Below are 55,035 nucleotides of genomic sequence, written 5' to 3' on the forward strand. Positions count from 1 at the left end.
CGCGACCACGAAGGGACCATGGCCGGTTCCGGGCTCGCCCTCGTGGAACAGCACCAGCGGCAGCGGTTCCCCGGCAGCGGCGGCCAGCAGCCAGTCCAGGCCCTGGCGGATCCAGGCCGGGCCGTTGGGCTGGCCGAAACGCACCCGGGCGATGCCCTGCGGATAGATGTTGTCGACCTGGCCGCGCAGGCCGGTGCCGTCGATCGTGGCCTCGAACACCCGCGACTGCGGTTCGTCCGTTCCACGCCACGACGCGAACGCCTCGCGCCAGGGCAGCAGGCTCCGCGCCTGGCGCTCGAGCACGCTGCGTCCGGATGCACCGGAGGGCAGCAGGCCACGCGCACGCAGCAGGGCATGGGTGGTGGGGGCGTCATCGCCGCGCAGCAGGGACTCGAACACCGCCCGCTGCAGCAGCGTGCGTTCCAGAGGTTCGGCCGGCGCGGCCAGCGGCTCCAGGTCCTCGCCGTGGCTTTCCACTTCCGGCAGGCGCACCCGCACCCGGTTGAGGAACTCACGCGCCGGGTTGAGCAGGAAGCGGCGCAGGGCCTCCAGCGGCAGTACCGGAATGGCGCCGACCGGCTCGTCGGCAGGCGGCGGCGCGGGCAGGGCCTGGCCGTTGAACCACGGCGCCAGCGGACTGCGCTGGGCCGATGGCTGCGCCGCGGCCTCGCGCCAGTCGCGGCGGTAGGAGAAGCGGCGCGGCTCGCCATCGGAACCGAACGCATCCGGCGAGAACGGCTGCAGCGGATGTTCCACCACCAGCGCGCGGGTGACCGGCGAGGTGTCGCCCGGCGGATGCTCGTGCTGCGCGGCGGCCGCCTCCAGCAGTTCGGACACCAGCACCGAAGGCTCGCGCTCGCTGCCGTCACGCGGGTCCCTGCCGATCCAGCTGACGTAGAACACGTCCTGGGCGGCGGCCATCAGCTGCAGGAACAGGAAGCGGTCGTCCTCGCGGGTGGAACGGTCGCCGTGGCGGCGGTCAGGGGTGCCGAGCTCGGCGGTGAGGCGGTTGAGGCCGGCGGCGGGATCGCGGCGCGGGAACTCGCCATCGTTCATGCCCAGCACGCAGATCGCCCGGAACGGCAGCAGGCGCATCGGCACCATGCGGCCGATGCTGACGCCACCGGTCAGCAGCGGGGCGCGGGTATCGGCCTCGGACAGCATCGCGGCGAAATGCGCGCGCACCGCCTCGGACGGAACCGGCGCCTCGTAGCCGGCATCCTTCGCGGTTTGCGCGAAGGCGTCGACCAGGCTGCGCAGGCGGTCGAGCGCGCGCTGGGTCTTCGGATCGGACGGCGGCTTCGGCAGCAGCGAGACCAGCAGCTGCAGCAGGCGCTCGCGCCACTGCGCCGGGGCCAGCGCGCCGCCGAGCACGCGTTCGTGCAGGGCCAGCACCCGCAGCAGCCGCACCAGGGTATCCAGCGCATCGATTGCGCTGCCTTCCAGCTCCGGCATCGGCGCGACCACCTGGCCGTCGTCGAGCAGCACCGGCTCGTCGCTGCCGGAGGCGTGGCCCAGCAGCAGGCGGTCCAGGGCGAAGGACCAGGTGTAGGCATCGTCCTCCGGTGCATCCAGGCGCGCGCGGTGGGCGGCGTCGATGCCCCAGCGCGCGCCGGCGGCCGACAGCCAGCTGCGCAGGCGCTCCAGCGCGGGCGCATCGAGTTCGTTGGCCTCGGCCACCGCGGGGCTCGCCAGCAGGTCCAGCACCTCGTGCAGGCCGAAGCGCGACACCGGCAGCGCCAGCAGGCGCAGGAACACGCCGGCCAGCGGCTCGTTGGCCAGCGGGCTGGTGTCGGCCAGGGCGTAGGGAATGGCGTCCGGATCGCCGCGGCGGCCGAACACCGGTTCCAGGTAGGGCAGGTAGGGATCGATGTCCGGCGCCAGCACCGCGACCTCGCGCGGCTGCAGCGGGGGATCGAAGCGCGGGTCGTCGAACAGCGCGCGCAGCTGGTCGGCCAGCACCTGCAGCTCGCGCAGGCGGGTGTGGCAGGCGTGCAGCTGCAGGCTGGGATCGTCCAGCGCGACCGTCGCGCGCAGCGGGGCGCCCGGGCTGGCGCGGCGGTGGTAGACGTCGGCCTGCAGCCGGCGCAGCAGGCTGCCCTGCAGGGCGCCGCCGCCCTCGGCCGGATCGGCGTGGACGTTGAACTCGGCCGAGGCGTGGACCAGCTCGTAGCTGCCGACCAGGTGCATGAAGTCGGCACCGGCCGCGCCCCAGCGCTGCAGCAGCAGGTTCTCGCCCGCTTCCTGCGCGGTTTCGCCGCGGCGCAGGCGCTGCAGGTCGCCCCAGTAGTCGGCCACCGGCGAGGGCACGAACAGGTGCAGGCTGCCGACCCGGGCCTGGGTGGCGATCACCCGCAGCACGTCCGGCGAGACATTGAGGGTGGCGAAGGCCGACAGCCGCGTTGGCAGGCCGCGCGGCAGCTCGCCGTCGATGCGGTCGAAGCGCTCCAGGTACTGCTGGATCCGGCGCGCGCGGTGGGGGCGCCCGCGGGCGACGCGGCGCCAGAGGATGGCCTGCGGGTCGTCCGGCCCGGCGCCATCCTCCCAGCGCAGCAGCCAGTCGCGGCGCCAGGCCTGGTACTTGTTGAACACGTTGGCCAGCTCGCCGGCCAACGACCAGGCGCGCAGCGGATCGTCGCCGCCGACATGCGCGGCGATCCGCTGCATCGCCGGCTGCGCCAGCAGGGCGCGGTCGGTCAGGGCCGCGTACAGGTGCCAGTGCAGGGTCTCGACGTCGAGCTCGTCGAGCTTGCGGCCCTGTTCGTCGCGTGGCGCCGGCAGGTTGGCCGCCAGCGCCCGGCCGACGAACTCGCCGGGGGTCAGGAACTCGATGTTGGCCGCCACCCCGTGCTCGGCGGCAAGGGTGGCCTGCAGCCAGCGGCGCATCGCCACCTGCGGGATCAGCACCACCTCCGGCGCCAGCAGCGACTGGCCGGGCGCGGGCTGGCGCAGCACCTGGGCCAGGATGCCGGCCAGGATTTCCAGCGAGTTGGAGTGGTACAGCCGGAAGTCGGGGCTGGCGTCGGTGCGGGGCTCGGGCATCAGGCCATCTTGCCGCAGCGCCGTCGCAACAGGCGAGACGTGCGGGTGCGCCGGCTAGAATCGCCGGCTGCCGCCGCTGGCCACGGGAGAGGGGAAGGGATGCGCACGACGCGGCTGCCGCCGCTGCTGGGACCGGGGATCGCCCTGGCCGTGGCCGTCGTCCTGGGCTGGAGTTTCTGGCGCAGCGCCGGCTGGCTGGAGCTGTGCGCCGGCCTGGCCCTGTTCCTGTTCGGCATGCAGTGCCTGGAGGAAGGCCTGCGCCAGCTGGCCGGCGGCGGGCTCGAGCGCCTGCTGGCGCGCAGCACCGGCACCCCCGGGCGCGGCCTGCTGTTCGGCATGGCCGGCACCGCCCTGCTGCAGTCGACCACCCTGGTTTCGCTGCTGACCATCGCCTTCATCGGCTCGGGCCTGATACAGCTGGCCGGCGGCATCTCGGTAATCCTCGGCGCCAACCTCGGCGCGACCAGCGGCATCTGGCTGCTGGCCCTGGCCGGGCAGGACTTCAGCCTCTCCCCGCTTGCCCTGCCGCTGCTGGTGTTCGGCGTGCTGGCCGGGTTTACCGGCGCGCGCGGCAAGGCCGCCGGGCGGGTGGTACTGGGCGTGGCCTTCATCTTCCTGGGCATCGACCAGCTCAAGGACGGCTTCGCCCAGCTCGGCGGCGGCCTGGACCTGGCCTGGGTGCAGGCCGGCGGGGCCGCCGGTACCTCGCTGTTCGTGGTGGCCGGCCTGGTGCTGACCGTGGTGCTGCAGTCCAGCCACGCCACCCTGATGCTGACCCTGGCCGCGCTGGCCGGCGGCCAGCTGCAGCTGGAGCAGGGGCTGGCGATCGCGGTCGGCGCGAACGTGGGCAGCAGCGTCAGCACCGCCTTCGTCGGCATGCTTGGTGGCAACCGCAGCGGCCAGCGCCTGGCCCTGGCGCATGCGCTGTTCAACATCGTCACCGCGGCGGCGACCCTGGTCCTGCTGCTGCCGCTGACCTGGCTGGTGAAGACGACGGCGGGGCTGGCCGGTTTCGGCGGCAACGACCTGCTGCAGCTGGCCCTGTTCCACACCCTGTTCAATGCCGGCGGGGTGGCCCTGTTCTGGCCCTGGCAGCGGCAGCTGGAGGCGGCGCTGCGGCGCTGGCTGCCGGACCGTGCCGATCCGGACCTGCCCGCAACGCCCGCCGGCGAGGCGTCGATCCGGCGCGTGCATGCACGCCACCTCAGTGGGCCGGCACTGGAATCGGCCGACGCGGCCGCGGCGGCGGTGGCGCTGGAGCTGCGCCATCTCGGCGAGCTGTCGATGGAAGTGATCTGCCAGGCCCTGTGCCTGCCGCCGGGCGTGCTGGAGGCGGCCGGGCCCGATCCGGCGCTGCTCGACGGCGCCTGCCCGCCCGGCCAGGCCATGGATGCCGAGCTGCTGTACCAGCAGCGGATCAAGGGCGTGTACGGCGACCTGCTGGCCTTCATGAGCCGGCTGGAGCTGCCGCTGGACGAGGAGCACCAGCGCTTCTGGTCCGCCAGCCAGCTGGCGGCGATGGAGATGGTCAACGCGGTCAAGAGCGCCAAGCACCTGCAGAAGAACCTGCAGCGTCGCCTGGCTGGTCCGGACACGCCGGTGCGCACCGCCTACCTGGAGCTGCGCGCGCACCTGCTGGCCCAGCTGCGCGCACTGCACCGGTTGCATCCGGACGCCGGCCCGCAGGCGCGGGCCGGCCTGCTGGAACGGCTGGACGCGGATGCGGAGGCGTTCCATGCCCGCTTCCGCACGATGCTGTTCCGGCACGTGCGCGATGGCGTGTACGACGGCCTGGAGGCCGGATCGCTGCTCAACGACCTCGGTTACGCCGGCGAGCTGTACCGCCACCTGCGCCAGCTGTTCGACCGCAGGGGCGAGCCGGTCTCGCTGCAGCAGCTGCGCCAGCTCTCGGCCACCACCTGAAGCCGACAGCCAAGGTGCCGCGGACGATGGCATTGAGTAGCCCATTACCGGGACAATTCCTGTACTGGCCGGTTCAATGGATAGGTTAAGATTCAGTCTTCGCCACGCATGATGCGTCGGCCCATGCCCCCCTCCTGCGAAGGAAACGCGCTCGCGCATGCCCGTCCCCGCTGCTAATGCCTTGGCCCTGCAGGGCGTCCGCCTCGATCGTGGCGGCCGCACCATCCTGCGCGACCTCGACCTGACGGTTCCCGCCGGCAGCATCACCGCCGTGCTGGGCCCTTCGGGCACCGGCAAGTCGACCCTGCTGGCGGCGCTCACCGGCGAGCTGGTGCCGGCCGCGGGCACGCTGCGCGTGTTCGACCGCCCGGTGCCGCGCGGTTCGCGCGAGCTGCTGGAGATGCGCAAGGGGATCGGCGTGCTGCTGCAGGGCAACGGCCTGCTGACCGACCTGAGCGTGGCCGAGAACGTGGCCCTGCCGCTGCGCACCCATACCCGCCTGCCCGAGCCGCTGCTGCGCCGGCTGGTGGAGATGAAGCTCAACGCGGTCGGCCTGCGTGGCGCCGCGGACCTGTATCCGCGCGAGCTGTCCGGCGGCATGGCCCGGCGCGTGGCGCTGGCCCGCGCGCTGGCGCTGGATCCGCCGCTGATGCTCTACGACGAACCGTTGACCGGCCTGGACCCGATTGCCTCCGGCGTGATCATGAGCCTGATCCAGCGCCTCTCGCGCAGCCTGGGCCTGACCAGCATCATCGTCAGCCACCACGTGCACGAGACCCTGCCGATCGCCGACCAGGTGGTGGTGATCGCCAACCACGGCATCGTGTTCGACGGCACCCCGGCCCGGCTGCAGGCCTCGACCGATCCGCTGATCCGCCAGTTCCTGGACGGCCAGCCGGACGGCCCGATCCCGTTCGAGAGCGCCCGCGACGGCGCCGCGCGCGCGGAGGCCGCCTGATGGCCGCCGTGGGTGCCGTGCGTTCGCTGGGCCGCGCCGGCCTGTTCTCGCTGTCGGTGCTGCGCGCCTCGCTGCCCAGCCGCGACTTCCTCGCCGAGCTGGCGCGCGAGACCTACAAGATCGGCGGCCGCTCGCTGCCGATCATCGCCGTGGGCGGCGCGTTCGTGGGCCTGGTGCTGACCCTGCAGGGCTACCGCACGCTGACCACCTTCGGTGCCGCCGACGCGCTGTCGACCCTGCTGGGCCTGTCGCTGTACCGCGAGCTGGGCCCGGTGCTGACCGCGCTGCTGTTCATCGGCCGCGCCGGCAGCTCGATCGCCGCCGAGCTGGGCCTGATGCGCGCGACCGACCAGATCAAGGCGCTGGAGCTGATGGCCATCGACCCGGTGGCCAAGGCGGTGGCGCCGCGGTTCTGGGCGGCGGTGCTGTGCGTGCCGCTGCTGACCGGTTTCTTCTGCTCGCTGGCGATCTCGGCCAGCTGGTTCGAGGCGGTGAAGGTGCTGGGCCTGGACAACGGCACGTTCTGGGCGGCGCTGCAGGGCAGCGTCGACTTCTGGGACGACTTCGGCGTGGCCCTGCTGAAGTCCGCTGTGTTCGGTGGCGTCAGCGCGCTGGTCGCCGCCTACGTGGGCTTCCACGCCGAGCCGACCATCGAGGGCACCTCGGTGGCCACCACCCGCGCGGTGGTCAACGCCTCGCTGCTGGTGCTGATGCTGAACTTCGTGATGTCGGCCCTGCTGTTCCAGTAAGTACACCTGCCGGCAGCCGCCGGCACCGCAACAAACCCCGGGCGCCGGAAGGTGCCCTGTTCCGATCCGTTTCCACAGGTAGCTTCCCATGGCAATCCGCGGTCCCAGGCTTGAATTTGCGGTCGGCGCCTTCCTCATCCTGGCGCTGGCCTCCCTTCTGGTGCTGGCCTTCGCCTCGACCAACCGCCAGTTCGGCCTCGGCGGCGGCAGCTACGAGCTGACCGCGCGCTTCGCCAACCTCGGCCAGCTGCGCCTGCAGGCGCCGGTCAAGATCGGCGGCGTGGTGGTGGGCCGGGTGAAGAAGGTCGAACTGGACCCGGTGCGGTTCGATTCGATCGTCACCCTGGCCATCGACGAGCGCTACCAGGACCTGCCGGGCGACACCTCGGCGTCGATCCTGACCAGCGGCCTGCTCGGCGAGAGCTTCATCGGCCTGCAGCCGGGCGGCGACCCCGAGCCGCTGAAGCCCGGCGACGAGATCGTGTTCACCCAGCCTGCGATCGACCTGATCCAGCTGGTCGGCAAGTACATGTTCGGCGGTGCCGGCGGCGAAGGCGGGATCGACCCGTCCAAGGTGCTGTCCTCGCCGTCCACCGAAGAAGACCCGTCCCCCACGGAATGAATGCCATGAAACCCCTGATCCTTTCCCTCGCACTGGCCCTGCCGCTGCTGGCGGCCGCCCCGGTCCAGGCCCAGGCGCAGGCCCAGCAGGCCGCGCAGACCCCGGGCCGCCAGGTCGTCGACACCGGCACCCGCGTGCTGTCGACCCTGCAGCAGCGTCGCGCCGAGTTCCAGAAGGACCGCAAGGCCCTGCGCGGCTTCATCGAATCCGAGCTGCGCAGCGGCTTCGACCGCGAGTACGCGGCGCGCCTGGTGCTGGGCCCGCACGGCCGCGGCGCCAGCGATGCCGACGTGGCGCTGTTCGCCGACGCCATGACCGACAACCTGATGCAGCGCTACGGCGACGCCCTGCTGGCGTTCGACGGCCGTCCGCGCATCCGCCTGAAGTCGGAGACCCCGCTGCCGAACAACCGCGGCGTGCGCGTGTCCACCGAGATCCTGCGCGACGGCGGCGACCCGATCCCGGTCGACTACCTGGTGCGCAACAACGGCGGCTGGAAGATCTTCGACGTGATGGTCGAGGGCGTGTCCTACGTGCAGACCTTCCGCACCCAGTTCGACGCCCCGCTGCGGCAGAAGTCGATCGCGCAGGTCGCCGCCGAACTGCGCAGCGGCGCCCTGCGCCCGGCCGCCGATGGCGCGCGCTGAGGAAAGCGCCAGCGCCCGCCGCGAAGGCGAGGTGCTGCACCTGGAAGGCCGCCTGGACCGCGCGGCCGTGGTCGCGCTGTGGCCGCGCCTGCAGCCGCTGGTCGATGGCGCCCGCACGCTGGAGCTGGGCGCGATCCAGTCCCTGGACAGCGCCGGCCTGGCCCTGCTGGCCGAGACCGCCGCGCGCATGCGCGCCAGCGGCCCGGTGCAGGTCGGCGGCGATGCCCCCGGCCTGGCCGAACTGCGTGCCGCCTACCGGCTGGACCCGCAACTGAACTACGCCGGAGCCCCCCCATGAAGCTCGCCTCCACCGGCGCCCTGCTGCTCCCGCTGTTGCTGCTGGCCGGTTGCGCCAGTGCACCGAAGGCCGCCGGCAGTGGCCCCGCCCCCGTCGAAACCGTGGCCGGCACGCCGGTCCAGGCCGAGGCCGACGCCGCGCCGTCCGTGGTCGTGGTCGATGGCCAGGAGCTGCCGGCGCCGCCCGCAGGGGAAGCGCCAGTGCAGGACGCCGTCGACGCCGACGTTGCCAGCGCCGATGCCACGGGCGGATCCGCCGACGACGGCCTGTCCCCGACCGAGGCCGAGGACGACTACGCCGCGCTGTACGGCACCGCCACCGACGCCGATCCCACTGCGCGTCCGGTCTACGACCCTTGGGAGCCGATGAACCGGCGCATCCACGCGTTCAACAACGTGGTCGATGCCGCCATCGCCCGTCCGGTCGCGCGCCTCTACGTCGCGGTCGTGCCGGAGCCGGTGCGCCTGGGCGTGGGCAACTTCTTCGACAACATCGCCTCGCCGGTGATCTTCCTCAACCAGATGCTGCAGGGCCGCCCGCGCGATGCGGTGCAGACCCTGGGCCGGTTCGTGGTCAACACCACCCTGGGCATCGGCGGCATCTTCGATCCGGCCACCGACCTGAAGATGAAGCGCCGCAGCGAGGACTTCGGCCAGACCCTGGGCATCTGGGGCTGGCGCAACTCGCGCTACCTGGAGCTGCCGTTCTTCGGCCCGCGCACGGTGCGCGACGTGTTCGGCATGGCCGGCGACATGCCGCTGTCGCCGACCCGCCAGGTCGAGCGCGACCGCTACCGCATCGTGCTGCAGGGCGCGCAGCTGGTGGACCGCCGCGCCGCGCTGCTGCCGATCGAGAGCATGCGCGAGAACGCGGTGGACGAGTACGCGATGATCCGCGACGCGTGGATGCAACGCCGCCAGTACCAGATCGAGGCCGACCGCCGCGGCGGTCGCAAGGGCGAGGGCGAGGACGACCTGCCGGACTACCTGCGCGACGAGCGCGATCCCACCCTGCCGGTCGACGCCATGCCGATCCCCGGCACCTGAGCCAACCGGGAAACGCGGATGCACGAAGGGCCCGGGAAACCGGGCCCTTTTTCATGCATCAAACGGACGGCCCAGGCGGGCGGTGCCCTCAGGGCTCGCCTTCCTCGCCGTCCAGCTCGGACTCGATCGCATCCAGGCCGAGGTCGCCCAGCAGCGCCTGTGCCTGGTCCTCGGCCAGCGACTCCACGCCGCGCAGGCGGCGCTCGATGGTGCGGGTCTTGCGGCTGGCATCGCCCAGGCTCTTGCCGACGGTGCTGATCTGCTTCTCCGCGCGCTCGAGGATGCCGGCGAACTTGCCGAACTCGCTCTTGACCGCGCCCAGCAGCTGCCAGACCTCGGACGAGCGCTTCTCGATGGCCAGGGTGCGGAAGCCCATCTGCAGGCTGTTGAGCAGGGCGGTGACCGTGGTCGGGCCGGCGACCACGATGCGGTGTTCGCGCTGCAGCGCGTCGGTCAGGCCGGGACGGCGGATCACCTCGGCGTACAGGCCCTCGGTGGGCAGGAACATCACCGCGAAGTCGGTGGTGTGCGGCGGCACGATGTACTTCTCGCAGATCGACTTGGCCTGGATCCGGATCGCGCGTTCCAGCTGGGCGCCGGTGCTGCGCACCAGCTCCACGTCGGCGAGTTCCTGTGCCTCGAGCAGGCGCTCGTAGTCCTCGCGCGGGAACTTGCAGTCGATCGGCAGCCACAGCGGCGCGTCGTCGTGCCCGCGGCCGGGCAGGCGCACGGCGAAGTCGACCATCTCCGCGCTGTCCGGGCGCACGCGCACGCCGCGTGCGTACTGGTCGGGGGTGAGGGTCTGCTCCAGCAGGTTGTCCAGCTGCACTTCGCCCCAGGTGCCGCGGGTCTTGACGTTGGTCAGCACGCGCTTGAGGTCGCCGACGCCGGTGGCCAGCTGCTGCATCTCGCCCAGCCCGCGCTGGACCTGCTCCAGGCGCTCGGACACCAGCTTGAAGGACGAATCCAGGCGGGTGGTGAGGGTGCTCTGCAGCTTCTCGTCCACCGTCTCGCGCATCTTCTCCAGCTTGGCGGCGTTGTCCTGCTGCAGCGCGCGCAACTGCTGCTCGAGGGTGGCGCGCATCTCGCCGATGCGCTGTTCGTTGCGCGCGGTCAGTTCCTGCAGGCGCTGGTTGAGGCCCTCGGCGAAGCGCTGCTGCGACTCCAGCGACTCCTGGCGGGTGACGCGGGCGTCCTCGGTCAGGCTGGCACGCAGGGCCGCCAGCTGCTCGCCGAAAGCCTGGATGCGGGTGTCCTGCTGGCGCCCGAACAGGTCCAGCTGGGCGCGAAGCTCGGCCAGACGCTGGGACAGCAGCTCGTTGAGCCGGGCCTGGGCCTCCACGCCCTCGGCGCGGCCCTTGCGCGCGTCCTCGGTCAGTGAATCGCGCAGCTGGTCCAGGCGGGTGTCGGTGCGCGTGCCCAGGTCGGCCAGATGGCGGGCGAAGCCGTCGATGCGGGCGCCCTGGGTGGTGGCCAGGCCGTCCAGCTGCTGGCGCAGTTCCAGGCGGCCGTCGCGCTGCTCGGCGCGCAGGGCCTCCTCCAGCTGCGCGCGCAGGCGCTCGAAGGCGGCGTCGGGACGGCGCACCAGGAGGGCGGCCACACAGGCCAGGATCGCCAGCAGCAGGCCGGCGATGAGGATCAGGAAGAGGGTTTCGGTCATGCGGGAAGTCTAGCGACCCGGCGTCCCAGCCCATGAGATCCGGATGCCTCGTGGGCTTCACGCCGGTCCAATCCCCGGCGCCACACAGTGCCGGCATGGCCCGACCCGCCCGCTTCCCGCTCCGGACCAGGCATATCGACGAGCCGGCGGAACCGGAGGACGGGTTGCGCCTGCTGGTGGAGGGCGCCTGGCCACGCGGAGCGCGCAAGGACACCCTGGAGCTGGAAGCGTGGCTGCGGATCCTCGCGCCCAGCACCGCCCTGCGCCGCTGGTTCGGCCAGGACCCGGCCCGGTGGGACGACTTCCGCAGCCGCTACTTCGAGGAACTGGCCGCCAACCACGCCGGGCTGTCGCGATTGCGCAGCTATCTGGTCAAGGGACCGGTGACCTTCGTGTACGCTGCCGGCGACGGGGAGCACAACAACGCGGTGGCCCTGCGCGACTACATCCTGCAGGCGTCCGGCTGAGTCATACCGGCTCGGTTGCGTTTGCAACCAAGGTGGAAGCGCCCTTAGCCTGTGTGGTTTCGTGCCCGTCGCGGCCCCGCCAACCGGAACCCGCATGACCGCAAGCACCCCCCTGCTGATCACCTTCTCCGCCTACCTGCTGCTGATGGTGGGTATTGGCTTCGTCGCCTGGCGCCGGACCCGGACCTTCGACGACTACATCCTCGGCGGGCGCTCGCTGGGCGGCTTCGTCACCGCGCTGGCCGCCGGCGCCTCGGACATGAGCGGCTGGCTGATGATGGGCCTGCCCGGCGCGCTGTACCTGGCCGGCGCTTCCGAGGCCTGGATCGCGATCGGCCTGGTGCTCGGCGCCTGGGCCAACTGGCGCTGGGTGGCCGGGCCGCTGCGCCTGTACACCGAGCGCACCCACAACGCGCTGACCCTGCCGGACTACTTCACCCACCGCTTCGAGGACCACAGCCGCCTGCTGCGGATCCTGTCGGCGCTGGTGATCCTGGTGTTCTTCGCCATCTACTGCGCCTCCGGCATCGTCGCCGGCGCGCGCCTGTTCGAGAGCATGTTCGGCCTGCCGTACGGCCAGGCAATGGTCTGGGGCGCGCTGGCGACCATCGCCTACACCTTCGTCGGCGGCTTCCTGGCGGTGAGCTGGACCGACACCGTGCAGGCCTCGCTGATGTTCTTCGCCCTGTTGCTGGTGCCGGTGGTCGCGATCATCGGCGCGGGTGGCCCGGGCGAGGCGGTGGCCCTGGTCGAGCAGGTCGATCCCACCCGGCTGGACTGGATCGGCGCCGGCGGGGCGATCGCGGTCGTCTCGGCGCTGGCCTGGGGCCTGGGCTACTGCGGCCAGCCGCACATCCTCGCCCGCTTCATGGCCGCCGACAGCCTGGCCACCATCCCGCGCGCACGCCGCATCTCGATGGCCTGGATGGTGCTGTGCCTGGGCGGCTCGGTGGCCACCGGCCTGGCAGGACTGGCCTGGTTCGCCGCGCACCCGGAGCTGGCCGGCCCGGTCGACGCCAACCCGGAGCGGGTGTTCATCGCCCTGGGCGAGCAGCTGTTCAACCCGTGGATCGCCGGCGTGCTGCTGTCGGCGATCCTGGCCGCGATCATGAGCACCCTGTCGGCGCAGCTGCTGGTCTGCTCCAGCGCGCTGACCGAGGACTTCTACCGCGGCCTGCTGCGGCCCAGGGCCAGCCATGCCGAGCTGGTGTGGTTCGGCCGGGCCATGGTGCTGGCGGTGGCGGCCCTGGCGATGTGGATCGCGCGCGACCCGGAGAGCCGGGTGCTGGGACTGGTTTCCTACGCCTGGGCCGGATTCGGTGCCGCGTTCGGCCCGGTGGTGGTGGTGTCCCTGTTCTGGAAGCGCATGACCCGCAATGGCGCCCTGGCCGGCATGCTGGTCGGCGCGGCCACGGTGATCGCGTGGAAGCACACCGGCAGCGCGCTGTACGAGATGGTGCCGGGCTTCATCGCCGCGACCGTGGCCATCGTCCTGGTGAGCCTGCTGGGCAAGGCGCCCTCGCAGGCATTGCAGGCGCGCCACGAGCAAGTGCGCGCGGCCCTGCGAGAACAGGGCCACTGAACGCCACTGCCGCCGCGCGCGCTCAGCGCGCGGTGTAGCCGCCGTCCACCAGGTGGTAGCTGCCGGTGACGAAGGAGGCTTCCTTCGACAGCAGGAAGCAGGCCAGGGCCGCGACCTCGTCCGCAGTGCCGAGCCGGCCGGCCGGATGCAGGGCCACCAGGCCCTCGCGCACCGCCGGATCCAGCCCCGACAGCAGCGGGGTGTCGATGAAGGCCGGGCCGACCGCGTTCACGCGGATGCCCTGGGGCGCGTATTCCATCGCCGTGGTCTTCGTCATTCCCAGCAGCGCGTGCTTGGCGGCCACGTAGGCGATCGAGCCGCTCCAGCCCACGCTGCCGAGGATCGAGGCCATGTTGACGATGGCACCGCCGCCGCTGGCCAGCATCGCCGGCAGCTCGTACTTCATCGAGTACATCACCCCGTGCAGGTTGACGTCGATGACCCGGTGCCAGTCCTCGAGTGGGTACCCGGCGGTGGGATGGCTGGGGCCGCCGATGCCGGCGTTGTTGACCGCCAGGTGCAGGCCACCGAAACGCTCGACCGTGACCTGGACCATGCGCTCCACCGCGGCGGCATCGGCCACGTCCAGCTGGAACGCCAGCGTATCGGCCTCGCCCAGCCGAGCGGCCAGCGCCTGCGCCGCGGCACCATCATGGTCAGCGATTACGACCTTCGCACCTTCGCGTGCGAGGCGGCGGCAGATGGCTGCGCCGATACCCGACGCACCACCGGTGACGATCGCGACCTGTCCTTCGAACCTGTTCATGGCACTGCTCCTCTGGCGGGATGCATCCATGCTCGGCCGCGGCGGCCACGGCCACCTTGATCGCGATCAAGCCCCGCCGGCGCGGCCGGCGGGACTGGAGCAGGTGCCGGACTCAGTCCAGCACGCGGCAGAACACGGCCTTCAGGTAGCGCGACTCGGGCACGTTGGCCAGGAACGGGTGGTCCGGGCCGGCACCGGCGACCTTGAGCACCTGCACGGTGCGGCCGGCGTAGAACGCGGCCCGGCGCAGCATGTCCAGGAACTGGTCCTCGGCCACCAGGCCGGTGCAGGAGAAGGTGGCCAGCAGGCCGCCGGGCTTGACCACGCCCAGGGCCAGCTTGTTCATGTCCAGGTACTTCTTCAGCGCGGTGATGACCTGGTCGCGGTCGCGGGTCATCTTGGCCGGGTCCAGCACCACGGCGTCGTACTGCTCGCCACGGACGGCGGCCTCGCGCAGCCACGGGAAGATGTCGGCCTGGACGAACTTCGGGCGCACGTTGTTCAGGCGTGCATTGCCCTTGGCGATCTCGATCACGTCCTCGTCGATGTCGATGCCGGTGACCTCGGCCGCGCCGCGGGCGGCGGCGTACACGGCGAAGCCGCCGGTGTTGCAGCACAGGTCCAGCACGCGCTTGCCCGCCACCTGGCGCGAGAACCACTCGCGGTTCTCGCGCTGGTCGGCGAAGAAGCCGGTCTTGTGCGCACCGGCCGGGTCGGCGCGGAAGCGGATCCCGTGCTCGGTGATCACCGCCGGCTCGGGGCTGCCGCCGCCGGTGTACACCGGGCGGTAGTCGAAGCTCTCCTGCTTCTGCACGTGCTCCTCGGCGAAGCTGTAGATCCGCGCACCGGGGAAGTGCACGCGCAGGGCGTCGTAGATCCACTCGCGGTGGCGCCACATGCCGGCGCTGAAGAACTCCACCACCAGCAGGTCGTCGTAGCGGTCCACCACCAGGCCGGACAGGCCGTCACCCTCGGCATGGACCACGCGCCAGGCGTTGGAGACCTCGTCCAGCTTCAGCACGTCGCGGCGCAGGGACACGGCCGCGCCGATGCGGCGCTCGAACCAGGCCGCGTCCATGGCCAGTTCCGGATCGGTCTCCAGCAGGCGCAGGGCGATGCGCGAGTGGCCGTTGTAGAAGCCACGGCCGATGAACTGGCCATCGATGTCGAAGGCATCCACGATCTCGCCGGGGCGCAGGCGCGTGGCCGGCTTCTGCACGATCTTCTGGAAGACCCAGGGGTGGCTGGAACGCCAGGCGTTCTTCAGCTGGACGGTGGGGTAGGGGGTATTCATCGGGCAATTGTACGTTCGCCGGCCCCAACCAAAGTCGTAATCGCCTGTTTACCGTACCCCGGGGCATGGCCGCGGGCGCGCATCCCCCGGCAAAACACGCGACAATGCGGGGGTTTCGCCGCGGGCGGCCCGTCACGGACGCCCGCGGCCCCTGTTCCGCCGATCGCACCGAGAGCCCCCGCAGACCATGTCGAACACGCCGAAGATCATCTACACCCTGACCGACGAAGCGCCGTTCCTGGCCACCCAGTCGCTGCTGCCCATCGTCCAGGCCTTCGCCGGCACCGCCGGCATCCAGGTCGAGACCCGGGACATCTCGCTGGCCGGCCGCATCCTGGCGCAGTTCCCGGACTACCTGGGCGATGACCAGAAGATCGGCGACCACTTGGCCGAGCTGGGCGAGCTGGCGACCCGTCCGGAAGCCAACATCATCAAGCTGCCGAACATCTCCGCCTCGGTGCCGCAGCTGAAGGCCGCGATCAGGGAGCTGCAGTCGCAGGGCTACCCGCTGCCGGACTACCCGGACGCGCCCAAGGACGAGAAGGAGAAGGACATCCAGGCCCGCTACGACCGGGTCAAGGGTTCGGCGGTGAACCCGGTGCTGCGCGAGGGCAATTCCGACCGCCGCGCGCCGGCCTCGGTCAAGAACTACGCCCGCAAGCACCCGCACCGCATGGGCGCGTGGAGCAAGGATTCGAAGTCGCACGTGGCGCACATGGACGCGGGCGATTTCTACGGCAGCGAGCAGTCGGCGACGATCGCCAACGCCGGCAGCCTGAAGATCGAGCTGGCGCAGGCCGACGGCAAGACCGTGGTGCTGAAGGAGAAGGTGGCGGTCAAGGCCGGCGAGATCGTCGACGCCTCGACCATGAGCTGCAATGCGCTGGCCGCCTTCGTCGCCGCGCAGGTCGAGGACGCGCGTGCGCAGGACGTGCTGTTCTCGCTGCACCTGAAGGCGACCATGATGAAGGTCTCCGACCCGATCATGTTCGGCGTGGTGGTCTCGGAGTTCTACAAGGACGCCCTTGCCAAACACGCCGACGCGCTGGCCTCGGTCGGCTTCTCGCCGGAGAACGGCATCGGCGACCTGTACGCGCGCATCGCCTCGCTGCCGGAAGCGCAGCAGGCCGCGATCAAGGCCGACGTCGAGGCCGTGTACGCCAAGGGCCCAGCCGTGGCCATGGTCAACTCGGACAAGGGCATCACCAACCTGCACGTGCCCAGCGACGTGATCGTCGACGCCTCGATGCCGGCGATGATCCGCGACTCCGGCCGCATGTGGAACGCCGAGGGCAAGCTGCAGGACACCAAGGCGGTGATCCCGGACCGCTGCTACGCCGGCGTGTACCAGGCGGTGATCGAGGACTGCAAGGCCAACGGCGCGTTCGACCCGACCACCATGGGCTCGGTGCCGAACGTGGGCCTGATGGCGCAGAAGGCCGAGGAATACGGCAGCCACGACAAGACCTTCCGCATCCCGGCCGACGGCGTCGTGCGCGTCACCGACCAGGACGGCAAGCTGGTGTTCGAGCACAAGGTCGAGGCCGGCGACATCTGGCGCATGTGCCAGGCCAAGGACGCGCCGATCCAGGACTGGGTCAAGCTGGCCGTCAACCGCGCCCGCCTCAGCAGCACCCCGGCGGTGTTCTGGCTGGACTCCAACCGCGCCCACGACCGCGAGGTCATCGCCAAGGTCGAGAAGTACCTGAAGGACCACGACACCAGCGGCCTGGACATCCGCGTGCTCGCCCCGGTGGAAGCGACGAAGTTCTCGCTGGAGCGCATCCGCCAGGGCAAGGACACCATCTCGGTGACCGGCAATGTCCTGCGCGACTACCTGACCGACCTGTTCCCGATCCTGGAGCTGGGCACCAGCGCCAAGATGCTGTCGATCGTGCCGCTGATGGCCGGTGGCGGCCTGTTCGAGACCGGCGCCGGCGGCAGCGCGCCCAAGCACGTGCAGCAGTTCGTCGAGGAGAACTACCTGCGCTGGGATTCGCTGGGCGAGTTCCTGGCCCTGGCCGCCTCGCTGGAGCACCTGGCCGAGCAGACCGGCAATGCCCGCGCCGCGGTGCTGGCCAAGGCGCTGGACCAGGCCAACGGCCTGATCCTGGACAACAACCGTTCGCCGGCGCGCAAGGTCGGCGAGCTGGACAACCGCGGCAGCCACTTCTACCTGGCCCTGTACTGGGCGCAGGCGCTGGCCGCGCAGGAGGAGGACGAGGCGCTGCAGGCGAAGTTCGCGCCGCTGGCCAAGGCCCTGGCCGAGAACGAGGCGACGATCGTCGCCGAGCTCAACGGCGCCCAGGGCAAGCCGGTCGACATCGGTGGCTATTACCACCCCGACCTGGCCAAGGCCGGCGCCGCCATGCGTCCGTCGCCGACCTTCAACGCCAGCCTCGCGGTACTCGCGGCCTGAGTTCCCGCTCCAGCTCGCGTTGCACCACACGAAGCCCGGCCCCGCGCCGGGCTTCGTGCTTCCGGGCATCCGGGGTGGCGGGCACCGCCGGCATCCGGCCGGCGACGCAGGCCTCCAGGCCCGATGCGTGGCCATCCATCGACAGCAGTCCGCGGAACATCGCCGACAGCGCGGCGCCGTAACCGTGCTTCTTCCTCGTGTCCATGACGCTCTCCGCTGGCTTGAACGACGATCAAGCTACGGCGATGCTGCAGGGGCACGTAGCGCAAGTTCCGCAAGCCAGCCTTGAAGGAGGCTCAAGATGGCACGCATCCCGCTGGACCAGGTGGAGGCCTTCGTCACCGCCGCACGGCTGGGAAACCTGACCCGCGCCGCGGCGCAGATGCACCTCACCGTCAGCGCGCTGAGCCACCGCATGCGCCAGCTGGAGGAGGGGATGGGCCAGCGCCTGCTCGCACGTGGCCCGCGCGGGGTGGAGCTGACGGTGGAAGGGCGGCGCCTGTACGACGCGGTGGCCACGCCGCTGGACGACATCGCCCAGGCCTTGCGTCGCGCCAGCACCTGCGGCCAGCGCAGCATGACCATCAGCCTGATCCCGTCCATGGCCACCGCCTGGCTGGTGCCGCGGCTGCCGTCGTTCCTGTCGGCGCATCCGGACCTGGCGGTGAGCCTGCAGTCGAGCACCCATGTGGTCGACTTCGAGCGCGAGCCGGTGGACCTGGCCATCCGCCTGGGTGCCGGCAGCTGGCCGGGCGTGCACACGGAGCTGCTGTTCGACGAATGGCTGGCGCCGGTCGCCAGCCCCGCGCTGCTCCGGCGCAATGCGCGGATCCCGGCCACGCAGCGGCTCGCCCGCCTGCCCCTGCTTGGCGACCCGTCCGACCGCTGGGATGACTGGTTCGCCGCCACCGGTGGCGAACCGCCGCGCCGGTACGCCGCGCACTTCGACGACACCGAGACCCTGCACCAGGCCGCGGCCGAGGGGCTGGGCGTGGCCCTGGCGCGCCTGACCCTGGCCGAGCCGCTGCTGCGTGCCGGCCGCCTGGCCACGCTGGGACGCAGGCGCATGCCGGCCGGTTTCGGCCATTACCTGGTGTACCCCGGGCGCAGCCGGTCGCATCCATCCTTCGCCACCGTGCGGGCCTGGCTGCTGGAGCAGGCGGCGGCCCGGCCACGCCCCGGACGGCCCGGCTAACATCGGGCCATGATCCAGCCCGAAGCCATCTCCAAGGTCGTACGCGACGCGTTCGACGACTATCACGCCCGTTTCGCCGCCATCAGCCGGCGCGCGAAGAAACGCTTCGAGCAGCGCGACTGGACCGGCGCCCGCGCCGACGCGGCCGAACGCCTGGACCTGTACGACCTGTGCATCGACGAATGCCGGCGGCGGCTGGTGGCCCTGATGGGCCTGCACGCCCACGACCGCGCCCTGTGGCGGCAGGTGCGCGATGCCTTCGCCGCCTCGATCGACGGCGCGATCGACACCGAGCTGTACAAGACCTTCTTCAACACCTTGGCGCGGCGCTTCTTCCGCACCCGCGGCCTGGACGCGGACATCGAGTTCGTGGCGCTGGACATCGAGCCCACCGATGCCATCACCCGGCCGGTGGCGCGGCACAGCTACGCGGTCTCGCCCATCCGCCCGGTGGACGCCTTCGTGCGCATGCTTGGCGATTACCGCTTCGACGTGCCCTACGCCCACCTGGCGCGCTGCGCCGCGGCCATCGCCGTGCGCCTGCAGGACGACCTGGCCCACTGGGGCGAGCATCCGGTGCGCGCGATCGAGCTGCTGGACACGGTGTTCTACCGCGAGCGCCGCGCCTACCTGGTCGGCCGCGTGTTCGGCGAGCACCGCTTCTCGCCCTGCGTGGTGGCCCTGGTCAACGGCGACAACGGCATCCGTGCCGAGGCGGTGCTGACCCGGCGCGGCGACGTGGCCCAGCTGTTCGGCGTGTCGCGCAGCTATTTCCAGGCCGACCTGCCGACGGTCGGCGACGCGGTGGTGTTCCTGCGCACCCTGCTGCCGCACAAGCCGGTGGACGAGCTGTACACGGTGCTGGGCCGCGCCAAGCAGGGCAAGACCGAGCGCTACCGCAGCTTCTTCCGCCATTTCCACGCCAATCCGGCCGAGCGCCTGGTGCCGGCGGAGGGCACGCCCGGCATGGTCATGGCGGTGTTCACCCTGCCCGGCCAGCCGCTGGTGTTCAAGGTGATCCGCGACCGCTTCGCCTGGCCGAAGAAGACCACGCCGGAGGAGGTGCAGGCGCAGTACGAACGCGTGTTCCGCCTGGACCGGGTGGGCCGCCTGCTCGACGCGCAGCCGTTCCGGTACCTGCGCTTCCCGGCCGGACGCTTCGATCCGGCGCTGCTGGCGGAGCTGCGCGAGAGCTGCGCCGCCAGCGTGGTCGAGGAAGGCGACGACGTGGTGCTCAAGCTCTGCTACGTGCAGCGCCGGCTGCGTCCGCTGGATCTCTACGTGCGCGAGCAGGGCGCCGAGGCGCGGCGCGAGGCGGTATTGGACTACGGCCAGGCCATTGTCGACCTGGCCCGCAACGACATCTTCCCCGGCGACATGCTGCTGAAGAACTTCGGCGTCTCGCGCCATCGGCGGGTGGTGTTCTACGACTACGACGAGATCCGCTCGGTGTCCGAGCTGGAGTTCCGCGAATGGCCGCAGGCCACGACCTACGAGGAGCAGGTCGCCGCCGAGCCCTGGTTCCACGTCGGCCCGCAGGACGTGTTTCCGGAACGCTTCGGCCAGTTCATGGGCCTGCCCGCGCCGCTGCTGGCCGCGCTGAAAGCCACCCACCCCGGCCTGTTCCAGCCGCAGTGGTGGCGCGGCCTGCAGGCGCAGCTGCGCGAGGGGCAGTTGCCGGATACGCCGCCGTACCCCGACGCGTTACGCCTGGCGTAACGAATCAGGGTACGGCGCGGGATTCGTGATTCGGGATTGGGGATTCGTAAGAGCTCCTCCGGCATGCGGTGCGGTGACCGGTGGGCCGCGTTTGCTCTTTCGAATCACTAATCACGAATCACCAATCACGGCCCCAATGCTAGTCTCGGCCGCACTACCAGCAGGAGCCCGTGCATGATCCGCATGTCCCGTTCCGCCGCCTGTGCCGTGGCCATCGCCCTGGCCCTGGGCGTTCCCGCCGCGCAGGCCACCAAGCCTGCCGATGCCGCCACCCTGCCCGCGCCGGACGCGGCGTTGCAGGCGGCGATCAATGGCAGCTGGCGCGCCGAGGGCAATGTCGCCCGCGATCCCTGGCGCCATCCCGGCCAGACCCTGGCCTTCTTCGGCATCCGCCCGGACATGACCGTGGTCGAGATCACCCCGGGCGGCGGCTGGTACAGCGAGATCCTGGCGCCCTACCTGGCGGCGAAGGGGCGGTACGTGGCCGCGGTGGTCGACCCGCAGGCGGTTGCCGAGGGACGCGGCCGCGAATACCAGCAGCGCGCGCGGGACAACCTGGAGAAGAAGTTTGCCGGGGCGCCCGGGCAGTACGGCAAGGCCGAGGTGGTCGCCTACGATCCCGAAGCGCCGGTCTTCGGTCCGGCCGGTTCAGCCGACCTGGTGCTGACTTTCCGCAACGTGCACAACTGGCGCGGTGCCGGCCAGGCCGAGGGTTACTTCAAGGGCTTCTTCGACGTGCTCAAGCCCGGTGGCGTGCTGGGCGTCGTCGAGCACCGCGCCGCCGCCGACGTGCCGGCCGACGACAAGAGCGGTTACGTGGGCCAGGCCCAGGTGATCGCCATGGCCGAGGCCGCCGGCTTCGTGCTCGACGGCAGCAGCGAGGTCAACGCCAATCCGCGCGACACCAAGGACCACCCGAACGGGGTGTGGATGCTGGCGCCGACCAACAACCATCCCGAAGCCGAGGCGGAAAAGTACAAGGCCATCGGCGAAAGCGACCGCATGACCCTGCGCTTCGTGAAGAAGTGAGGCCGCCGCGGGCGTGGCGCCGCGACGCGGCCCGCGCCCACGGTACGCCGATCCGATCCCTGTCCGGGGCATTGCCATGCATCGCCGCGGTTTCCTGACCCTGCTGGCGGCCGGCCTGGCCGCCACGCCGCTGTTGCCGGCGCTGGGCGCCGGTGGAGACACATCCATGCACGGACTTGTCGGAAAGCTGCGGGCACAGCCCGGGCAGCGCGCGGCGCTGGCCGCGATCCTGCTGGAATCCACCACCGCCATGCCCGGCTGCCTGGCCTACGTGGTGGCCGAGGACGTCGAGGACGAGGATGCGCTGTGGATCACCGAGGTCTGGGACAATGCGCAGAGCCACCAGGCCTCGCTGCAGCTGCCCGCCGTGCGCGACGCGATCACCCGCGCGCGGCCGCTGATCGCCGGCTTCGATTCGCATGTTTCCACCCGGCCGCTCGGTGGCGTCGGCCTTTCAGACTGATGCCCCGCGCAACACCCCGATGCTGATCGCGTTCAACAAGCCCTACGGGGTGCTGTGCCAGTTCACCGACCGCAGCCAGCCGCCGCGCCCGACCCTGGCCGGCTTCGGCCTGCCGAAGGACGTGTACGCCGCCGGGCGCCTGGATCACGACAGCGAGGGCCTGCTGCTGCTCACCGACGACGGCGGCCTGGCCCATCGCCTGACCGATCCGCTGCACAAGCAGCCCAAGACCTACTGGGTGCAGGTGGAAGGCGATCCGCGCGAGGAACAGCTGCAGGCGCTACGCGATGGCGTAGTGCTCAACGACGGCCCGACCCGCCCGGCGAAGGTGCGACGGCTCGATCCCGTGCCCGCCCTGTGGCCGCGCGACCCGCCGGTGCGCTTCCGCAAGACCGTGCCGGACAGCTGGCTGGAGGTGGTGATCATCGAAGGCCGCAACCGCCAGGTCCGGCGCATGACCGCCGCCGCCGGCCTGCCCACGCTGCGCCTGGTACGCGTGGCCATGGGCCCGCACCGCCTGCACGACCGCGACGGCACGCCTCTGGCACCGGGGGAGTGGAGGGAAGTGGGCCGTTGAGCCGCCGGATGGCGGCGCGGCGAACTTGGCAGCCGCCCTCCTTCGGCGGGAGGCCTGGAAAGAGGGCAGGACGCCCAGGCGCGCGCCCGGATAAGGCCTTCGGCGCGTCCGGGCTACGCGGATCCACAGGGGTCCGGCAGACCCCTCACCAATCCCGAATCACCAATCCCGAATCACGAGCCCCCCGATCACTCGGCGCTGGTGATGTTGTGGCTGCGACGGCGCGAGGCACGGGCGCGGGTATTGCCGTTGTCGCGGACCTGGCGGGCCTCGCCCTCGATCGGGGCATTGGCCTGCTGCTGGCGGCGCTTGCGGTACATCACGTAGGCCAGGACGCCGGCACCGACGACGGCGGCAGCCGCGGCCACGGCCACCGGATTGCGGCGGACGACGGTGGCGGCGGCGCGGGTGGAGGCACGGGCCGCGCCCAGGGCGGCGCCGGCCTTGATCCACTGCTCGGCACCGTGGCCGGCGTGGCGGAGGCCGGAACCGGCCTGGCGGCCGGCGCTGCGCAGGCCGGCGCCGGCCTGCTCGGCCAGTTCCAGCGCGCGGTCGGTGATGATGGTCAGCTTGCTCATGGGGGATCCCTTCATCGGTAGGGGGAAGACGCCGCCAGTGTGGGCGAGCACCCGTGCAAGATACGTCAGCAGCGGGCACCTGGGCTGCCCGGCCCAGGGCGCAGCGACCGGGCATGTTCATGCCGCGGACAGCAGACGGCGGCGAATGGGCGAGCCTTCCCGCGGGCCGGGAATACCAGCCCTCACGTCCCCCGCGGCTTGGCCCGATGCGTAGCCGTAGCCGACCATGGGTCGTCGGGCCACGGGTGCTTGGGATACCGCCCCTTCATCTCCTTGCGCACCTCCGGATAGGTGTTGTCCCAGAAACTGCGCAGGTCGCCGGTGACCTGCAGCGGCTTGCCGCCGGGGGAGAGCAGGTGCAGCAGCAGGGGCACGCGGCCGTCGGCGATGCGCGGGGTGTCGGCCAGCCCGAACAGCTCCTGCAGCTTCACCGCCAGCACCGGCGGGCGTGGGCTGCCGTCCGGTTCCAGCGAGTACCCGATCGGCCGGTCCATGCCCGAGGGCACGGTGATGCGCACCGGTGCCAGGCGGTCCACCTGCTGGCGAAGGTTCCAGTCCAGCGGCGACTTCAGCGCCTCGCCCAGTTCCTGCTCGGACAGCGCGTCCAGGCGGGTCTTGCCGGCGAAGGCCGGGCGCAACCATTCGTCCACGCCGGCCAGCAGGGCCTCGTCGCTGACATCCGCAAGGTCCAGTCCGGGCATCCAGCTGCGCAGGCAGGTGACACGCGCCTGCCACTGGCGCAGCCCTTCGGTCCACGGCAGCGCCTCCAGGCCCAGCTCGCGCACGGCATTGGTGAGGGCCTGTGCGGCCTGGGCCGGATCGACCCGCCCGGCCGGGCGGCTGTCCAGCACGATACGGTCGAAGCGCGATTCGCGGCGGGCGACCAGGGCGCGGCGCTGGGCATCCCAGACCGCGCCTTCCTCCTCGACGAAGCGGTCGGGGAAGTCGGCGCGCAGGCGCGCCTCGTCCACCGGCGCGGCACGCAACAGCAGGGCATCGCCACGCGGCTCGAAGCGCAGTTCGGTGGCGACCAGCCAGGGCTCGCCGCGCACCGCGCTGTCGCCGAACAGCCGCGCCATGCGGCCATTCGCCAGCTGGTAGCGCAGCGGATCGGCCGGGTGCCGGGCGGCAATGCGGTCGGGGAAGGCATGGCCCAGCAGGTCGCCCAGCTCGTGGGCCTCGATCTCCGCCGGCGGCGTGGACTCGCAGCGCAGGCGCCGGCGCCACTGGCGGGCGGCGGCATCGATCGCGGCCAAGGCAGAGCGGCTGGCGTCGGCCGGCATCCGCCCGCCACGGAAGGCGGCCAGCGCGCGCCAGCGTTCGGCCAGGGCATCGCTGCGGCTGCGCAGCGGGTCGCGGGCCTCGAGCAGGGCGGCGAGGTCGGCGGCCAGGGTCCGGGCGCGGTCGTCCTTGGCCGCCAGCAGCATCGCCGCCAGCCGCGGATGGGTGCCAAGTTCCAGCATCCTGCGCCCAATGGCGGTGATCGCCGCACCATCCAGCGCGCCAAGCCGCTGCAGCAGCTCGCGCGCCGAGGCCAGCGCGCCAGGCGGCGGCGGATCGACGAAGCGCAGGCCATCGCTGCCCCAGGCCGCCAGCTCCAGGGCCAGGCCGGCCAGCTCGACCTGGGCGATCTCCGGCCGGCGCTGGGCTTCCAGCCGCTGCGACTGCGGCCACAGCCGCCAGGCCACGCCAGGGGCGACGCGCCCGGCGCGGCCGGCGCGCTGGTCGGCCGAGGCCTGCGAGATCGGCACCGCGTCCAGCCGCGAGAAGCCGCTGACCGGATCGAAGCGCGGCTCGCGCGCCAGGCCGGAGTCGATCACCACCCGCACCCCGGGCAGGGTCACCGAGGACTCGGCCACGTTGGTCGCCAGCACCACCCGGCGGCGGCCGTCGGGCGCCGGCTGCAGCACCTTCGACTGCTGCTCCACCGGCAGTTCGCCATGCAGGGCCAGGACCTCGACCGCGCCGGGCAGCGAAACGGCCTCCAGCGCCGCGCCGACCCGCGCGATCTCTCGCTGGCCGGGCAGGAACACCAGCACGTCGCCGGGATGCTGGGCCAGCGCCTGTTCGACCGCACGCCGCGCCTGCGCTTCCAGCGATTCGTCGCGGCGCGCGGGGAAATGGCTCACCTCGACCGGATGGGAACGGCCCTCGCTGGACAGCCGCGGCGCATCGAGGAAGCGCGCCAAGCGCTCGCCATCCAGGGTGGCCGACATCACCACCAGGCGCAGGTCCTCGCGCAGCTGCGCCTGCACGTCCAGGGCCAGGGCCAGGCCGAGGTCGGCCGACAGGTGGCGCTCGTGGAACTCGTCGAACAGCAGGGCGCCAACGCCTTCCAGCAGCGGGTCATCCTGGATCATCCGGGTGAGGATGCCTTCGGTGACGACCTCGATCCGGGTGCGCGCCGAGACCCTGCTCTCGAAGCGAATGCGGTAGCCGACGATGCCGCCGACCTCCTCGCCCAGCTGCCGCGCCATGAACCCCGCGGCACTGCGCGCGGCCACCCGGCGTGGCTCCAGCATCAGGATGCGCCGGCCTTCCAGCCACGGCGCATCGAGCAGGGCCAGCGGCACCTGGGTCGTCTTGCCGGCGCCCGGAGGCGCCTCGAGCACCAGGCGCGGATGCGTGGCAAGGCTGTCCCGGATCGCGGGCAGCAGCGGAGTGATCGGGAAATCCATGGGCCGGCTTTCGCAGCCGCGCCATGCGACGCGGCCGTGCTGGGTCTCGTTGGGAACCGGGCGCATTATCCGCGATGCACGGGGCCGGCCGTGGTGCCCGGCTAGAATGCGCGCTCACTGCGAACCGCAAGACCGTTCCATGCACCTGATCGATATCGGCGCCAACCTCACCCACGAAAGCTTCGAGCGCGACCTCGACGCGGTCCTGCAGCGCGCGCACGGGGCCGGAGTGGTGCAGATGGTGGTGACCGGCGCCAGCCGCGAGCACAACCCGCAGGCGCTGGAGCTGGCGCGACGTCATCCCGGCGTGCTGTACGCCACCGCCGGCGTGCATCCGCACCACGCCAACGAGTACACCGCCGAATGCGATGCCGAGCTGCGCGCGCTGCACGCGCACCCGGAGGTGGTGGCGGTCGGCGAGTGCGGGCTGGACTACTTCCGCGATTTCTCGCCGCGGCCGGCGCAGCGCAAGGCGTTCGAACAACAGCTGCAGATCGCCGCCGACCTGGCCGTGGCCGGCAATTCCAAGCCGCTGTTCCTGCACCAGCGCGACGCGCATGCCGATTTCATGGCGGTGATGAAGCAGTTCGACGGCCGCCACGGGCCGGCGGTGGTGCACTGCTTCACCGGCACCCGCGAGGAGATGTTCGACTACCTCGACCAGGACTGGTACATCGGCATCACCGGCTGGCTGTGCGACGAACGCCGCGGCCAGCACCTGCGCGAGATCGTCAGGAACATCCCCGCCGATCGGCTGATGGTGGAAACCGACGCGCCCTACCTGCTGCCGCGCACGCTCAGGCCCATGCCGAAGGACCGCCGCAACGAGCCGTCCTTCCTGCCGCATATCGTCGAGGAACTGGCGCGCGACCGCGGCGAGGATCCGGCCGTCACCGCCGCCAACAGCACCGCCGCGGCACGCGCGTTCTTCCGCCTGCCGGGCTGAGCGCGGCCGCCGGCGGCGGCCGCGCCCCCATCCCCGGGTCAGCCCTGCGGCGTGGCCGCGCGCATGGCCTTGAGGGTGTCGCAGGTCTGCTTCAGCTCGGCCGCCGAGGCATTGGCGAACGCCTGGCGCGCCTCGCCGATGCCGGCGTCGAAGGCCGCGTCGAACTCCGACGCGCTGATCTGGCCCATGGCCACGGTGGCCTGCTTCTGCTCCTCGCGCATGCGCGTGCGCTCGGCATCGGTGTAGTCCATGCCGCAGAACTCGGGTGCCACGTAGAAGGCTGCACCCGCGCGCACCATGCCGCGGTGCTGCTCGCTGACAGTTGCGGCACCGGCGGGCGCTTCGTCCGCGGCCGTGGCCGGGGCGCTGGCCGACGGCTCCGGACCGGGCGTGGCCGCCGGTTCGGCCTGCTCGCGGCCGCAGGCGGCCGCAGCCAGCATGATCGACAGCGCCAGCACGGCGGACTTCAGCTCGACATTCTTCATGTGCACTCCTTCGTCGCGGAGAAATGACAGGCCGGCAGGACACGACGTCCCCGCGACCACGAGCGGACGGCCAGGCGGCTATCCACGCATCTTCAGCGCTTCACCAATTCCACCCTGCGGTTGCGGGCCTTGCCTTCCTCGCTGCCGTTGTCGGCCACCGGACGGGTACTGCCGAATCCGGCGGAGGTCAGGCGCGCGGCATCGATCCCGCGGGCGACCAGCGCCTTGACCACCGCGTTGGAGCGACCCTCGGACAGGCGCAGGTTGTGCCCGGCATCGCCGGTGTCGTCGGTATGTCCCTCGACCCCGAGGTTCAGTTGCGGATCCTGCTGCAGCAGCTCCACCACCTGGTCGATCTGCGGCTGCGACTCCGGCAGGATCTCCGTGCGGTCGGTGGCGAAATTGACCTGCAGCGCGACCTTGCCGGTGCTGTCGATCTGCGCCTTCAGCTCGCTGGCCGGCAGCAGGCTGGCGGTCTGCTCGAAGCCTTGCTCCTGGCCGATCAGGTACCAGCCCTGCGCGCTGTTGGTGACCAGGTGGATCCAGATGTTGCCCTCGTCGCGGCGCACCACGTAGGTGTGCACGGGCTCGCTCCACACGTCGCCGATGGCACCGTTGAAGCCCTGGGTGATCTCGCTGCCCCACGAATCGAGGGTCTCGCGCGGGATGCGTCCTTCGGACAGCTTCACTCCGCCCATCTGCTCCACGATGGCCTCGAAATTGCGCCGCACCTCGTACTCGGACATCGCCTTGCCATCGGCCGGACGCAGCTCGTTGCCCTCGAAGCGACCTTCCACCCAGACCGCCTCGCCGTCGACCCAGAACGGGAAGCGGGCGAAGTCCTTGGCAATCACGCTGCGCTTGTCGGCCTCGTAGCCCCGCGGCAGCTGGATGTAGGGGAAGTCGCCCAGCGCCACCGTCGAGCGCGGCACCGAGCCGATGTCGAACGCTGGCTTGCCGTCCGCGGCGGCCACATCCTGTACCCCGTCGCCTGCCTGGCCCGCAACCGCATCCGCATCCGCGCCAGCAGTGGCGCCGGGTGCGGTCTCGCCGTCCGCCGCGGGTGGCTGGTCCTGTCCGCAGGCGGTCAGGCCAACGGCAAGCAGCAACGCCAGGGGAAGGATGCGGGGCTGGATCATGCTCGGGACTCCTTGGGGGAATGTCTGGGTAAGGGCATGCACGCGCAGCGGACATGGTGCGTCGGTTGCGCATGGTGGGCAAACGCGCGCGTGGCCGCGGTTCAGCGCGCGGTCGCCTCCGGTGGCGGGTCGAACAGCTCCGCAGGCTGCGGCACGTAGCGCAGCCTGCGCACTTCCCAGCGCTGTTCGCGGCCGACGCCGGTGCGGCCCTCGTAGGACAGCACCAGCCCGGTCTCCGCGTCCAGCCACATGTTTCCCTGGCGGGTCATGCCCGGGCCGGTGGGATTGGGCAGGCGATAGCGCCAGTGCACCGCATTGCGCCCGGCATACACGCCGTTCTCCACGCGCTGGCAGTCGGCGAACATGCCCAGCCCCGTGCAGGGCGCATCGGCGTCGAAGCGCAGCGGCCAGTGCATGCGCGGTACCGGCATCGACCCGCCATCCGCACCGATGATCCAGCCCACCGATGCGCCCTCCGGCAATACCAGCGCGTACTGGCCGCCGGCGTTGTCACGGAAGTGGATGCGCAGCGCACCGTCGCGGAAGAACAGTTGTGCGGTCTCCATGGCGCCGCGTGGACTGGTACGGGTGAGTGCGCCGAGCTGGTTGGTCAGTACCTCGGCGGTGCCCGACAGCGGCGCGGCCGCCTGCGCGCCTGCAGCCGGCGCCAGGGCCAGGCCCAGCAGCAGCAGCATTACCTGCCACTTCACCGGTCGAGGTTCCCGCGGTCGCGCACCGGCACCTGCATGCGCACGATCGCGTACGACTCGATCGGCAGGCGCCCGGTCAGGCGGCTGACCGGCGGCGATTCGAACGTGCCGGCCTTGAGGTACTGCGAACGCCCGCCCAGCACCCAGCCGACGAAGGGCACCACCAGCGGCGCGTCGTACTCCACCTTGACCTTGAGCAGGTTGGCGTCCTGCACGTTGACGCCGCTGCTGCCGACGGTGGCGTCGCGGTAGGCCAGCGAGTCGTTGGGCAGGGCGTAGGCACCGTCGTACTGGCGCTCGCGGAACTCGTCCCAGGCCGCGCGGGTCGGGTTGATCACGGTGATGCGGCCGTGCACCAGCAGGTCGGCGCGCGCCTTGGCGTAGGCCAGTTCCATCTCGACCATGCCGGTCTTGTGCGCGTACAGCGGCATCATCCCCTTGGCGAAGGCCTGGCGCATCTTGTCGCGGTGCAGCCCGGTCACGGCGCCGGCGCGCGCGGTCATCAGGGCGGCATAGTCCAGGGTCGACTTCATCCGGTACAGCAGCACCGCCTGCACGACCATCAGGATCAGGAAGAACACCACCGGCGCGGCGATCAGCAGCTCGACCATGGACTGGCCGCGCATGCGCCGCGGGCCGGGATTCCGCCTGCTCATGCCGTTCCTCCCTTGCCGGCCACCGCGGCCGGTTCCCAGCGCCAGCGTTCGCCGGCGCATGGCCGCAACCGCGCCAGCGCGCCGCCGTGCAGCTCGACGGTGGCGGCCGCGCCGCGGCAGGCGGCGGCGCGCCAGGGCGCCACCTGTTCGCGCCACTCCAGCACCCGCCCTTCGCGGTCCAGGAACACCAGGTCCAGTGGATAGGCCATGCCCACGGTGTGCACGCTGGCGCAGGGCCGGATCAGCAACGCCTCGCTGCCGTCGGCGGCCAGCGGCGGACGCGCGAGCAGGCCACGCAAGCGCGACCACCAGCGGTCGGCCGCCCAGGCGCGCGGGATCGGCGGGGCGCCTTCGCGGCGGATGCTGCCCGGCCTCACAGGATCCCCTCCTCGAGCATCTTGAGATAGATGAAGTAACCGATGAACAGGAAGATCAGCGGGAAGAAGAACATCACCAGCGGCAGCATCATCTTCACCGGGGCCTCCAGTGCCAGCTTCTCCGCGCGCAGGAAGCGTTCCTCGCGGCGCTGGTTGGCCTGCGCGCGCAGGGTGTCGCTGAGGTTGGCGCCAACCTTGTCGGCCTGGATCAGGGCGCTGGTGAAGTTGGTGATCTGGCTGATGTCCATGCGCTCGGACATGCGCTTGAGCGCCTCGGCGCGTGGCAGGCCGGCGCGTATGTCGCGCAGCATGCGCGAGAACTCCTGCGACAGCGCACCGGCCGGCCCCTTCGCCACCGCCTGCTCGATCCCGCCGGTGACGTTGAGCCCGGCCTCCACCGACATGGTGATGAAATCCAGGTACACCGGTAGGTCTCGTACCACCGCCTTGTGCCGCAGCTTGCGCCGCTCGCCCAGCCACAGCGCCGGGTACAGCCAGCCCAGCACGCCGCCGAACATGACGCAGGCCAGCACCGACGACGGCCCCAGCTTGCCGAGCATCAGCACGCACAGCAGGAAGAACAGGATCACCACGATCGCGCTGGCCGCGCGCAGGCCGTAGAACTCCTCCGGCGTCAGGGTGTAGTCCTGGCCGGCCGCCTGCAGCTGGCGGTGGGTCTGCTCCAGCTGCGAGACATTCAGGCGAGGCGCGAGCCGGCGGGTGAGCACGGTCACCAGCGGCCACATCATCTGCATCAGCCGCGGCAGCGGATCGTAGTAGGTGCGGTCTTCCAGTTCGACCTCGCGGATCGCACCGCGGGTACCGAGCATCACCAGCACCACGGCGCCGGCAGCCAGGAGGGCGACGAGGATCAGCATCCAGCTCATACGTCGATCGTCATGATCTTCTTGCACATGCGGTAGCCGAGGTACTCCATGACCACGCACACGCCGATCACCAGCCAGCCATGCCAGCTGTGGAACATCGGCGCCATGGTCTCGGCGTACATCAGCGAGAGGTAGCCCACCAGGAACACCGGCAACAGCGCCATGACGATCCCCTGCAGCTTGCCCTGGGCGGTGAGGGCCTTGACCTTCTTCTCCATGATCAGGCGCCGGCGCAGGGTCTCGGCCAGGGTGGCGAGGGTCTCGGCCAGGTTGCCGCCGACCTCGCGCGAGATGTTCACGGCGGACACGAACAGCTCGGCGTCGACGATCGGCACGCGTTTCGAAAAGCTTTCCAGGGCCTCGTCGGCGCGCACGCCCATGTGCTGCTGGCGCAGCACCAGGGCCAGCTCCTGCGCCAGCGGCGGCTGCCCGTCCTGGACCAGCACCTCCATCGCCGGCGAGAAGCCCACGCCCGCGCGCAGGCTGGAGGCCAGCATCTGCAATGCGTCGGGCAGCTGCTCCTGGATCCGGTCCAGCCGGCGGCGGCGCAGCATCACGTAGATCCGCCGCGGCGCGACCGCGATCACCACCGCGGCGAAGATCGCGAACAACAGGGTGCCGGTGGCCATCCACACCAGCAGCGGCCCGACCACCAGGGCCAGGATGTTGGCCATGAACAGCTGGCCCGGGTCCATGAACATGAACATGTCGGCCAGGTTGAGCCGCGCCTGGTCCAGGAAGTTCTCGCGGTAGCGCGCCATGAAGCGTTCGCTGGCACGCGCGCCGATCAGCACCGCCAGCGCGGTGCCGGCGAACACCAGCAGGGCCACCAGCCACACGCCCATCAGTCCAGGCCCCCGCGGTTGCGGAAGATGCCCAGGTCCACCGGCACCCCGCGTTCGGCCAGCGCCTCGTAGAACTCCGGCACCGCGCCGGTGGCGACGAAGTTGCCGGCGACCCTGCCGTCGGGACCGTGGTAGGTGGTCGGCTTGAACAGGAAGATGTCCTGCATCTGGATCGTGCCGCTCTCGATGCCGGTGATCTCGGTGATGTGGCTGACCTTGCGCGAGCCGCAGGGATAGCGGCGCTGGTGCACGATCAGGTTCACCGCCGAGGCGATCTGCTCGCGCACCACCGTCATCGGCAGCTCCATGCCGGCCATCATCACCATCACCTCCAGGCGCGACAGGGTCTCGCGCGGGTTGTTGGCGTGGGCGGTGGTCAGCGAGCCCTCGTGGCCGGTGTTCATCGCCTGCAGCATGTCCAGCGACTCGCCGCCGCGGCACTCGCCGACGACGATCCGGTCCGGGCGCATGCGCAACGCGTTCTTGACCAGGTCGCGGATGGTGATCTGGCCCTTGCCCTCCATGTTGGCCGGGCGCGCCTCCAGCGCCACCAGGTTGGGCTGGACCAGCTTCAGTTCGGCCGCGTCCTCGATCGTGACCACGCGGTCGGCGTCGGGGATGAAGTTGGACAGGATGTTGAGCAGGGTGGTTTTGCCCGAACCGGTGCCGCCGGAGACCACGATGTTGCGGCGCTCGCGCACGGCAATGGTCAGGAACTCGAGCATGCGCTCGTCCAGCGAGCCGAAGGTCAGCAGGTCCTCGCCCATCAGCCGGCGCTTGGCGAACTTGCGGATGCTGATGCTGGGACCGCGCAGGGCGACCGGCGGGATCACCGCATTGACGCGCGAGCCGTCCTTCAGCCGCGCGTCCACCAGCGGCGAGCTCTCGTCGATGCGCCGGCCCAGCGGGGTGACGATGCGCTCGATCGCCGCCAGGCAGGCGCGCTCGTTGGAGAACACCACCTCCGACTTGCGGATGCGGCCTTCGCGCTCGATGAAGATCTCGTCGTGCGCGTTGACCATGATCTCGGTGACGCTGTCGTCGGCGATCAGGTCCTCCAGCGGGCCCAGGCCGATGGCCTCGTCCAGCACCTGCTTGGCCAGCACCCGAGGGTTGATGTCCTTGGGCAGGTCCTGGAACTCGCGCTTGAGGATGTCGTCGATCAGGTTGATCGTGGTGTCGCGCAGGGCCTGGTCGTCCATGCTGCGCACGTCCATCCGGCGCAGGTCCATCTGCCGCACCAGGGCCATGTGCAGGCGGGTCCGCCAGGTGGTGAGGTCGGACGGGCCGGGGCCTGCCAGGGTGATCTCGGTGGAGGTCGAGCGCTCGGCTGCGGCGTCCACCGGTCGCGGCGCGGGCGCGGGCTCCTGGTCGTTGGCTGCCGGCGGCACGCGCATGCCGCCGGAATCGTCGCCGCTGACCTTGAGCGTGTAGTTGCCGATCCGCAGCTCGTCGCGGCCGCTGATCGGGCCCTGCTTGGCCAGCACCGCCTTGCCGTTGAGGATGATCGGCTCCTTGCCGCCCAGCGGCAGGATGAACACCCCGGTGTCCTCGCGGACCAGGGTGGCGTGCTTGCTGGCGATGTTCCAGCCTTGGAGCATCACCAGGTTCGCGTCGCCGCGGCCGATGCCGCATTCGCGGTGCATGCACCTGACCTGGCGGGTATCGCGTCCGGGTGCGTCGATGAGGACCGTGAACATGTCGGGTCTCTTACCTGAGGTGCGAGTTCTGGCGCGGGCTGATTTCGCTTTCCAGCGACTGCTCGATGCGGTCGCCGCGGTGCAGCTCCTCCAGGTTCTCCGGCGAGTCCGGAGTGACGATGTGCGGGGTCACGAAGATCACCAGCTCGGTGCGGTTGCCGCGGAAGCCGTCGGAGCGGAACAGGCGGCCGAGGATCGGGATGTCGCCGAGGATCGGGAACTTGTCCACCGACTTGGCGGCCTCGCGGTCGAGCAGGCCGGAGATGACGATGGTCTGCCCGGCGAGCACGTTGATCTCGGTCTCGGCGCGGCGGGTGAGGAAGCCGGGCACGCCCTGCACCGCCACCGAGGGGTCGATGCGGCTGACCTCGGCCATGATCGAGGTGGCCACCTCGCGCGCCGAGTTCACGTTCGGGCTGATGTTGAGGCGGATGCCGTATTCCTTGTACTCGATCTGGGTCTGGCCCAGCACCGAGGGGATCACGATCGGCACCTCGCCGCCGACCAGGAAGGTCGCGTTGCTGCCGCTGCGGGCGCTGAGCTTGGGCTCGGCCAGCACCCAGGCCTTGCCGCGGCTCATCAGCAGGTTGATCTGCGAGCCGATGGTGGTGGCGATGCCGAAGTAGCCCTGCGGGCCGGGCAGCCGGGTCGGCAGCTGTTCGCGGATCTCGTCGAAGGTGCGGTTGTCCTCGGGCAGCACCCGGAAGTAGTCGTTGGTGGTGACGTCGCGGATCAGTCCGCCGATCGGGCCGCTGATGGTGCTGTCCCAGCGGATGCCCAGGTCCTCCACCGCATCCTTGTTGAACTCCATGATGGTCACGTCCATGCGCACCATCGGGCGCATGCCCACCGGGTCGGAACCGGCGAAGTTGAGCACCTGCGGGTAGAGCTTCTGCAGCGCCGCGATCTTGGCGCTGGTCGCCGCGTCGAGCTCGCCGCCGGAGATCACCACGTTGGAACCGACCGCGCGCACCGCCACGTCCGGGTGGTTGCCCAACAGCTCGCGCACGGTGGCGGCGACGCCGTCGGAGCGACTGCCGGTGACGTTGACCGCGACGGTGCGCTGGGTGCCGTTCCCAAGCCACAGGTGCACGTTGGTCTCGCCCGGCTGGGTGCCGATGAACACCAGCTCGTTGCGGCCGACGGTGTGCACGCTGAGGATCTCGCCGTCGCCCACCGCGACCCGGCGCAACGCCGCCGGGACCCTTCGCACCGCGGCCTCGCCCGCGTGCAGGGTCAGCGCGTCGGCCAGCGGCTGGGCGGTGGAGGCGCGGCCATCGCCGGCCAGCGCGCGGTTGCCGCCGTCGCCGCTGCCGCCGACCTCCTGGACCTGGCCGGCGGCGCGGCGCAGGGCCTGCTCCACCTGGGCGGGGGTGGGCGTGGCCGGGTCGGCGGCGCCAGCGGTGGATCCGGTCGCGGCCGGGGCTTCCTGGGCCATCGCTCCCCATGCCGGTGCGGCCAGCAGGAGCGCCAGCAGCAGTGCACCGGCGACGCGGTGGCCATGGCCGCCGCGCTGCATCGTGTTTCGCATCCTCAACCCCTTCCACCAATGATGAACTCGACGCCGCGCTGGCCGCCGCCACGGGTACCGCCGCTGCCGACGCCCAGCGAGCGCATCAGCTCGCGCTCGCTGAGCCCGTCGTGCGGCCCGGGCGAGTCGTCCTCCAGTTCGCGCAGCAGCACCCGCAGCGAACCGGCTTCCGAGGCCACGGCCAGGGTCTTGGCCTGGCCGTGGTCCAGCTCGAGGGTGACGCTGGAGAAGCCCTGGCCATCGTCGGCCGGACGGCCATCGGGGGCGACGCGCTCGCCGATCCGGGTGCCGGTGGCCAGCACCCGCACCTGCTGCAGCAGCGGCAGCGCCAGCGCGCCGGTGCGCGCGCCGCTGCTTTCGTCCTTGTCCTTGAGGAACAGGATGTCGATCAGGTCGCCTGGCGCGATCATCCCGCTGATCGAATTGTTCTCGTCCACGCTGAGGGTGTAGGCGACCTTGCCGCGCGGGATCAGCCGCGAGAACTGGTCGTACAGCGGCACCAGCGCGCTTGCGCTCAGCGGCGCGCCGCCGCGGACCGGCGAGCGCAGCATGCGTCCCTCGAACTGGCCGTGGTTCTCCGGCGTGACCGCGTCGGCCGGCGCGTACTCGGCGGGGATGCGCCGCAGGGCCAGGTCGCCCGGCTGCAGGATCGCGCCCTGCGGCATGTCGTCCATCGGTACCGCGACCTCGACCATCGGCCGGTTGTCCTGGGTGCGCTCGGCCACCGTGGTCTGCACGTAGTTGACCGCGACGAAGGCGGCGAGCAGGGCCATGCCGACGGCGATGGCGATGTACAGGAAGTTCTTGCTGATGCGGGGTTTCTGCATGCCTGTAGGCCCTAGCTGACGAGGATGTCGGACGCCGAGATGGCGTGGACGAATGCGGCGTAGGCCTGTTTGAGCGCCTCGACGATGTCGGTGATCACGTCCGGGCGCGCGACCAGCACGATCACCACCGCGATCACCACGACCGTGTATTCGATCGTCGACTGGCCGCGCTGGCGGGTAGCAGGCGCCGCGTGCTTCATTCGATCACCGCCACGATCGCGGTCCCCTGCTCCTGGCGCATGGCGGTGACCGTGATCCGCTCGCGGTCGCGGGTGTAGCGCACCTGGCACACCTGGCTGGAGGCCTGGCAGGCGTCGCCCGGTTCGCGTGCGTAACCCTGGGCGCCCAGCGTGCGGGTGTAGAAGCGTTCGTTCTGGAACGGGCTGTGCGCGTTGCCCATGCTCAGGGTACGCACCTGGCGCGGGGTGTCGAGGTAGACGATGTCCTCGGCCACCTCGGTGCGTGGCAGCCGGGCGAAGCCCTTGCCCACGGCATCCGGCGCCACGTCCTCCAGCGGCAGGCGCATCACCCCGATGGTGGCCTCGGTGCCGCGACCGGCCGGGCGCAGGGCCACGGTGACGTAGTGGCGGCCCCGGTCCATGTAACCGAGCACGCTGCCGCCCCCGTCCAGCGCGGTGTCGGCGACCTTGTCCTTCCACTGCCGCAAGTAGAACGCTCGCACCTTGTCGACCGGCTGGTCGATCGCGTACCTGCTGGCGCGCATGTCCAGGCCGTTGTAGCGCATGTGGTCGCTGACCCGCTCGCCACGCGCGCCCTTGGGTACCGGCACGTCGGGGAAGTCCGCCGCCGGAGCCGGGACGGCGGCGGCAGCGACGCAAAGCACGAGGAGGACGCGCGGAATCATCGGCGCACCGGGTAATCGGCGAGCTTGTCGGCCGGCACCACGTCCGGCTCGACGTGGCCGAGCTCGAGGTCGCCCAGCGAACCGACCATGGGCAGGATCGGTTCCAGCGCGCCCATGGTGTCGAAGATCCCGTCCAGGCCCGGCGGCAGCAGCGTGGTGGGGACCAGGGGCCGGATCGCGGTCTCGACGCTGCGTGGCCTGCGGTCGATCCGGCGCGGGCCCGAGGCGTTCCATGCATCCACCAGCAGCGACTGGCGCCGGACCTGGACCACGTCCAGCTGGTCGAACGGCTCCAGGTAGCGTGGGCGGCTGCCGTCGCGGTTCTCCAGGTTGCGGTATGACAGCTCCACCTCGGCGGTGACGTAGCCGTCGGGATTGGGCGGGAAGCTGCCGACCCGCGGCAGCACCGTCAGCGCCTCGTCCATGAAGCCGGGCGAGCGGGCGTTGCGCAGGTTGGCCACGCGCAGGTTGTCGCGCTCCAGCAGCTTGCGCCCCGAGAACGTATTGAGCATCTGGTCCTCGAACTCGCCGCGCGCCTCTCCCTGGAGGCTGCTGCGGATCGGCGCGTCGGCCGCGGCGAAGCTGCGCTCCAGCGCCCGGCGCTGCAGCTCCGCGCCGGTCGGCACGCCGTAGTCCTGGCTGACCGATGCCTCCCAGGCGGCGTTGCGCGCTGCCTGCTGCGCCATCTGGTTGGCGTGGCCGAACTTGGCCACCACCGGTACCAGCAGGAACAGTGGCACGAGCACCGCCGCGCACACGGCAAGTTCGGTCAGGGCCTGGCCGCGAACGTGGCGCGGCGAGCGGGGCGTGCGCATGTCAGCGTGCCCCCGCCCGCGCCGGGCCCGGCAGGTTGGCCGGCAGCAGGCCCTTGCCGAGGCTGAAGGACTCGAGCTTCACCACGCAGCCCTGGGGGCCAAGCGGCCGCGCTTCGAGCGGGATGTATTCGAGGTAGCTGCCGATGGCCATGCCATCGCAGCCACGCAGGTCCAGCGGCTGCCCGGCGAAGCCCCACTGGCTGCCACCGGACCACATGCATACCTCCTGGTCGTCCTGGCGCCAGCGCACACAGGCCTGGCCACCCACGCTGTCCTCGCCGACCCGGGCCCAGCCGGCGCGCGCGACCAGTTCGGCCTCCGCGGCCATGTCCACGTCGGTCACCGCGGGGAACTGGCCGTCGACGGAGCTGTCCTCGGTCTGCTCCTCGGCCAGGGTCGGCTGGCATAACGCCTTCGGATCGGCGCCGTCGCTTCCGGCGCCGAGCGTCCACATGGTCTGGCGCACGGCCTGGCGGCGGGCATCGATCATGATCTCCACCCGCCCGGTGCCAAGTCGTGCGACCTCGTCGGACGGGAGCTCGCGCGTGGGCCAGCCGGCTTCGCGGCACATGTCCATGCGCCCCTGGTAATCCCTGCGCTGCGGGTTGCCGCCGTCGACGATGTGCTCCCAGGCCAGTACCGCGTGCAGGGCCGGCAGCGTCGCAGCGCCGCCCGCGTCGCTCGCCGGTCCATTGGTGTCGGGCTCGGCGGGTGTGCACGAGGCGCAGGCGGAAGCCAGCAGCAGCGCGGGCATCCAGGCGCTTGCGCGGGGCTTCATGGCGCCACCGCCAGGATCGAACGGTCGGCCAACGGGGTCTCCACCAGGCGTGCCTGCCAGTACGGGCTGAACATGTTTCCCATCTCGAACTTGTCGTCGTTGCGGCCCCACACCGAACGCCGGAACCTGGCGTACTCGTGGGGGCGGTTGAAATAGACCTGGGCGCTGGCCATCGCGCGGACCTCGTCGCCACGCGCTTGGTCGCGCAGTTCCATGCGTCCGGCGCCGATGCCAAGCGTGGAACTGGTGCGCACCCGGTCGATGCCAAGGCCGACCTCGACGGTGTAGACCGGGCCGGCCTTGTCGCCTTCCGGTGTCCGCGAGAATTCGTCTTTCACGTCGTGATAGCGCGCGGTCAGGCCGGTGCGGTAGCCGTCGAAGTAGGCCTGGCGGCGCTGGAAACCCATCTCCTGGCCGGCCGGGTTGCCCTCGATGAAGCGGCCGGAAATGCTGGACCGGGTGGTGCCGTTGTAGGCGGCGTGGCGGCGGTTCTCGTACGGCGACAGCCAGCCGCGGCCCTGGTCGATGCCGGGGAAGAACGGCGGCTGGCGCCGGTCCACGGCCTGGGTTCCGCCCCAGCCCAGGGCGAAGGTCTCGGTCCCCAGCGGGAACGGCAACGGCAGGCGGAAGTGGAACGTGTCCACCCCGGACCAGCGGTCGTAATCCACCAGGTCGGTGCCGCCGCGGTTGTGGAACACGCCGAAGGCGGTGCCGTCCCGCGCGCGGGTGAAGGTGTCGCGCGAGGCCATGACCACGTTGCGGTAGCGTTCGCCGCCGGTGTTGCGCGCGCTCTGCCCCGGGTTGTACAGCTCCAGCTGGCGCGAGGCGGCCAGCGCGTTCGCGCCGAGCACGCCGACGCCGGCGGCGGTGACGCGTGCGCCGGGCGCGTTGTCCTCCACCACCTTCCTGGCCATGGCCAGGATGTTGGCGCCGGACGCGGGCGTGCTGAGCGCCGTCCGCGCCGCGATCGAATACGGGTTGTCGAGCACCTGGTCCAGGGTGAAGATCGCGCCGTTGACGCCCGGGATGAAGGTCTTGCGGAAGGCCTTGAGCGCCTGGTTGAGCACCTTCATGGCGCGGTCGATCGCCGCCAGCACGGCGTTGAGTCCCGGCACCCAGCTCAGCAGTGCCGTGACCACGTCCATGAACTTCTCGAAGTGGTAGGAGCTGGAATGGACCATGGTCAGCCAGGAGTTGAGGCTGACCATCTGCGCGATGGCGACTTCGTTGGCCACGCGCCCGCGGTTGAGGTAGGCGGCGAGGTTGCGCGCGCGCGCCTGCTCGACCGCGATGCTGTACGCCGCCGCATCCGCGGCGTTGGTCACCTCCACCTTCCTGCCGACCACCTGGCCGGTGTTGAAGGTCACCAGCAGGCCGATGCACAGCACGACCAGGAAGACGAGGACCAGGGGCATGGCCTGGCCTCGCATCCGCCTGCTGTACGTGGAGATGGAACGGCGCATCGGGCTCTCCTGCGGCACGCGCCTGCCCTGCCCGGTCCGTCGGGGACCGGGATCACGGGTCGGCGTGAATGCCGGTGACGGCGCTTACTTGGCGTCGTTGGCGTGGTCGTAGTTGGCCATGCCCTGCTTGGCAGGATCGTTGGCCCGGCCCGCGGCGCCATTGGCCGACTCGGCCGCGTTGCTGATCGCGGTCTGGGCCGAATTGCCGGAGAGTTCCTTGGCCAGGCCGGATGCCTGGTTGCGGACGGTCTTGCCGAACATCGAGAACACGCCGATCGCGGCGATGGCGATGAGCGCGACGATGATGATGTACTCGGTCATGCCCTGGCCGCGCTGGATGCGACGACCCGCGGAACGCATGCGTTTCCGGCTCATTTCACGTCTCCTGTGTGGAGGTCCCGCATGCGTTGGCAGGCAGCGCGCGGGACGGGCCCGGCGCCGACGGCACGCCCCGCGCGGCTGCGCGCGGCGAGCGCCGATCGGTGCCGGAGACGATCGCAGGCTTACTTGGCGTCGTTGGCCTTGTTGTACTCGGCCATGCCCTTGTTGGCGTTGGCGCGGGTCTGCGCGTCGTTGGCGGCGGTGCCGGCGTTGCTGATGGCGGTCTGCGCCGAATTGCCGGAGAGCTCCTTGGCCAGGCCCGCGGCCTGGTTGCGGACGGTCTTGCCGAACATCGAGAACACGCCGATCGCGGCGATGGCGATGAGCGCGACGATGATGATGTACTCGGTCATGCCCTGACCGGTCTGGTTGAAGCCGAACTTCCGGGACTGCTTGCGCATGCGATGGTCTCCTGAAGGGCTGTCCGGAGCAGAAAACCAAAAACACGCTCCGGGCCTGTTTGCCCGCTGTTCCGTCGGGATGTACGCGTGGGTTTGCCGGCGATGATGCGATGCACTGTTCCAGCCGTGATCCACGCGTCAAAAAACTAGCACCGCCTTCGTTGCCGTCACAAGTCATTGATTGACGTTTTTTGTCGGTTTTCCCGGCTGATTCAGACGAACAGCCGATAAAGGGTGATGGGTTCTGCAGAACGGGAAAACGGATCGCCTGTTTCTTGACGGCACTCACGTCCGACATGCGCGGGTCATGCAGTTGTGGTGTATCCGTCATGCGCGCGTAGGCAGGCGCGCGCGAAGCGGATGACAGCAGTACGGAATTCCAGGACGCGCGACGCTGCGCGGGAAAGGAAAGCCGCGGCGCGGGCCGCGGCCAGTGATGCACCGGCCAGCAACCGTCGAGGGTCAGCGACGCAGCTCCGGCTTGAGCGTGAGGTAGGTGGCTTCCCAGTGCAGGGGGTCGTCGCGGTTGTTGTCCTGGAAGGCGAAGATCCGGCGGCCGCGCTCGTCCGCATTGACCGCCAGCGTCAGCAGGTGGTGGTCGCTGTTGTCGAAGGTGAACTCGAAACCCTGCAGCGCGTGCACCGGGGTGGCCGCTCGCGCACGATCCAGGTCGCCGCCGCCACCGGCAAGCGTGCCTTCGGCCTGCACCAGGTCGGCGGGAATCCAGGCGTACTGCACCGTGGCCCGGTAGCCGCGGTACCTGCCGACCATCGCCGGGATATTGCGCGCGGCCACCCGGCTGGCCTCGACATGCGCGAACTCCAGCAGGCCGGGCAGCATCGTTGCGCTGGCCAGCGCGGCTGCACCCAGCGAACGCTCCAGGCCTCGGAAATCCAGGCCCTGGTCGTCGGTGAGCGAGACCACCACGGCGTTGCGCTCGCCATCCATCCACACGCCGATGTTGCGCAGGTTGGCGTCGCTGCGGTCGGCACGCTGGAACTCGAAGCCGCGCAGCACCAGCACATGGCCTGCCGGCTTGGGCGTGGGCAGTTGGATCCGGAACTTGCCGCCGCCGATCGCGCTCACCTCACCGGCCTGGCCGTGGGTGAACGTGGTCCAGCTGGCGCTGGCGCGGAACGGGTCGTTACTGTCTTGGTCGGCGAAGGCGAAGCGCGTATAGCGACCATCGGCCTTGACCCCGACATGGCGCAGCTTGTGGTCGCCGTTGCCGAACGACAGCAGGAAGCCGTTGAGCGCTGCCACCTGCGGCAACGCCGGCTGGTTGGCGCCGTTGCCACTGCCGGTCAGTCCGTTGACCACGGTGCTGGATTCGTTCCAGGTACCGGCGGGCAGCTTCAGTGCCAGCTTCACGCCCGGCAGAGTTTGCACCCGGACCTGGGCATGCAGGGCCGGGATGGCGGCGGCAAGCAACAGCAGGGTGCAGCGGGTCAGCGCCCGGCGCGCGGACGCGGGGATGGTGTGCATGGCGGTTTCCTCGGGTTGGATGGAAGTTCAGCGCAGGCGCCGGTAGCGCTGCACGATGGGGGTGGCGTTGCGGATCGCCATGCGCGTCTCCAGCTCGGCGCCGCTGCAGGCGTACTGCATGTCCTGCACCTGCGCCGGCCCCCTCGGCATCGGCATCTCCAGGGTGCGGCCGCCGGGCACCTGGATCTTCATGGTGCCGCTGGTCGATTCGCGCGAGGGACGCAGGGTCAGCCGGCCACCGGCGGTGCTCCAGCTGCCCTGCGCCTGGAACTGCGCATCGCGGGTGGTCGCACTCATGCCGCTGGCACTGGTGGCGGTGGCTTCGGCACTGCCGCCAGCCGCGTAACTGCCGTCGCCGCGGAACTCCAGCGTGCCCTGCTGCTGGGCGATCGCGACCTGCATGCCTGGGGCGTTGCGCTGCATCCAGTCGGTGGCCGCATTGCCCACCGGCTCCCAGGTTCCGACGACGCAGGCATCGGTGGCGGCCTGCGCGCCGCCGGCCAGCGACAGCAGCGGCAACAGGACAAACATCATGGAACGCCGGGACTTCATGGCTGCATTCCTCGGGGGTCGCTTTCAGGGGAAGTCGCGTCGCCCAGCCGGTACACGCGGCGGCAGCGCGAGGTGTCGAAGTCGTCGATGCCATTGGCCGCGGGCAGGGGTTGGCCATGCACCCGCACCCGGACGCCAGTGGCGGCCAGCTCCAGCAGTTCGCGGTCGGTGTCGTCATTGCCGAGGTCGGCGTCGTGCACGAGCACGTGGGTGCCGTCCGCGTCGACCACGGCCAGGCCCATGTGTTGCGGGTCGTCGACGGCATGGACCAGCACGCCTTCGCGCGTGGCCTGCGGGGTGCGGCTCGAGGGTGGGACCGAACCGTCCTCGGGCGCGAGTATCGCCAGCAGTTCCCCGTTGGCTTGCATCGGCAGCAGTGGTGGAACGCGCTGGTGGTCGGCCTGCCAGCCTTCCAGGGCGAGCAGCCGGCGTTGCAGGGTCGCGCTGCGGCAGCCGGCATCGGTACAGGCGGCCAGCTCCGCGGCAAAGGCCTGGCGGTCCTCGTCCCAGCAGGCCTGCACGGCGGTGCGGTCGGGGCCCAGCAGCCAGGCCACGGCCGACTCGTAGCGGGCCAGTACATCCTGCAGCTCCGCGTCCTGCAGCTGTGCGTCCTGCAGCGCCTGCGCATCAGTGGCGGCCGGCGCTGGACTGCACGCCGTGGCCATGCCCATGACCAGGCCCATGGCCAGGCCCTTCGCCAACAGGATCCCTTGTCCGTGCATCGGCTTCCCTCCGTTGCCACCAGTCCGGCGGGGCGCGGGGCGCCCCCTGTACCGGCATACGCAGGACCGCGGAAGAAAGTGACAGCGACTCAGCGCGTGGCGGCCAGGGCCTGCTCCAGGCGCAGCCTGGCAATGCCCGGGATCGGCTGGCGCAGCCGTTCCCCGGCCTGGCGGCGCAACTCCGTGCAGTCGTCGGTGCCCGCGCGGCACGCGCCCTCGACCAGGAAGGCGAAGGCCTCGTTGACCATGCGCGGGTTGGCCTGGGTGTTCTCCAGCATCCGGCCCACATCGTCGCGCAGCGCGTGCTCGGCTTCGGCGACCCGGCCCAGGGCCAGCAGGCTGCGCGCGCGCCACGCGGCGACGTAGTGGACGTTGTCCGGGTCGCCACCCTGCTCGCGCGCGTGCTTCCCGTACAGCGCGATGCTGCGGTCATACAGCGCCAGCGCGCGGGCATGGTCGCCGAGCGCGGCATGCGTACGGGCGACATTGGCCAGGCGTGCGGCCACGCGCGGATGGTCGGCACCGAACAGCCGCTCCATCGCCTCGAGCGAGCGCCGCTGCAGCGGCAGGGCGCGGGCGGCCTCGCCCTGTTCACGCAGGGCATCGGCGAGGTTGCCTTCGGCGATCGCGGCGCCGGCCTCGCCACCGGCCAGGCGGTAGCGGCGCAAGCCCTCGGCGAAGGACTCGGCCGCCTCGGCGAAACGCCCCTCGGCGAACAGCAGGCTGCCGCGGTCGGTATGGCCGAGGGCGCCGTTTGGATGGGCATCGCCAAACATGGCCTGGACCTGATCCAGGTATTCGGCGTTTAGCTCCAGCGCGCGCTCGACGTCGCCGCTGGCGGACACCAGTCGTGACAGCAGCTGCAGGGTCGAGACCGACTCCCGGTTCGGGCGGATGTAGATCCGCCGCTGCGAATCCACCACCTCCTCGAGCAGGGCCAGGCCACGCGCGAGTTCGCCCATGCTGGCGTAGACCGCGCCGAGGCGGCTGGCGACCAGCAGGGTATCGGCGTGGTCCGGACCAGCGCGGCGGCGGCGCATTTCCAGCGCGCGCTCCAGCACCCCGATGGCCTTGCGCGGATCGCTGACGCGCTCGTAGTAGCTGCCGGCATTGACCCAGAACGCGGTGCATTCGTCCTCCGGGGCGGCGGGTGCATCGCACAGGGCAATGGCCTCGGCAATACGCGCGTCCACCTCGTCGTAGCGGTCGCGCTCGGCCAGCACGCTGATCGAGCCGCTGAGGGTGCGCACCAGCAGGCCGCTGCCCGGCGCGCGGGCGCGCAGCACCGGCAGCGCGGCATCCATGCGCCGCAGCGCTTCCTCCGGGTCGGGCGGGTTGAGATGCGCGCGCGTGGACCCGGACTTGGCCAGGACTTCGGCGGTGGCCTCGTTGTCGTCGCCGAACAGCTGGCGGCGACGTTCGAGCGCGGCGTCGAACAGTTCGGCCGCGCGCGCGTAGTCGCCGATCTCCTCGGCCAGCAGGCCCAGCCGCAGTTCCACCGCGGCCAGCACGCGCGGACGGTCCGCCAGTTCGCTGCGCGCACGCGCGGTGGCCTCGGCCAGCAGCTGCGCACGGTCGATCTCGCGCGATTCCTCGGTGCCCGGGGCGAGCACGTCCAGCAGGCTGGCGAGGTAGTCCAGCTGCGCCTGCGATTCCTCGGCCAGGGCGTTGGCGCGCTGCGCTTCGGCACGTGCCTTGCGCATCTGCCACACGGTGCTGCCCACGCCGGCCACCAGCAGCAGGACCACCGCCAGGCCGGCGGCCACCTGCCAGCGGTTGCGGCCGGCGAACTTGCGCAGGCGGTAACGCAGGCTCGGCGGATGGGCGGCGATCGGCCGGTGTTCCAGCCAGCGTTCCAGGTCGTCGGCGAACGCGGCGACGCTGGCGTAGCGGTCCCCGGGGCGTTCGGCCAGGGCCTTGAGCGCGATCGTGTCCAGGTCGCCGCGCAGCTGCGCGACCAGCGGTCGCAAGCCCTGGTCGGGATGTTCGCCAGCGCGCTGGCGCAGCAGCCGCGACGGTGCGACCACCTCGCCGTCGCGACGGCCGTGGCCCGGGGCGACGCCGGTGAGCAGGCGGTAGAGCAGGGCGCCCACGCCGTACACATCCATCGCCGTGGCCGGCGGCGCACCGCTGAACTGCTCCGGCGCGGCGTACTCGGGAGTCAGCGCCTGCAGCACGGTGCGGGTCAGCGCGATGCCGCCATCGTCCAGAGTGCGGGCGATGCCGAAGTCGAGCACGCGCACATGGCCGTCGCCGTCCACCAGCACGTTGGACGGCTTGATGTCGCGATGCACGACCAGGTTGCGGTGGCTGTAGTCCAGCGCCTCGCAGACCTGCAGCAGCAGGCGCACCCGTGCCGCGGCATCGAGCCGGTGGCGGGTGCACCACTGGTCGATCGGCTCGCCTTCGACCAGCTGCATCGCCAGCCACGGCGTGCCATCGGCACTGACCCCGGCGTCATACAGCGCGGCGATATACGGATGGCGCAGGCGCAGCAGCGCCTGCTGCTCGTGCAGGAACCGGTCGCGTCCCTCGCGCGCCACGCTGCCGAGGGTAAGCACCTTCACCGCCGCGACCTGGCCCTGGACGCCGTCCTCGGCGGTGGCGCGGTAGACCACGGCCATGCCGCCGCGGCCGATCTCCCCGTCCAGGCGCCAGCGGCCCAGGCGCTGCCCGGCCAGCGACGCCACCGCCGGCTGCAGTGCCGGCGGCGGCTGGTCGAGCACGCCGCCCGGCCGCGAGTGCGCGGCCAGCAGCCGGCGCACGCGTTCGCGCAGGGCCTCGTCGCCGGTCAGTTCCCGGAGGCGGGATTCGCGGGTGTGTCCGGGTTCGTCCAGCAGCGCATCGAACAGCGCGTCGGCGCGCCGCCACAGTTCCCGCTCACCCGCATCCATGCCGCCTTCCGGGAACACCGTTCCTCCTATGGCCTGCTAGCCTGGCCGGCGGCACGCGTGGCCTGCTGCGCGGCCCGGGTCCGGGCCGGGGTCATGACCTGGTCGCGCTGCACCGCCTGGCCCAGCTTGTCCGGACCCTTGGGATCCTTGGGCGGGTCCTTGTCCTTGGGCGGTTCCTCCTTGGGATCCATCGCCACCTGGCCGAGCCGGGCGACGGCGCCGGCCTGGACGCCGAGCTTGTCCGGTCCCTTCGGGTCCTTCTGCACCGGCTCGGTCTTGCCGCCGCCGTTGCTGTTGTCGGTGCCGCCGCGGGTGCCGGGGATCGCCCCCGGGGTCAGCGCGCCGCTGCGCGTGGCCGCGGCCTGCGCGCGCAGGTCCTGGCCGGCGGCCGCGATCTGGGCACCGTCCATGGGCACGCCCTTCTCGCCGACGATCGCGTCGGATTGCTGCTGCTGCGCCCACACGCTGGACGGCAGGGCCAGGCCCAGCACCATGCAGCACAACGTCGTTTCCAGTTTCATGTCCCTGTCTCCGATGAGGGGAACGATCCGGCGGACGCCATTCGCCCGGGCCGACGCTCCCGACCGACATACGCAGGCGGGGAAGCGGGAGTGCCACTCATCGCAGCAGCATGCTGTGGAGGAAGGCGCGGGCGCGCTCCCACTCGCGCTTGGCGGTGCGCTCGGAACAACCGAGCAGCCCGGCGATCTCGGCGAAACCCAGGCCGACGAAGTAGCGCAGCTCGACCACCTGGCGGCGCTGCGGGTCGATCTGTTCCAGCGCCTCCAGGCCCTCGTGCAGGGCGAGGATGCGGGTGTCGGCGTCCCCGATGCCGCCGGCCAGGTCTTCCTCCAGGGTGACCGCGGCCAGTCCGCCGCCACGCTTTCCGGCATGCGCGCGGCGGGCGTGGTCGACCAGGATCCAGCGCATTGCCTGGGCGGCGGCCACGAAGAAGTGGCGGCGGTCGGCCAGTTCCGGCAGTCCGCCGCTGGCCAGGCGCAGGTAGAGCTCGTTGACCAGCACCGTGGGGGTGACGGTGCGATCGCCGCCACCGACTCGCGCCACCGCGATGCGGTGCAGTTCCGGGTACAAGGCCTCGAATACCGCGGTCAGCTGCCGGGAGTCGCCATCCCGCGCGCGCTCCAGCAACCGGGTGATCTCGCACTCCTGTTCCATTGCGGCCCCTCCGCACCCCGCACTCCGGCGGGACGGGCGAAGCTTAGCGCGGTCCCCGGGGCCCGTCAGCGTGGCTTTGGGGGGTGGCCGGGGCGCCCTGCCGCGGCCGACTCAGCCGCCGCCGCGCAGGCGCTGGTAGGCCTGCAGGTGCACCCAGGCGGCCTGCAGCAGTGGTGCCGGCTGGCCATGGGCGCGGGCGCGCTGCCACATGTGGCCGACGATATGCGCCGCCTCGACCGGACGCCCGGCCTCCAGGTCGCGCAGCATCGAGGCCTTCACGTCCGAGCCCTGCTGGACCAGACTTCCGCGGGCGATGGCACGCGCCTTCTCCGGTACCGGCTGGCCTTCGGCGGCGGCCACCGCCAGGCACTCGTCGTGCAGGGCGGCCATGAATTCCTCGCCGCCCTCGCTGGCGACGATGTCGCCGATGCTGCCGCGCACCAGGCAGGTGCCGGCGGCCAGTGCGGCGAGGAAGCTGAACTTGATCCACTGCTCCTGGCCGATGTCGGTGCTGGCGCGGTGGTCGATGCCCGCCTGCGCGCACAGCGCGGCGAAGGCCTCGACCCGGGCGCTGCTGCCGCCATCGCGCTCGCCGAAGGTGATCGAGGCCGGACGGCCCAGGTGCAGGATCGATCCGTCCTCGCCCAGGGTCGCGCTGATGAAGCACAGGCCGCCGAGCACGTTGTCGCGGCCGAAGCGTGCGTCCAGCGCGGGGTAGTGGTGCAGGCCGTTGAGGATCGGCATCAGCGTGGTGCCGGGCAGCATCGCCGGGACCACGGCCTCGATCGCGCTGTCCAGGTCGTAGGCCTTGCACGACAGCAGCACCAGGTCGAAAGGCTGGCGCGCGACCGCCGCAGGCAGTTCGTCCGCGGTGAGTGTCGCGACCTGCAGGTCGGCATCGCCCAGCGGGCTGCGGATGCGCAGGCCGCGTTCGCGCAGCAGGGCCGCGCGCGCGGGGCGCACCAGGAAGGTGACGTCAGCGCCGCCCTGGGCAAGTCGCCCGCCGAAGTAACCGCCGGTCCCACCGGCGCCGAGCACGAGGATGCGCATCGTCGTCTCCTCAGCTGCGCAGGCCCACGCCACGGCGCAGCAGCGCCAGCGAGATGCCCGACAGCACCGCCACGAAGGCCAGCATCAGCGTATAGGCCACCCACAGCGGCACGTCGGTGCTGCCGAGCAGGCCGTAGCGGAAGGCATTGACCATGTAGAAGATCGGGTTGGCGTGGGTCGCCGCCTCGGCCCACGGCGGCAGCAGCTTGACCGAATAGAACACGCCGCCCAGGTAGGTCAGCGGGGTGAGGATGAAGGTCGGGACGATGGCCACGTCGTCGAACTTGCGCGCGTAGACCGCGTTGACGAAGCCGGCCAGCGAGAAGATGGTCGCGCCCAGCAGCACGGTGCTGAGGGTCACCAGCGGATGCGGGATGCGCACCTTGGTGAAGCACATCGCGATCAGCAGCACGATCACGCCGACCATCAGCCCGCGCAGCACCGCGCCGGCGACGTAGCCCCACAGGATCACCCAGTTGGGCATCGGGCTGACCAGCAGCTCCTCGACGTGGCGGCCGAACTTGGCGCCGAAGAACGAGGAGGAGATGTTGCCGTAGCTGTTCTGGATCACGCTCATCATCACCAGGCCGGGCACGATGAACTCCATGTAGCTGTAGCCGCCCATGTCGCCGATCCGCGAGCCGATCAGGCCGCCGAAGATCAGGAAGTACAGGGTCATGGTGATCGCCGGCGGCACCAGGGTCTGGCCCCAGATGCGCAGGATGCGGTTCACCTCGCGGCGCACGATGGTGCCCAGCGCGATCCAGTTGGCGGCGCGTGGCGTCCTTTCCACCAGTGGCGTGCTCATGCGGCCTCCTTCTGGCCGGTGAGCCGCACGAACAGCTCCTCCAGGCGGTTGCTCTTGGTGCGCATCGAACGGATGCGGATGCCGGCGGCCTCGAACGCGGCGAACACGCGGTTGAGGTCCATCGCCCGCGGCATGTCCAGGTCCAGGGTGTGGCTGTCGACCGCCATCAGGGTGGTGCCCTCGATCTCCGGCAGCTGCGTGGGCAGTTCGCCGTCGATGTCGAACAGGAAGCCTTCCACGTCCAGCTTGGCCAGCAGGGCGCGCATCGGCCCCTGCTCGACGATCGTGCCGCGGTCGATGATGGCGAGGTTGCGGCACAGGCTCTCCGCCTCCTCCAGGTAATGCGTGGTGAGGATGATGGTGGTGCCGGCGGCGTTGATCTCACGCAGCACGCGCCACATGTCGCGGCGGATCTCGATGTCCACGCCGGCAGTCGGCTCGTCCAGGATCAGCAGGCGCGGCCGGGTCATCATCGCCCGGGCGATCATCAGCCGCCGCTTCATGCCGCCGGACAGGGTGCGGCTCATCACCCGCGCCTTGTCCCACAGGTGGGCGCGGCGCAGTTCCTGCTCGGCCAGCGGGCCGGCCTCCTCGCGCGGGATGCCGTAGAACCCGGCGTAGTTGACCAGGATGTCGTACGGCTGCTCGAACAGGTTGAAGTTGATCTCCTGCGGCACCAGGCCGATCAGGCGCATGGCCTCGCTGCGGCGCGACACCAGGTCGGTACCGAACACCTCGACGCTGCCGCTGCTCAGGTTTACCAGCGAGCTGACGATGCCGATCAGGGTGGACTTGCCGGCGCCGTTGGGGCCGAGCAGGGCGAAGAAGTCGCCCGGGGCCACGTCGAGGGACACGCCCCGCAGGGCTTCCACGCCGTTGCCATAGGTCTTGCGCAGGTCGCGCACGCGCAGCGCCGGAGCCGCTGCCTCTGGGGAGTGTGGGGTCATGAGGCCTTTCGCGCCCTCAGGGCGCCTGCACGGAGCTGCGGCTATTATAGGTCCGAGCCGGGAAGCCTCCCGGTACACACTGTCCCGAAACCAATACCGTGCCCCTCCAGTTCCCGCTCCGCCTCGTCGAGCGCCGCATGCTCGCGCCCACCATCGGCCACTACGTCCTGGCCCGCGACGACGGCCAGCCGCTGGACTTCGTGCCGGGGCAGTTCATCCAGATCCACTTCGACTACGCCGACGGCACCCCGGCACGGCGCAGCTATTCGCTGGCCACGATCCACGACCATGCGATGGGTCCGGGCGAGGCGGTGGAGATCGCGGTCAGCCACGTTCCTGGCGGTGCGGCAACCGCGCTGTTCGAGGCGCTGGAGATCGGCAGCCATGTCAACGCCAGCGGTCCGTACGGCCGTTTCTGCCTGCTCCCTGCCGACCGCAACGCGCGCTACCTGCTGATCGGCACCGGCACCGGCGTGACCCCGTACCGGGCGATGCTGCCGGTGCTGGCGAACCTTATCGCCGAGCGCGGCATCGAGGTGGTGCTGCTGGCCGGCGCGCGCACTCCGGGCGAACTGCTGTATGCGGACGACTTCCGCGGCTTCGCCGACGCCCATCCGCAGTTCCGCTACGTGCCCTGCCTGTCGCGCGAGCTGCCTGCGGCCGGTTCGCCGCAGGCCCACGAGGACGTGCGCCACGGCTACGTGCAGCAGCAGCTTCCGGAGTTCGCACCGGATCCGGCGCGCGACATCGCCTACCTGTGCGGCAACCCGGACATGGTCGATGCGAGCTTCGAGGCGCTGAAGGCACTCGGCTTCGGCGCGGCGCAGATCCGCCGCGAGAAGTACATCAGCACCAATCCCACTCCGCGCCGCTGAACCCCGGGCCGCGTTGCAGCGCCCGGAACCGGCCCGCACCGGGGCCTGTAAAGGACGCTTGACAAGCGGCCCGCGCTGCTCCTATCGTCTGTCAAGCACGCTTTACAGGAGAAGCGGGATGGCTGGCAGTACCACGGCACGGCGCAACGCGGACGTCTTCTTTCCCATCGGCCTGGCCTTCATCGGCGTGGGGGCGGCCCTGCACTACGTGCTGCCGGTCGGGATCGTGTCCTTCGTCCCCGCCGCCGCGGACCGGATGCATGGGAGGAGGACGGCATGAAGCCCACCTCGCCCCGCCTGCTGGCGCTGATGGCGGCAGCCTCGCTCGGCCTGGGCCTGCTGCTCCCGCGGCTCATCCCGGGCCTGCCGGACGCCGTGACCGGAGTACTGCTTGGCGCGGCCTTCGGCCTGGGCCTGGCCGCGCTGATGTACTGGCGCCTCCCGTCTCCCTGCGATACCGCGCCGGCCGCGCTGCGCCGCCGTTACACCCGCGAGATCGCGGTGTCGATGAGCGCCTATGCCGTCGCGGTAATCGTCTCGCTGTTGCTGCTCAAGCGCGCCGACCTGGACACGCCGGTGCGGGCGCTGGTGGCGCTGCTGCCGGTGCCGCCGATCGCCCTGGTGCTGCGCGCGATGGTGCGCTACATCCGCGACGTGGACGAGATGCAGCAGCGCATCGAGCTGGAGGCGGTCAGCATCGGCACCGCGCTGGTGTGCATGGTCTACATGGCCGGCGGCTTCCTGCAGGCGGCGAAGGTGATCGACGTGCCTTCCGCCTCGGCCATGATCTGGGTATTCCCCTTCATCTGCGCGACCTACGGCGTAGCCAAGGCCGTGGTGATCCGCCGCTACCAATGAAGAACCACCTGCGCGCATTGCGCGACGAGCATGGCTGGTCGCAGGGCGAGCTGGCCGAACGCCTGGAGGTCTCCCGGCAGACGGTCAACGCCCTGGAAACCGGCAAGTACGACCCCAGCCTGCCGCTGGCATTCCGTATCGCGCGGCTGTTCGGACGCAGCATCGAGGACGTGTTCGTCCCCGACGAGCCCTGAGCGCCGCTTTCCTTCCGAAACCCACCTGACCGGGCGCATCGACATGAAGACCCGCAGTTCCCTACCGCTCCTTGCACTGGCGGCCGGCCTCGCCCTGGCCGGCTGCAGCCAGGATCCATCCTCCGGTTCCGCGCACAAGGGCGCCAACACCTACGGTTCGATCGAGTTCGAGCCGTGCACCCTGGCCAACAGCGGCCGCGGCGACAACGTGCAGGCACAGTGCGCCAGCTTCGAGGTGCCGGAGGATCCGGCCAACGCCGACGGCCGCCGCATCGCGCTCAACATCGCCTGGCTGCGCGCCACCCAGGACGGCGCGGCGCAGGAGGATCCGGTGTTCTTCATCGCCGGCGGTCCCGGCCAGTCCGCGGTGCAGGTATGGCCGCAGATCGACCCGGCCTTCGCCGAGGTGCGCAAGCAGCGCCACGTGGTGCTGGTCGACCAGCGCGGCACCGGTGGCTCCAATCCGCTGGAGTGCGACCGCACCGGCCTGGCCGAGCTTGGCGGCGACGTGGACAAGGCGCTGCAGGCCCTGGTCGGGCTTGCGGAAGAGTGCGCGCGCGAGGTCGCCGACCGCGCCGATACGCGCCTGTACACCACCACCGATGCGGTGGCCGACCTTGAAGCGGTACGCCAGGCCATCGGCGCCGGGCAGATCAACCTGGTCGGCGGTTCCTATGGCACCCGCGTCGCCCAGCAGTACGCGAAGCAGTATCCGCAGCACGTGCGCTCGATCGTGCTCGACGGCGTCGCGCCCAACGACCTGGTGGTGGGCGGCGAGTTCGCCCACACCTTCGAGGACGCCCTCCAGCTGCAAGCCGCAGGCTGCCAGGCGCTGCCTGCCTGCGCCGAGCGCTTCCCGCAGGATCCGAAGGCGCAGCTGCGGCTGCTGGTCGAGCGCCTCGCGCAAGCCCCGGTCGAGGTCGAGTACCGCGATCCGACCAGTGGCGAGAGCCTCAAGGGCCGGGTCGATGCAGGCACCGTGACCAGCCTGGCCTTCATGTTCTCGTACATGCCGCAGACCGCGGCGCTGCTGCCGCTGGTGCTGGACGAGGCGGCCCAGGGCCGTTACGCACCGCTGAAGTCTCTGTCCGAGCTGATGGGCCGCAGCACCGCCGGGGCCATGGCCTCGGGCATGCAGTGGTCGGTGCTGTGTGCCGAGGACGCCGACCGCTACGACGAGGGTTCCGCCAACGCGGACGGCACCGTGCTCGGGCCGCAGGTCGCGCAGATGTTCTTCGCCCCGTGCAGCGCCTGGCCGCATGGCAGCCGCCCGCAGGACTTCACCGCGCCGCTGCGCTCGGACGTGCCGGCGCTGCTGCTGTCGGGCGAGCTGGATCCGGTGACCCCGCCGCGCTTCGGCGCACGCGTGCTGGAAGGCCTGCCCAACGGCCGCCACCTGGTCCTGCGCGGCCAGGGCCACGGCACCCTCGGCCTGGGTTGCATGCCGCGCGTGCTCGGCCAGTTCCTGGAAAGCGCCGATGCCGCCGCGCTGGATGCGCGCTGCCTGGACAGCATGAGCTACGTACCGCCCTTCACCAGCTTCAACGGATGGGAGCCCTGATGCACCACCACCTCGCCAACGGAGTGCCGCGATGATCATCGCCCACGACCTCCACAAGAGTTTCAAGACCCGCGCCGGCGTGGTCCAGGCCGTCGCCGGCGTGGGCTTCGAGGCACGCGACGGCCAGATCACCGGCCTGCTCGGGCCCAATGGTGCCGGCAAGACCACCACCCTGCGCATGCTCTACACCCTGATGCAGCCGGACAGCGGCCACATCGAGGTCGACGGCATCGATCCGGCGCGCGACCCGATGGCGGTGCGCCGCGCCCTTGGCGTGCTGCCGGACGCGCGCGGCGTGTACAAGCGCCTGACCGCGCGCGAGAACATCGCCTACTTCGCGCGCCTGCACGGCCTGTCGACCAGCGTTGCCGCCGAGCGCATCGCCAGGCTGTCCGCCGCGCTGGACATGGACGAGATCCTCGATCGCCAGACCGAGGGCTTCTCCCAGGGCCAGCGCACCAAGACCGCGATTGCCCGCGCCCTGGTGCACGACCCGCGCAACGTCATCCTCGACGAGCCGACCAACGGCCTGGACGTGATGACCACCCGCGCCATGCGCCAGTTCCTGTTCCGCCTGCGCGACGAGGGCCGCTGCGTGATCCTGTCCAGCCACATCATGCAGGAGGTGGCAGCGCTGTGTGACCGCATCGTCATCATCGCCAGGGGCCAGGTCGTGGCGTCGGGCAGCGCCGAGGAACTGCGCGCGCAGACCGGCGAATCCAGCCTCGAGGACGCCTTCGTCAAGGTCATCGGCTCGGGGGAGGGCCTGCAGGCATGAACGCACTGGCAACCCTGTGGATCGTGATGTGCAAGGAGCTGCGCGACATCGCGCGCGACCGCCGCACCCTGGCCCTGACCCTGCTGCTGGGACCGCTGCTGCTGCCGGCGATCATCCTCGGCATGGGCGCGATGGCCGAGAAGAAGGCCCGCACCCAGATCAAGAAGGAACTGGAGGTACCGACCATCGGCGTGGAACGCGCGCCCAACCTGGTGGCCTTCCTCGCCACCCAGGGCATCCGCACCGTGCCCGCGCCGGAGGACCTGGACCAGGCCATCCGCGACCAGCAGGTCGAGGTCGGCATGCACATCTCCGAAAGCTATGCGGAAGACTGGCGTGCCGGACGACCGGCGCTGGTGGAAGTGGTGGTCGACACCACCCAGCGCGATTCCAGCATTCCCCAGGCACGGCTGCAGGGCGCACTGCGCGCCTATGGCGGCCAGGTCGGCACCCTGCGCCTGCTGGCCCGCGGCGTCGATGCGTCGGTGGTGCAGGCGATCTCGCCGGGCATCCGCGACGTGGCCACCGCCGAGGCCAAGCGCGGGCGGATGCTGGCGGTGATCCTGCCGTACTTCCTGATCCTCACCGCCTTCCTCGGTGGTGCGGCGCTGGTGCTG

General features: G+C 71.0%; 56 protein-coding genes (2 of these 56 only partly in view). 23 read left to right on the forward strand and 33 right to left on the reverse strand.

Features of this window, described 5'->3' with window-relative positions:
• Positions 1–3,042 carry the 5' portion of an exodeoxyribonuclease V subunit gamma gene (gene recC / locus PSESU_RS15280; protein WP_013536699.1) on the reverse strand. 381 nt of this gene lie to the left of the window's left edge, so the window shows 3,042 of its 3,423 coding nt (coding positions 1–3,042); its start codon is at positions 3,040–3,042; its stop codon lies off the left edge, out of view.
• 99 nt (positions 3,043–3,141) lie between these two features.
• Between recC and PSESU_RS15285 the strand changes: the two genes are divergently transcribed.
• The 7 genes from PSESU_RS15285 to PSESU_RS15315 all read left to right on the forward strand — a co-directional run bounded on the left by PSESU_RS15285 (position 3,142) and on the right by PSESU_RS15315 (position 9,285).
• On the forward strand, positions 3,142–4,965 hold the full coding sequence (locus PSESU_RS15285; protein WP_013536700.1) for a Na/Pi cotransporter family protein: 1,824 nt from the start codon (positions 3,142–3,144) through the stop codon (positions 4,963–4,965).
• A 157-nt stretch (positions 4,966–5,122) separates the two neighbouring features.
• Positions 5,123–5,923 (forward strand): ABC transporter ATP-binding protein, encoded by an 801-nt coding sequence (locus tag PSESU_RS15290; protein ID WP_013536701.1) that lies wholly within the window; start codon positions 5,123–5,125, stop codon positions 5,921–5,923.
• Complete coding sequence (locus tag PSESU_RS15295; protein ID WP_013536702.1) at positions 5,923–6,672, forward strand: MlaE family lipid ABC transporter permease subunit; 750 nt, start codon at positions 5,923–5,925, stop codon at positions 6,670–6,672. The genes PSESU_RS15290 and PSESU_RS15295 overlap by 1 nt, the downstream gene beginning before the upstream one ends.
• A gap of 88 nt (positions 6,673–6,760) precedes the next feature.
• Positions 6,761–7,294, forward strand: coding sequence for an outer membrane lipid asymmetry maintenance protein MlaD (gene mlaD, locus PSESU_RS15300; RefSeq protein WP_013536703.1), 534 nt, complete (start codon positions 6,761–6,763; stop codon positions 7,292–7,294).
• 5 nt (positions 7,295–7,299) lie between these two features.
• Entirely contained in the window at positions 7,300–7,941 is a 642-nt protein-coding gene (locus tag PSESU_RS15305) for an MlaC/ttg2D family ABC transporter substrate-binding protein (protein ID WP_013536704.1), read from the forward strand.
• On the forward strand, positions 7,928–8,239 hold the full coding sequence (locus PSESU_RS15310; RefSeq protein WP_013536705.1) for an STAS domain-containing protein: 312 nt from the start codon (positions 7,928–7,930) through the stop codon (positions 8,237–8,239). Before PSESU_RS15305 ends, PSESU_RS15310 begins: the two co-directional genes overlap by 14 nt.
• Positions 8,236–9,285 (forward strand): MlaA family lipoprotein, encoded by a 1,050-nt coding sequence (locus PSESU_RS15315; protein WP_013536706.1) that lies wholly within the window; start codon positions 8,236–8,238, stop codon positions 9,283–9,285. Before PSESU_RS15310 ends, PSESU_RS15315 begins: the two co-directional genes overlap by 4 nt.
• Positions 9,286–9,373: 88 nt before the next feature.
• Here the strand turns inward: PSESU_RS15315 and rmuC are convergent, their stop codons facing one another.
• On the reverse strand, positions 9,374–10,945 hold the full coding sequence (rmuC, locus tag PSESU_RS15320; RefSeq protein WP_013536707.1) for a DNA recombination protein RmuC: 1,572 nt from the start codon (positions 10,943–10,945) through the stop codon (positions 9,374–9,376).
• Between the two features lie 95 nt (positions 10,946–11,040).
• Between rmuC and PSESU_RS15325 the strand changes: the two genes are divergently transcribed.
• Complete coding sequence (locus PSESU_RS15325) at positions 11,041–11,412, forward strand: DUF488 domain-containing protein (RefSeq protein ID WP_041764224.1); 372 nt, start codon at positions 11,041–11,043, stop codon at positions 11,410–11,412.
• Between the two features lie 94 nt (positions 11,413–11,506).
• Positions 11,507–12,994 (forward strand): sodium/proline symporter PutP, encoded by a 1,488-nt coding sequence (gene putP, locus PSESU_RS15330; protein WP_013536709.1) that lies wholly within the window; start codon positions 11,507–11,509, stop codon positions 12,992–12,994.
• A 22-nt stretch (positions 12,995–13,016) separates the two neighbouring features.
• Here the strand turns inward: putP and PSESU_RS15335 are convergent, their stop codons facing one another.
• Positions 13,017–13,760 carry an SDR family NAD(P)-dependent oxidoreductase gene (locus PSESU_RS15335; RefSeq protein ID WP_013536710.1) on the reverse strand — a complete coding sequence of 248 codons (744 nt, stop codon included), beginning with the start codon at positions 13,758–13,760 and terminating at the stop codon, positions 13,017–13,019.
• Positions 13,761–13,872: 112 nt separating this feature from the next.
• On the reverse strand, positions 13,873–15,054 hold the full coding sequence (locus tag PSESU_RS15340) for a class I SAM-dependent rRNA methyltransferase (RefSeq protein ID WP_013536711.1): 1,182 nt from the start codon (positions 15,052–15,054) through the stop codon (positions 13,873–13,875).
• Positions 15,055–15,241: 187 nt separating this feature from the next.
• On the opposite strand from PSESU_RS15340, the gene PSESU_RS15345 reads away from it, so the two are divergent.
• Complete coding sequence (locus PSESU_RS15345) at positions 15,242–17,473, forward strand: NADP-dependent isocitrate dehydrogenase (protein ID WP_013536712.1); 2,232 nt, start codon at positions 15,242–15,244, stop codon at positions 17,471–17,473.
• Here the strand turns inward: PSESU_RS15345 and PSESU_RS16060 are convergent.
• Entirely contained in the window at positions 17,442–17,678 is a 237-nt protein-coding gene (locus PSESU_RS16060; protein ID WP_013536713.1) for a hypothetical protein, read from the reverse strand. The two genes, PSESU_RS15345 and PSESU_RS16060, sit on opposite strands and share 32 nt — an antisense overlap.
• A gap of 96 nt (positions 17,679–17,774) precedes the next feature.
• Between PSESU_RS16060 and PSESU_RS15350 the strand changes: the two genes are divergently transcribed.
• From PSESU_RS15350 to PSESU_RS15370, 5 genes are all read left to right on the forward strand, one after another.
• Complete coding sequence (locus PSESU_RS15350; RefSeq protein ID WP_013536714.1) at positions 17,775–18,668, forward strand: LysR substrate-binding domain-containing protein; 894 nt, start codon at positions 17,775–17,777, stop codon at positions 18,666–18,668.
• Between the two features lie 9 nt (positions 18,669–18,677).
• Complete coding sequence (aceK, locus tag PSESU_RS15355; RefSeq protein WP_013536715.1) at positions 18,678–20,387, forward strand: bifunctional isocitrate dehydrogenase kinase/phosphatase; 1,710 nt, start codon at positions 18,678–18,680, stop codon at positions 20,385–20,387.
• A gap of 174 nt (positions 20,388–20,561) precedes the next feature.
• Complete coding sequence (locus PSESU_RS15360) at positions 20,562–21,416, forward strand: class I SAM-dependent methyltransferase (RefSeq protein WP_013536716.1); 855 nt, start codon at positions 20,562–20,564, stop codon at positions 21,414–21,416.
• A gap of 76 nt (positions 21,417–21,492) precedes the next feature.
• A complete protein-coding gene (locus tag PSESU_RS15365; protein WP_013536717.1) occupies positions 21,493–21,879 on the forward strand; it encodes a putative quinol monooxygenase in 387 nt (128 codons plus the stop codon).
• A 19-nt stretch (positions 21,880–21,898) separates the two neighbouring features.
• The gene (locus PSESU_RS15370) at positions 21,899–22,456 is read left to right on the forward strand and encodes a pseudouridine synthase (protein WP_041764226.1); all 558 of its coding nucleotides are present in this window, start codon (positions 21,899–21,901) and stop codon (positions 22,454–22,456) included.
• A gap of 188 nt (positions 22,457–22,644) precedes the next feature.
• Here PSESU_RS15370 and PSESU_RS15375 read toward each other — a convergent pair whose 3' ends face one another.
• Together PSESU_RS15375 and hrpB are read right to left on the reverse strand one after the other, a co-directional pair.
• Positions 22,645–23,034 (reverse strand): hypothetical protein, encoded by a 390-nt coding sequence (locus tag PSESU_RS15375; RefSeq protein WP_013536719.1) that lies wholly within the window; start codon positions 23,032–23,034, stop codon positions 22,645–22,647.
• A 182-nt stretch (positions 23,035–23,216) separates the two neighbouring features.
• A complete protein-coding gene (hrpB, locus tag PSESU_RS15380; protein ID WP_041765206.1) occupies positions 23,217–25,712 on the reverse strand; it encodes an ATP-dependent helicase HrpB in 2,496 nt (831 codons plus the stop codon).
• A 139-nt stretch (positions 25,713–25,851) separates the two neighbouring features.
• On the opposite strand from hrpB, the gene PSESU_RS15385 reads away from it, so the two are divergent.
• Positions 25,852–26,658 (forward strand): TatD family hydrolase, encoded by an 807-nt coding sequence (locus tag PSESU_RS15385; protein WP_013536721.1) that lies wholly within the window; start codon positions 25,852–25,854, stop codon positions 26,656–26,658.
• 38 nt (positions 26,659–26,696) lie between these two features.
• On the opposite strand, the gene PSESU_RS15390 is transcribed toward PSESU_RS15385, so the two are convergent.
• The 26 genes from PSESU_RS15390 to PSESU_RS15515 form a co-directional block, all read right to left on the reverse strand.
• Complete coding sequence (locus PSESU_RS15390) at positions 26,697–27,143, reverse strand: hypothetical protein (RefSeq protein WP_013536722.1); 447 nt, start codon at positions 27,141–27,143, stop codon at positions 26,697–26,699.
• Between the two features lie 92 nt (positions 27,144–27,235).
• Positions 27,236–28,282, reverse strand: a complete 1,047-nt coding sequence (locus tag PSESU_RS15395; protein WP_013536723.1) for an OmpA family protein — start codon at positions 28,280–28,282, stop codon at positions 27,236–27,238.
• Positions 28,283–28,383: 101 nt separating this feature from the next.
• The gene (locus PSESU_RS15400) at positions 28,384–28,992 is read right to left on the reverse strand and encodes a hypothetical protein (protein WP_233275238.1); all 609 of its coding nucleotides are present in this window, start codon (positions 28,990–28,992) and stop codon (positions 28,384–28,386) included.
• Positions 28,989–29,648, reverse strand: coding sequence for a TadE/TadG family type IV pilus assembly protein (locus PSESU_RS15405; protein ID WP_013536725.1), 660 nt, complete (start codon positions 29,646–29,648; stop codon positions 28,989–28,991). The genes PSESU_RS15400 and PSESU_RS15405 overlap by 4 nt, the downstream gene beginning before the upstream one ends.
• Positions 29,645–30,025, reverse strand: a complete 381-nt coding sequence (locus PSESU_RS15410) for a DUF192 domain-containing protein (RefSeq protein ID WP_013536726.1) — start codon at positions 30,023–30,025, stop codon at positions 29,645–29,647. The genes PSESU_RS15405 and PSESU_RS15410 overlap by 4 nt, the downstream gene beginning before the upstream one ends.
• Entirely contained in the window at positions 30,022–30,912 is an 891-nt protein-coding gene (locus PSESU_RS15415; protein ID WP_013536727.1) for a type II secretion system F family protein, read from the reverse strand. Before PSESU_RS15415 ends, PSESU_RS15410 begins: the two co-directional genes overlap by 4 nt.
• The gene (locus PSESU_RS15420) at positions 30,909–31,757 is read right to left on the reverse strand and encodes a type II secretion system F family protein (RefSeq protein WP_013536728.1); all 849 of its coding nucleotides are present in this window, start codon (positions 31,755–31,757) and stop codon (positions 30,909–30,911) included. The genes PSESU_RS15415 and PSESU_RS15420 overlap by 4 nt, the downstream gene beginning before the upstream one ends.
• Complete coding sequence (locus PSESU_RS15425; RefSeq protein WP_013536729.1) at positions 31,757–33,457, reverse strand: ATPase, T2SS/T4P/T4SS family; 1,701 nt, start codon at positions 33,455–33,457, stop codon at positions 31,757–31,759. Before PSESU_RS15425 ends, PSESU_RS15420 begins: the two co-directional genes overlap by 1 nt.
• 10 nt (positions 33,458–33,467) lie before the next feature.
• Positions 33,468–34,988 (reverse strand): type II and III secretion system protein family protein, encoded by a 1,521-nt coding sequence (locus PSESU_RS15430; RefSeq protein WP_267878628.1) that lies wholly within the window; start codon positions 34,986–34,988, stop codon positions 33,468–33,470.
• Positions 34,989–34,990: 2 nt separating this feature from the next.
• The gene (cpaB, locus tag PSESU_RS15435) at positions 34,991–35,815 is read right to left on the reverse strand and encodes a Flp pilus assembly protein CpaB (RefSeq protein ID WP_013536731.1); all 825 of its coding nucleotides are present in this window, start codon (positions 35,813–35,815) and stop codon (positions 34,991–34,993) included.
• Positions 35,816–35,826: 11 nt separating this feature from the next.
• The gene (locus PSESU_RS15440; protein WP_013536732.1) at positions 35,827–36,015 is read right to left on the reverse strand and encodes a hypothetical protein; all 189 of its coding nucleotides are present in this window, start codon (positions 36,013–36,015) and stop codon (positions 35,827–35,829) included.
• Complete coding sequence (locus PSESU_RS15445; RefSeq protein WP_013536733.1) at positions 36,012–36,680, reverse strand: hypothetical protein; 669 nt, start codon at positions 36,678–36,680, stop codon at positions 36,012–36,014. Before PSESU_RS15445 ends, PSESU_RS15440 begins: the two co-directional genes overlap by 4 nt.
• On the reverse strand, positions 36,677–37,495 hold the full coding sequence (locus PSESU_RS15450) for a TadE family protein (protein ID WP_013536734.1): 819 nt from the start codon (positions 37,493–37,495) through the stop codon (positions 36,677–36,679). The genes PSESU_RS15445 and PSESU_RS15450 overlap by 4 nt, the downstream gene beginning before the upstream one ends.
• A 1-nt stretch (position 37,496) precedes the next feature.
• Positions 37,497–38,273: a hypothetical protein gene (locus tag PSESU_RS15455; RefSeq protein WP_013536735.1), complete on the reverse strand. Its 777-nt coding sequence runs from the start codon at positions 38,271–38,273 to the stop codon at positions 37,497–37,499.
• On the reverse strand, positions 38,270–39,688 hold the full coding sequence (locus PSESU_RS15460) for a pilus assembly protein TadG-related protein (protein WP_013536736.1): 1,419 nt from the start codon (positions 39,686–39,688) through the stop codon (positions 38,270–38,272). Before PSESU_RS15460 ends, PSESU_RS15455 begins: the two co-directional genes overlap by 4 nt.
• A gap of 132 nt (positions 39,689–39,820) precedes the next feature.
• A complete protein-coding gene (locus PSESU_RS15465; RefSeq protein ID WP_013536737.1) occupies positions 39,821–40,111 on the reverse strand; it encodes a hypothetical protein in 291 nt (96 codons plus the stop codon).
• A gap of 128 nt (positions 40,112–40,239) precedes the next feature.
• Complete coding sequence (locus tag PSESU_RS15470) at positions 40,240–40,518, reverse strand: hypothetical protein (RefSeq protein WP_013536738.1); 279 nt, start codon at positions 40,516–40,518, stop codon at positions 40,240–40,242.
• 462 nt (positions 40,519–40,980) lie between these two features.
• A complete protein-coding gene (locus tag PSESU_RS15475) occupies positions 40,981–42,003 on the reverse strand; it encodes a hypothetical protein (RefSeq protein WP_013536739.1) in 1,023 nt (340 codons plus the stop codon).
• A gap of 27 nt (positions 42,004–42,030) precedes the next feature.
• Positions 42,031–42,555, reverse strand: a complete 525-nt coding sequence (locus PSESU_RS15480; protein ID WP_013536740.1) for a hypothetical protein — start codon at positions 42,553–42,555, stop codon at positions 42,031–42,033.
• Positions 42,552–43,277 (reverse strand): hypothetical protein, encoded by a 726-nt coding sequence (locus tag PSESU_RS15485; protein WP_013536741.1) that lies wholly within the window; start codon positions 43,275–43,277, stop codon positions 42,552–42,554. The genes PSESU_RS15480 and PSESU_RS15485 overlap by 4 nt, the downstream gene beginning before the upstream one ends.
• Before the next feature lie 89 nt (positions 43,278–43,366).
• Positions 43,367–46,171, reverse strand: coding sequence for a tetratricopeptide repeat-containing serine/threonine-protein kinase (locus PSESU_RS15490; protein WP_155942793.1), 2,805 nt, complete (start codon positions 46,169–46,171; stop codon positions 43,367–43,369).
• Positions 46,172–46,197: 26 nt separating this feature from the next.
• Entirely contained in the window at positions 46,198–46,692 is a 495-nt protein-coding gene (locus tag PSESU_RS15495; protein WP_013536743.1) for a hypothetical protein, read from the reverse strand.
• A 97-nt stretch (positions 46,693–46,789) separates the two neighbouring features.
• The gene (locus PSESU_RS15500) at positions 46,790–47,347 is read right to left on the reverse strand and encodes an ECF-type sigma factor (protein WP_013536744.1); all 558 of its coding nucleotides are present in this window, start codon (positions 47,345–47,347) and stop codon (positions 46,790–46,792) included.
• 111 nt (positions 47,348–47,458) lie between these two features.
• Positions 47,459–48,397: a 2-dehydropantoate 2-reductase gene (panE, locus tag PSESU_RS15505; protein WP_013536745.1), complete on the reverse strand. Its 939-nt coding sequence runs from the start codon at positions 48,395–48,397 to the stop codon at positions 47,459–47,461.
• A gap of 10 nt (positions 48,398–48,407) precedes the next feature.
• The gene (locus PSESU_RS15510) at positions 48,408–49,205 is read right to left on the reverse strand and encodes an ABC transporter permease (protein WP_013536746.1); all 798 of its coding nucleotides are present in this window, start codon (positions 49,203–49,205) and stop codon (positions 48,408–48,410) included.
• A complete protein-coding gene (locus PSESU_RS15515; RefSeq protein ID WP_013536747.1) occupies positions 49,202–50,152 on the reverse strand; it encodes an ABC transporter ATP-binding protein in 951 nt (316 codons plus the stop codon). Before PSESU_RS15515 ends, PSESU_RS15510 begins: the two co-directional genes overlap by 4 nt.
• Positions 50,153–50,250: 98 nt before the next feature.
• On the opposite strand from PSESU_RS15515, the gene PSESU_RS15520 reads away from it, so the two are divergent.
• The 7 genes from PSESU_RS15520 to PSESU_RS15545 form a co-directional block, all read left to right on the forward strand.
• A complete protein-coding gene (locus tag PSESU_RS15520) occupies positions 50,251–51,027 on the forward strand; it encodes a ferredoxin--NADP reductase (protein ID WP_041764232.1) in 777 nt (258 codons plus the stop codon).
• Between the two features lie 118 nt (positions 51,028–51,145).
• Positions 51,146–51,307, forward strand: coding sequence for a hypothetical protein (locus PSESU_RS16355; protein WP_013536749.1), 162 nt, complete (start codon positions 51,146–51,148; stop codon positions 51,305–51,307).
• Positions 51,304–51,885, forward strand: coding sequence for a hypothetical protein (locus PSESU_RS15525; RefSeq protein ID WP_013536750.1), 582 nt, complete (start codon positions 51,304–51,306; stop codon positions 51,883–51,885). The genes PSESU_RS16355 and PSESU_RS15525 overlap by 4 nt, the downstream gene beginning before the upstream one ends.
• Entirely contained in the window at positions 51,882–52,079 is a 198-nt protein-coding gene (locus PSESU_RS15530) for a helix-turn-helix transcriptional regulator (protein WP_013536751.1), read from the forward strand. Before PSESU_RS15525 ends, PSESU_RS15530 begins: the two co-directional genes overlap by 4 nt.
• 43 nt (positions 52,080–52,122) lie before the next feature.
• The gene (locus tag PSESU_RS15535; RefSeq protein ID WP_013536752.1) at positions 52,123–53,640 is read left to right on the forward strand and encodes an alpha/beta hydrolase; all 1,518 of its coding nucleotides are present in this window, start codon (positions 52,123–52,125) and stop codon (positions 53,638–53,640) included.
• A 31-nt stretch (positions 53,641–53,671) separates the two neighbouring features.
• A complete protein-coding gene (locus tag PSESU_RS15540; protein WP_013536753.1) occupies positions 53,672–54,418 on the forward strand; it encodes an ATP-binding cassette domain-containing protein in 747 nt (248 codons plus the stop codon).
• Positions 54,415–55,035: the 5' portion of an ABC transporter permease gene (locus PSESU_RS15545; RefSeq protein ID WP_013536754.1), read on the forward strand. It continues 561 nt past the right edge of the window; 621 of the gene's 1,182 nt are visible here — the first part of the coding sequence; it begins with the start codon at positions 54,415–54,417; the stop codon falls past the right edge of the window. Before PSESU_RS15540 ends, PSESU_RS15545 begins: the two co-directional genes overlap by 4 nt.

Source organism: Pseudoxanthomonas suwonensis 11-1, assembly GCF_000185965.1.
Lineage (GTDB): Bacteria > Pseudomonadota > Gammaproteobacteria > Xanthomonadales > Xanthomonadaceae > Pseudoxanthomonas > Pseudoxanthomonas suwonensis_A.

Bases quoted from the DNA above. Each gene is read 5' to 3' on its own strand.
- PSESU_RS15285 (WP_013536700.1), top strand. From the start codon at position 3,142: ATGCGCACGACGCGGCTGCCGCCGCTGCTGGGACCGGGGATCGCCCTG.
- PSESU_RS15290 (WP_013536701.1), top strand. From the start codon at position 5,123: ATGCCCGTCCCCGCTGCTAATGCCTTGGCCCTGCAGGGCGTCCGCCTC.
- PSESU_RS15295 (WP_013536702.1), top strand. From the start codon at position 5,923: ATGGCCGCCGTGGGTGCCGTGCGTTCGCTGGGCCGCGCCGGCCTGTTC.
- mlaD (WP_013536703.1), top strand. From the start codon at position 6,761: ATGGCAATCCGCGGTCCCAGGCTTGAATTTGCGGTCGGCGCCTTCCTC.
- PSESU_RS15305 (WP_013536704.1), top strand. From the start codon at position 7,300: ATGAAACCCCTGATCCTTTCCCTCGCACTGGCCCTGCCGCTGCTGGCG.
- PSESU_RS15310 (WP_013536705.1), top strand. From the start codon at position 7,928: ATGGCGCGCGCTGAGGAAAGCGCCAGCGCCCGCCGCGAAGGCGAGGTG.
- PSESU_RS15315 (WP_013536706.1), top strand. From the start codon at position 8,236: ATGAAGCTCGCCTCCACCGGCGCCCTGCTGCTCCCGCTGTTGCTGCTG.
- rmuC (WP_013536707.1), bottom strand. From the start codon at position 10,945: ATGACCGAAACCCTCTTCCTGATCCTCATCGCCGGCCTGCTGCTGGCG.
- PSESU_RS15325 (WP_041764224.1), top strand. From the start codon at position 11,041: ATGGCCCGACCCGCCCGCTTCCCGCTCCGGACCAGGCATATCGACGAG.
- putP (WP_013536709.1), top strand. From the start codon at position 11,507: ATGACCGCAAGCACCCCCCTGCTGATCACCTTCTCCGCCTACCTGCTG.
- PSESU_RS15335 (WP_013536710.1), bottom strand. From the start codon at position 13,760: ATGAACAGGTTCGAAGGACAGGTCGCGATCGTCACCGGTGGTGCGTCG.
- PSESU_RS15340 (WP_013536711.1), bottom strand. From the start codon at position 15,054: ATGAATACCCCCTACCCCACCGTCCAGCTGAAGAACGCCTGGCGTTCC.
- PSESU_RS15345 (WP_013536712.1), top strand. From the start codon at position 15,242: ATGTCGAACACGCCGAAGATCATCTACACCCTGACCGACGAAGCGCCG.
- PSESU_RS16060 (WP_013536713.1), bottom strand. From the start codon at position 17,678: ATGGACACGAGGAAGAAGCACGGTTACGGCGCCGCGCTGTCGGCGATG.
- PSESU_RS15350 (WP_013536714.1), top strand. From the start codon at position 17,775: ATGGCACGCATCCCGCTGGACCAGGTGGAGGCCTTCGTCACCGCCGCA.
- aceK (WP_013536715.1), top strand. From the start codon at position 18,678: ATGATCCAGCCCGAAGCCATCTCCAAGGTCGTACGCGACGCGTTCGAC.
- PSESU_RS15360 (WP_013536716.1), top strand. From the start codon at position 20,562: ATGATCCGCATGTCCCGTTCCGCCGCCTGTGCCGTGGCCATCGCCCTG.
- PSESU_RS15365 (WP_013536717.1), top strand. From the start codon at position 21,493: ATGCATCGCCGCGGTTTCCTGACCCTGCTGGCGGCCGGCCTGGCCGCC.
- PSESU_RS15370 (WP_041764226.1), top strand. From the start codon at position 21,899: ATGCTGATCGCGTTCAACAAGCCCTACGGGGTGCTGTGCCAGTTCACC.
- PSESU_RS15375 (WP_013536719.1), bottom strand. From the start codon at position 23,034: ATGAGCAAGCTGACCATCATCACCGACCGCGCGCTGGAACTGGCCGAG.
- hrpB (WP_041765206.1), bottom strand. From the start codon at position 25,712: ATGGATTTCCCGATCACTCCGCTGCTGCCCGCGATCCGGGACAGCCTT.
- PSESU_RS15385 (WP_013536721.1), top strand. From the start codon at position 25,852: ATGCACCTGATCGATATCGGCGCCAACCTCACCCACGAAAGCTTCGAG.
- PSESU_RS15390 (WP_013536722.1), bottom strand. From the start codon at position 27,143: ATGAAGAATGTCGAGCTGAAGTCCGCCGTGCTGGCGCTGTCGATCATG.
- PSESU_RS15395 (WP_013536723.1), bottom strand. From the start codon at position 28,282: ATGATCCAGCCCCGCATCCTTCCCCTGGCGTTGCTGCTTGCCGTTGGC.
- PSESU_RS15405 (WP_013536725.1), bottom strand. From the start codon at position 29,648: ATGAGCAGGCGGAATCCCGGCCCGCGGCGCATGCGCGGCCAGTCCATG.
- PSESU_RS15415 (WP_013536727.1), bottom strand. From the start codon at position 30,912: ATGAGCTGGATGCTGATCCTCGTCGCCCTCCTGGCTGCCGGCGCCGTG.
- PSESU_RS15420 (WP_013536728.1), bottom strand. From the start codon at position 31,757: ATGGGCGTGTGGCTGGTGGCCCTGCTGGTGTTCGCCGGCACCGCGCTG.
- PSESU_RS15425 (WP_013536729.1), bottom strand. From the start codon at position 33,457: ATGTTCACGGTCCTCATCGACGCACCCGGACGCGATACCCGCCAGGTC.
- PSESU_RS15430 (WP_267878628.1), bottom strand. From the start codon at position 34,988: ATGCGAAACACGATGCAGCGCGGCGGCCATGGCCACCGCGTCGCCGGT.
- cpaB (WP_013536731.1), bottom strand. From the start codon at position 35,815: ATGCAGAAACCCCGCATCAGCAAGAACTTCCTGTACATCGCCATCGCC.
- PSESU_RS15440 (WP_013536732.1), bottom strand. From the start codon at position 36,015: ATGAAGCACGCGGCGCCTGCTACCCGCCAGCGCGGCCAGTCGACGATC.
- PSESU_RS15445 (WP_013536733.1), bottom strand. From the start codon at position 36,680: ATGATTCCGCGCGTCCTCCTCGTGCTTTGCGTCGCTGCCGCCGCCGTC.
- PSESU_RS15450 (WP_013536734.1), bottom strand. From the start codon at position 37,495: ATGCGCACGCCCCGCTCGCCGCGCCACGTTCGCGGCCAGGCCCTGACC.
- PSESU_RS15455 (WP_013536735.1), bottom strand. From the start codon at position 38,273: ATGAAGCCCCGCGCAAGCGCCTGGATGCCCGCGCTGCTGCTGGCTTCC.
- PSESU_RS15460 (WP_013536736.1), bottom strand. From the start codon at position 39,688: ATGCCCCTGGTCCTCGTCTTCCTGGTCGTGCTGTGCATCGGCCTGCTG.
- PSESU_RS15465 (WP_013536737.1), bottom strand. From the start codon at position 40,111: ATGAGCCGGAAACGCATGCGTTCCGCGGGTCGTCGCATCCAGCGCGGC.
- PSESU_RS15470 (WP_013536738.1), bottom strand. From the start codon at position 40,518: ATGCGCAAGCAGTCCCGGAAGTTCGGCTTCAACCAGACCGGTCAGGGC.
- PSESU_RS15475 (WP_013536739.1), bottom strand. From the start codon at position 42,003: ATGCACACCATCCCCGCGTCCGCGCGCCGGGCGCTGACCCGCTGCACC.
- PSESU_RS15480 (WP_013536740.1), bottom strand. From the start codon at position 42,555: ATGAAGTCCCGGCGTTCCATGATGTTTGTCCTGTTGCCGCTGCTGTCG.
- PSESU_RS15485 (WP_013536741.1), bottom strand. From the start codon at position 43,277: ATGCACGGACAAGGGATCCTGTTGGCGAAGGGCCTGGCCATGGGCCTG.
- PSESU_RS15490 (WP_155942793.1), bottom strand. From the start codon at position 46,171: ATGGATGCGGGTGAGCGGGAACTGTGGCGGCGCGCCGACGCGCTGTTC.
- PSESU_RS15495 (WP_013536743.1), bottom strand. From the start codon at position 46,692: ATGAAACTGGAAACGACGTTGTGCTGCATGGTGCTGGGCCTGGCCCTG.
- PSESU_RS15500 (WP_013536744.1), bottom strand. From the start codon at position 47,347: ATGGAACAGGAGTGCGAGATCACCCGGTTGCTGGAGCGCGCGCGGGAT.
- panE (WP_013536745.1), bottom strand. From the start codon at position 48,397: ATGCGCATCCTCGTGCTCGGCGCCGGTGGGACCGGCGGTTACTTCGGC.
- PSESU_RS15510 (WP_013536746.1), bottom strand. From the start codon at position 49,205: ATGAGCACGCCACTGGTGGAAAGGACGCCACGCGCCGCCAACTGGATC.
- PSESU_RS15515 (WP_013536747.1), bottom strand. From the start codon at position 50,152: ATGACCCCACACTCCCCAGAGGCAGCGGCTCCGGCGCTGCGCGTGCGC.
- PSESU_RS16355 (WP_013536749.1), top strand. From the start codon at position 51,146: ATGGCTGGCAGTACCACGGCACGGCGCAACGCGGACGTCTTCTTTCCC.
- PSESU_RS15525 (WP_013536750.1), top strand. From the start codon at position 51,304: ATGAAGCCCACCTCGCCCCGCCTGCTGGCGCTGATGGCGGCAGCCTCG.
- PSESU_RS15530 (WP_013536751.1), top strand. From the start codon at position 51,882: ATGAAGAACCACCTGCGCGCATTGCGCGACGAGCATGGCTGGTCGCAG.
- PSESU_RS15535 (WP_013536752.1), top strand. From the start codon at position 52,123: ATGAAGACCCGCAGTTCCCTACCGCTCCTTGCACTGGCGGCCGGCCTC.
- PSESU_RS15540 (WP_013536753.1), top strand. From the start codon at position 53,672: ATGATCATCGCCCACGACCTCCACAAGAGTTTCAAGACCCGCGCCGGC.